General features: G+C 66.0%; 58 protein-coding genes and 1 riboswitch (1 of these 59 only partly in view). Of the genes, 30 read left to right on the forward strand and 28 right to left on the reverse strand.

The window, feature by feature from the left end; translation table 11 throughout:
- From VXJ37_RS08585 to VXJ37_RS08595, 3 genes are all read right to left on the reverse strand, one after another.
- Window positions 1-367: the 5' portion of an ABC1 kinase family protein gene (locus VXJ37_RS08585; protein WP_331322618.1), read on the reverse strand. It extends 1343 nt beyond the left edge of the window; 367 of the gene's 1710 nt are visible here — the first part of the coding sequence; the start codon lies at window positions 365-367; its stop codon lies beyond the left edge, outside the window.
- A gap of 5 nt (window positions 368-372) precedes the next feature.
- Complete coding sequence (locus VXJ37_RS08590; RefSeq protein ID WP_331322619.1) at window positions 373-909, reverse strand: PadR family transcriptional regulator; 537 nt, start codon at window positions 907-909, stop codon at window positions 373-375.
- 94 nt (window positions 910-1003) lie between these two features.
- Window positions 1004-1807, reverse strand: coding sequence for a thioesterase family protein (locus tag VXJ37_RS08595; protein WP_331322620.1), 804 nt, complete (start codon window positions 1805-1807; stop codon window positions 1004-1006).
- A gap of 157 nt (window positions 1808-1964) precedes the next feature.
- Here VXJ37_RS08595 and VXJ37_RS08600 point away from each other — a divergent pair, with 157 nt between their 5' ends.
- On the forward strand, window positions 1965-2642 hold the full coding sequence (locus VXJ37_RS08600; RefSeq protein ID WP_331322621.1) for an endonuclease/exonuclease/phosphatase family protein: 678 nt from the start codon (window positions 1965-1967) through the stop codon (window positions 2640-2642).
- A 42-nt stretch (window positions 2643-2684) separates the two neighbouring features.
- Here VXJ37_RS08600 and VXJ37_RS08605 read toward each other — a convergent pair whose 3' ends face one another.
- Both VXJ37_RS08605 and VXJ37_RS08610 read right to left on the reverse strand, forming a co-directional pair.
- Window positions 2685-3218 carry an NUDIX hydrolase gene (locus VXJ37_RS08605; RefSeq protein ID WP_331322622.1) on the reverse strand — a complete coding sequence of 178 codons (534 nt, stop codon included), beginning with the start codon at window positions 3216-3218 and terminating at the stop codon, window positions 2685-2687.
- Window positions 3219-3263: 45 nt separating this feature from the next.
- Window positions 3264-3455: a DUF1918 domain-containing protein gene (locus VXJ37_RS08610; protein ID WP_331322623.1), complete on the reverse strand. Its 192-nt coding sequence runs from the start codon at window positions 3453-3455 to the stop codon at window positions 3264-3266.
- 73 nt (window positions 3456-3528) lie between these two features.
- Here VXJ37_RS08610 and VXJ37_RS08615 point away from each other — a divergent pair, with 73 nt between their 5' ends.
- Together VXJ37_RS08615 and VXJ37_RS08620 are read left to right on the forward strand one after the other, a co-directional pair.
- Window positions 3529-4035 (forward strand): metallophosphoesterase family protein, encoded by a 507-nt coding sequence (locus tag VXJ37_RS08615; RefSeq protein ID WP_331322624.1) that lies wholly within the window; start codon window positions 3529-3531, stop codon window positions 4033-4035.
- A gap of 158 nt (window positions 4036-4193) precedes the next feature.
- The gene (locus tag VXJ37_RS08620) at window positions 4194-5087 is read left to right on the forward strand and encodes a glucose 1-dehydrogenase (protein WP_331322625.1); all 894 of its coding nucleotides are present in this window, start codon (window positions 4194-4196) and stop codon (window positions 5085-5087) included.
- A 37-nt stretch (window positions 5088-5124) separates the two neighbouring features.
- Here the strand turns inward: VXJ37_RS08620 and VXJ37_RS08625 are convergent, their stop codons facing one another.
- From VXJ37_RS08625 to VXJ37_RS08635, 3 genes are read right to left on the reverse strand one after another with little or no spacing between them, the layout of a single operon-like run.
- Window positions 5125-5568, reverse strand: coding sequence for a DUF1810 domain-containing protein (locus VXJ37_RS08625; protein ID WP_331322626.1), 444 nt, complete (start codon window positions 5566-5568; stop codon window positions 5125-5127).
- A gap of 21 nt (window positions 5569-5589) precedes the next feature.
- The gene (locus tag VXJ37_RS08630; protein ID WP_331322627.1) at window positions 5590-6117 is read right to left on the reverse strand and encodes a DNA alkylation repair protein; all 528 of its coding nucleotides are present in this window, start codon (window positions 6115-6117) and stop codon (window positions 5590-5592) included.
- Window positions 6114-6473 carry a TraR/DksA family transcriptional regulator gene (locus tag VXJ37_RS08635; protein ID WP_331322628.1) on the reverse strand — a complete coding sequence of 120 codons (360 nt, stop codon included), beginning with the start codon at window positions 6471-6473 and terminating at the stop codon, window positions 6114-6116. Before VXJ37_RS08635 ends, VXJ37_RS08630 begins: the two co-directional genes overlap by 4 nt.
- Before the next feature lie 185 nt (window positions 6474-6658).
- A riboswitch (cyclic di-AMP (ydaO/yuaA leader) is annotated at window positions 6659-6830 on the forward strand.
- A 3-nt stretch (window positions 6831-6833) separates the two neighbouring features.
- On the opposite strand from VXJ37_RS08635, the gene VXJ37_RS08640 reads away from it, so the two are divergent.
- On the forward strand, window positions 6834-7652 hold the full coding sequence (locus VXJ37_RS08640; protein WP_331322629.1) for a C40 family peptidase: 819 nt from the start codon (window positions 6834-6836) through the stop codon (window positions 7650-7652).
- A 141-nt stretch (window positions 7653-7793) separates the two neighbouring features.
- Here the strand turns inward: VXJ37_RS08640 and VXJ37_RS08645 are convergent, their stop codons facing one another.
- Genes VXJ37_RS08645 through VXJ37_RS08660 form a run of 4 tightly spaced genes read right to left on the reverse strand, consistent with a single transcriptional unit; the run spans window position 7794 to window position 11201 of the window.
- Window positions 7794-9263, reverse strand: coding sequence for a protein adenylyltransferase SelO (locus VXJ37_RS08645; RefSeq protein ID WP_331322630.1), 1470 nt, complete (start codon window positions 9261-9263; stop codon window positions 7794-7796).
- Window positions 9247-10194: a ribonuclease Z gene (locus VXJ37_RS08650; protein ID WP_331322631.1), complete on the reverse strand. Its 948-nt coding sequence runs from the start codon at window positions 10192-10194 to the stop codon at window positions 9247-9249. The genes VXJ37_RS08645 and VXJ37_RS08650 overlap by 17 nt, the downstream gene beginning before the upstream one ends.
- On the reverse strand, window positions 10187-10711 hold the full coding sequence (locus VXJ37_RS08655; RefSeq protein ID WP_331322632.1) for a mycothiol transferase: 525 nt from the start codon (window positions 10709-10711) through the stop codon (window positions 10187-10189). The genes VXJ37_RS08650 and VXJ37_RS08655 overlap by 8 nt, the downstream gene beginning before the upstream one ends.
- A gap of 55 nt (window positions 10712-10766) precedes the next feature.
- Window positions 10767-11201, reverse strand: a complete 435-nt coding sequence (locus VXJ37_RS08660; RefSeq protein WP_331322633.1) for a hypothetical protein — start codon at window positions 11199-11201, stop codon at window positions 10767-10769.
- Between the two features lie 197 nt (window positions 11202-11398).
- On the opposite strand from VXJ37_RS08660, the gene VXJ37_RS08665 reads away from it, so the two are divergent.
- The 9 genes from VXJ37_RS08665 (at window position 11399) to VXJ37_RS08705 (ending at window position 20776) form a co-directional block, all read left to right on the forward strand.
- Complete coding sequence (locus tag VXJ37_RS08665; RefSeq protein WP_331322634.1) at window positions 11399-12484, forward strand: AI-2E family transporter; 1086 nt, start codon at window positions 11399-11401, stop codon at window positions 12482-12484.
- A gap of 99 nt (window positions 12485-12583) precedes the next feature.
- The gene (locus tag VXJ37_RS08670) at window positions 12584-13450 is read left to right on the forward strand and encodes a universal stress protein (RefSeq protein WP_331322635.1); all 867 of its coding nucleotides are present in this window, start codon (window positions 12584-12586) and stop codon (window positions 13448-13450) included.
- Window positions 13451-13515: 65 nt separating this feature from the next.
- A complete protein-coding gene (locus tag VXJ37_RS08675) occupies window positions 13516-15129 on the forward strand; it encodes a DUF4389 domain-containing protein (protein WP_331322636.1) in 1614 nt (537 codons plus the stop codon).
- Window positions 15130-15203: 74 nt separating this feature from the next.
- Window positions 15204-15671 (forward strand): universal stress protein, encoded by a 468-nt coding sequence (locus VXJ37_RS08680; RefSeq protein ID WP_331322637.1) that lies wholly within the window; start codon window positions 15204-15206, stop codon window positions 15669-15671.
- Window positions 15672-15710: 39 nt separating this feature from the next.
- Complete coding sequence (locus VXJ37_RS08685; RefSeq protein ID WP_331322638.1) at window positions 15711-16697, forward strand: polysaccharide deacetylase family protein; 987 nt, start codon at window positions 15711-15713, stop codon at window positions 16695-16697.
- A gap of 7 nt (window positions 16698-16704) precedes the next feature.
- Entirely contained in the window at window positions 16705-19479 is a 2775-nt protein-coding gene (locus VXJ37_RS08690) for a cation-translocating P-type ATPase (protein ID WP_331322639.1), read from the forward strand.
- Window positions 19480-19636: 157 nt separating this feature from the next.
- Window positions 19637-19891, forward strand: coding sequence for an SHOCT domain-containing protein (locus VXJ37_RS08695; RefSeq protein WP_331322640.1), 255 nt, complete (start codon window positions 19637-19639; stop codon window positions 19889-19891).
- 40 nt (window positions 19892-19931) lie between these two features.
- Window positions 19932-20249 carry a DUF3040 domain-containing protein gene (locus tag VXJ37_RS08700; RefSeq protein ID WP_141941659.1) on the forward strand — a complete coding sequence of 106 codons (318 nt, stop codon included), beginning with the start codon at window positions 19932-19934 and terminating at the stop codon, window positions 20247-20249.
- Complete coding sequence (locus VXJ37_RS08705; protein WP_331322641.1) at window positions 20246-20776, forward strand: hemerythrin domain-containing protein; 531 nt, start codon at window positions 20246-20248, stop codon at window positions 20774-20776. The genes VXJ37_RS08700 and VXJ37_RS08705 overlap by 4 nt, the downstream gene beginning before the upstream one ends.
- Before the next feature lie 90 nt (window positions 20777-20866).
- Here the strand turns inward: VXJ37_RS08705 and VXJ37_RS08710 are convergent, their stop codons facing one another.
- Window positions 20867-21346 carry a universal stress protein gene (locus VXJ37_RS08710; protein WP_331322755.1) on the reverse strand — a complete coding sequence of 160 codons (480 nt, stop codon included), beginning with the start codon at window positions 21344-21346 and terminating at the stop codon, window positions 20867-20869.
- A 276-nt stretch (window positions 21347-21622) separates the two neighbouring features.
- On the opposite strand from VXJ37_RS08710, the gene VXJ37_RS08715 reads away from it, so the two are divergent.
- Window positions 21623-22303 (forward strand): response regulator transcription factor, encoded by a 681-nt coding sequence (locus VXJ37_RS08715; RefSeq protein WP_331322642.1) that lies wholly within the window; start codon window positions 21623-21625, stop codon window positions 22301-22303.
- A gap of 35 nt (window positions 22304-22338) precedes the next feature.
- On the opposite strand, the gene VXJ37_RS08720 is transcribed toward VXJ37_RS08715, so the two are convergent.
- Window positions 22339-24039: a GAF domain-containing protein gene (locus VXJ37_RS08720; protein WP_440589788.1), complete on the reverse strand. Its 1701-nt coding sequence runs from the start codon at window positions 24037-24039 to the stop codon at window positions 22339-22341.
- 241 nt (window positions 24040-24280) lie between these two features.
- Between VXJ37_RS08720 and VXJ37_RS08725 the strand changes: the two genes are divergently transcribed.
- The 4 genes from VXJ37_RS08725 (at window position 24281) to VXJ37_RS08740 (ending at window position 28655) form a co-directional block, all read left to right on the forward strand.
- On the forward strand, window positions 24281-24739 hold the full coding sequence (locus VXJ37_RS08725) for a pyridoxamine 5'-phosphate oxidase family protein (protein WP_331322643.1): 459 nt from the start codon (window positions 24281-24283) through the stop codon (window positions 24737-24739).
- Window positions 24740-24808: 69 nt separating this feature from the next.
- A complete protein-coding gene (locus VXJ37_RS08730; protein WP_331322644.1) occupies window positions 24809-25675 on the forward strand; it encodes a universal stress protein in 867 nt (288 codons plus the stop codon).
- 30 nt (window positions 25676-25705) lie between these two features.
- The gene (locus VXJ37_RS08735; RefSeq protein ID WP_440589792.1) at window positions 25706-28219 is read left to right on the forward strand and encodes an HAD-IC family P-type ATPase; all 2514 of its coding nucleotides are present in this window, start codon (window positions 25706-25708) and stop codon (window positions 28217-28219) included.
- Window positions 28220-28232: 13 nt separating this feature from the next.
- Complete coding sequence (locus VXJ37_RS08740) at window positions 28233-28655, forward strand: Hsp20/alpha crystallin family protein (protein ID WP_331322647.1); 423 nt, start codon at window positions 28233-28235, stop codon at window positions 28653-28655.
- A 131-nt stretch (window positions 28656-28786) separates the two neighbouring features.
- On the opposite strand, the gene ppsA is transcribed toward VXJ37_RS08740, so the two are convergent.
- From ppsA to VXJ37_RS08760, 4 genes are all read right to left on the reverse strand, one after another.
- Window positions 28787-31219, reverse strand: a complete 2433-nt coding sequence (gene ppsA, locus VXJ37_RS08745; protein ID WP_331322648.1) for a phosphoenolpyruvate synthase — start codon at window positions 31217-31219, stop codon at window positions 28787-28789.
- A 74-nt stretch (window positions 31220-31293) separates the two neighbouring features.
- On the reverse strand, window positions 31294-33849 hold the full coding sequence (locus tag VXJ37_RS08750) for a cation-translocating P-type ATPase (RefSeq protein ID WP_331322649.1): 2556 nt from the start codon (window positions 33847-33849) through the stop codon (window positions 31294-31296).
- On the reverse strand, window positions 33846-34307 hold the full coding sequence (locus VXJ37_RS08755) for a universal stress protein (protein WP_331322650.1): 462 nt from the start codon (window positions 34305-34307) through the stop codon (window positions 33846-33848). Before VXJ37_RS08755 ends, VXJ37_RS08750 begins: the two co-directional genes overlap by 4 nt.
- Before the next feature lie 46 nt (window positions 34308-34353).
- Window positions 34354-36237 carry a heavy metal translocating P-type ATPase gene (locus VXJ37_RS08760; protein ID WP_331322651.1) on the reverse strand — a complete coding sequence of 628 codons (1884 nt, stop codon included), beginning with the start codon at window positions 36235-36237 and terminating at the stop codon, window positions 34354-34356.
- Between the two features lie 326 nt (window positions 36238-36563).
- Here VXJ37_RS08760 and VXJ37_RS08765 point away from each other — a divergent pair, with 326 nt between their 5' ends.
- Complete coding sequence (locus VXJ37_RS08765) at window positions 36564-36713, forward strand: DUF5655 domain-containing protein (protein WP_331322757.1); 150 nt, start codon at window positions 36564-36566, stop codon at window positions 36711-36713.
- A 64-nt stretch (window positions 36714-36777) separates the two neighbouring features.
- On the forward strand, window positions 36778-37245 hold the full coding sequence (locus VXJ37_RS08770) for a GyrI-like domain-containing protein (protein WP_331322652.1): 468 nt from the start codon (window positions 36778-36780) through the stop codon (window positions 37243-37245).
- A 33-nt stretch (window positions 37246-37278) separates the two neighbouring features.
- Here the strand turns inward: VXJ37_RS08770 and VXJ37_RS08775 are convergent, their stop codons facing one another.
- Window positions 37279-37632, reverse strand: coding sequence for a hypothetical protein (locus VXJ37_RS08775; protein ID WP_331322653.1), 354 nt, complete (start codon window positions 37630-37632; stop codon window positions 37279-37281).
- A gap of 221 nt (window positions 37633-37853) precedes the next feature.
- Here VXJ37_RS08775 and VXJ37_RS08780 point away from each other — a divergent pair, with 221 nt between their 5' ends.
- Window positions 37854-38339, forward strand: a complete 486-nt coding sequence (locus VXJ37_RS08780) for a hypothetical protein (RefSeq protein ID WP_331322654.1) — start codon at window positions 37854-37856, stop codon at window positions 38337-38339.
- 226 nt (window positions 38340-38565) lie between these two features.
- Window positions 38566-38838: a YegP family protein gene (locus VXJ37_RS08785; protein WP_331322655.1), complete on the forward strand. Its 273-nt coding sequence runs from the start codon at window positions 38566-38568 to the stop codon at window positions 38836-38838.
- Between the two features lie 21 nt (window positions 38839-38859).
- On the opposite strand, the gene VXJ37_RS08790 is transcribed toward VXJ37_RS08785, so the two are convergent.
- Window positions 38860-40317: a DUF5129 domain-containing protein gene (locus VXJ37_RS08790; protein ID WP_331322656.1), complete on the reverse strand. Its 1458-nt coding sequence runs from the start codon at window positions 40315-40317 to the stop codon at window positions 38860-38862.
- A 112-nt stretch (window positions 40318-40429) separates the two neighbouring features.
- Here VXJ37_RS08790 and VXJ37_RS08795 point away from each other — a divergent pair, with 112 nt between their 5' ends.
- The 4 genes from VXJ37_RS08795 (at window position 40430) to VXJ37_RS08810 (ending at window position 44400) form a co-directional block, all read left to right on the forward strand.
- Complete coding sequence (locus VXJ37_RS08795; protein ID WP_331322657.1) at window positions 40430-41281, forward strand: universal stress protein; 852 nt, start codon at window positions 40430-40432, stop codon at window positions 41279-41281.
- 165 nt (window positions 41282-41446) lie between these two features.
- Window positions 41447-42316: an HNH endonuclease gene (locus VXJ37_RS08800; protein ID WP_331322658.1), complete on the forward strand. Its 870-nt coding sequence runs from the start codon at window positions 41447-41449 to the stop codon at window positions 42314-42316.
- 30 nt (window positions 42317-42346) lie between these two features.
- Window positions 42347-43423 carry an alpha/beta hydrolase gene (locus tag VXJ37_RS08805; RefSeq protein ID WP_331322659.1) on the forward strand — a complete coding sequence of 359 codons (1077 nt, stop codon included), beginning with the start codon at window positions 42347-42349 and terminating at the stop codon, window positions 43421-43423.
- A gap of 29 nt (window positions 43424-43452) precedes the next feature.
- Window positions 43453-44400, forward strand: a complete 948-nt coding sequence (locus VXJ37_RS08810) for an alpha/beta fold hydrolase (RefSeq protein WP_331322660.1) — start codon at window positions 43453-43455, stop codon at window positions 44398-44400.
- Here VXJ37_RS08810 and VXJ37_RS08815 read toward each other — a convergent pair.
- Window positions 44354-45157, reverse strand: a complete 804-nt coding sequence (locus VXJ37_RS08815) for a glycosyltransferase family 2 protein (protein ID WP_331322661.1) — start codon at window positions 45155-45157, stop codon at window positions 44354-44356. The genes VXJ37_RS08810 and VXJ37_RS08815 overlap by 47 nt on opposite strands.
- A 194-nt stretch (window positions 45158-45351) precedes the next feature.
- Between VXJ37_RS08815 and VXJ37_RS08820 the strand changes: the two genes are divergently transcribed.
- A complete protein-coding gene (locus tag VXJ37_RS08820) occupies window positions 45352-45837 on the forward strand; it encodes a hypothetical protein (RefSeq protein ID WP_331322662.1) in 486 nt (161 codons plus the stop codon).
- Window positions 45838-45897: 60 nt separating this feature from the next.
- On the forward strand, window positions 45898-46452 hold the full coding sequence (locus VXJ37_RS08825; RefSeq protein ID WP_331322663.1) for a DUF3090 domain-containing protein: 555 nt from the start codon (window positions 45898-45900) through the stop codon (window positions 46450-46452).
- Window positions 46453-47402: 950 nt separating this feature from the next.
- Here VXJ37_RS08825 and VXJ37_RS08830 read toward each other — a convergent pair.
- Together VXJ37_RS08830 and VXJ37_RS08835 are read right to left on the reverse strand one after the other, a co-directional pair.
- On the reverse strand, window positions 47403-47948 hold the full coding sequence (locus VXJ37_RS08830; RefSeq protein ID WP_331322664.1) for a hypothetical protein: 546 nt from the start codon (window positions 47946-47948) through the stop codon (window positions 47403-47405).
- A 139-nt stretch (window positions 47949-48087) separates the two neighbouring features.
- The gene (locus VXJ37_RS08835; RefSeq protein ID WP_331322665.1) at window positions 48088-49032 is read right to left on the reverse strand and encodes a serine hydrolase; all 945 of its coding nucleotides are present in this window, start codon (window positions 49030-49032) and stop codon (window positions 48088-48090) included.
- Window positions 49033-49303: 271 nt separating this feature from the next.
- On the opposite strand from VXJ37_RS08835, the gene VXJ37_RS08840 reads away from it, so the two are divergent.
- Window positions 49304-50158, forward strand: a complete 855-nt coding sequence (locus tag VXJ37_RS08840; RefSeq protein ID WP_331322666.1) for a hypothetical protein — start codon at window positions 49304-49306, stop codon at window positions 50156-50158.
- A gap of 225 nt (window positions 50159-50383) precedes the next feature.
- Entirely contained in the window at window positions 50384-50548 is a 165-nt protein-coding gene (locus VXJ37_RS08845; protein ID WP_331322667.1) for a hypothetical protein, read from the forward strand.
- A gap of 31 nt (window positions 50549-50579) precedes the next feature.
- On the opposite strand, the gene VXJ37_RS08850 is transcribed toward VXJ37_RS08845, so the two are convergent.
- From VXJ37_RS08850 to nrdH, 5 genes are all read right to left on the reverse strand, one after another.
- On the reverse strand, window positions 50580-50978 hold the full coding sequence (locus VXJ37_RS08850; RefSeq protein WP_331322668.1) for a DUF4259 domain-containing protein: 399 nt from the start codon (window positions 50976-50978) through the stop codon (window positions 50580-50582).
- Between the two features lie 83 nt (window positions 50979-51061).
- Window positions 51062-52036, reverse strand: coding sequence for a class 1b ribonucleoside-diphosphate reductase subunit beta (gene nrdF, locus VXJ37_RS08855; RefSeq protein WP_110540836.1), 975 nt, complete (start codon window positions 52034-52036; stop codon window positions 51062-51064).
- A 109-nt stretch (window positions 52037-52145) separates the two neighbouring features.
- The gene (gene nrdE, locus VXJ37_RS08860) at window positions 52146-54266 is read right to left on the reverse strand and encodes a class 1b ribonucleoside-diphosphate reductase subunit alpha (RefSeq protein ID WP_141941727.1); all 2121 of its coding nucleotides are present in this window, start codon (window positions 54264-54266) and stop codon (window positions 52146-52148) included.
- A gap of 20 nt (window positions 54267-54286) precedes the next feature.
- Entirely contained in the window at window positions 54287-54799 is a 513-nt protein-coding gene (gene nrdI, locus VXJ37_RS08865; protein ID WP_440589789.1) for a class Ib ribonucleoside-diphosphate reductase assembly flavoprotein NrdI, read from the reverse strand.
- Window positions 54800-54841: 42 nt separating this feature from the next.
- On the reverse strand, window positions 54842-55087 hold the full coding sequence (gene nrdH, locus VXJ37_RS08870) for a glutaredoxin-like protein NrdH (protein WP_108600540.1): 246 nt from the start codon (window positions 55085-55087) through the stop codon (window positions 54842-54844).
- Window positions 55088-55378 lie beyond the last annotated feature (291 nt).

Raw genomic sequence — 55378 nt, forward strand, 5'->3', positions numbered from 1 at the left:
GTTCCTGCGCCGCCAGTGCGGAGATCGCCGGAAAAGCGACCGGAGGAACCTCGTCCTGCAGCCCTTCAAGTTCCTTGGTGATCTCCGGCGGGAGGACATCGAGCCTCGAGGACAGGAACTGGCCCACTTTGATCATCAGGCCGCCGAGTTCCACCGCGAGGTCATGGAACCTCTGGGCAAACCGCCGCATCCTCCGGGAACGGGTTTGCGCGGCTATCCGGCCCAGTCCAACCCGGGGCAGGAGCAGCTCGAACCACCAGGTGGTGGCGAGGTTCCAGGCTGCGAAGCGCAGGATCCGCCGGTAGCGCCCCCGGTGCTCCCGCACGGGGAGCGGCCGCTCAGTCCCCTCCTGGACGGTCGACGCCACCCGCTTCAGTCCCGGGCAAGGATGCCGTACAGCCGGCGGCGGGCCTCGTCCAGCACCGCCACCGCCTGCCGCACCTGGTCCGGTGAACCGGTGCGGCCAACCTGCGCCGCGGCCTGCGCCAGCTCCATCCCGGCCCGTGGGAGGGACGCAGTGCCGGCCATCGTAGTTTCCGGATCCCAAGGGGCTCCACCATGGTGGGCGGCCACCTCCTCGCGTCCGGCTTCGGTCAGCGAGTAGATCTTGCGGCCGTTGGATTCCTCTGCGCTGATGGTTCCTTCATCGGCGAGCAGCTGCAGAGTGGGGTAGACGGAGCCCGCGCTTGGCTTCCAGCTGCCGCCGCTGCGCTCCTCGATCTCCCGGATGATCTGGTACCCGTGCATGGGCCGTTCGGCAAGGAGGGCAAGCACTGCGGCCCGGACTTCGCCTTTCCCGGCCCGGGTGCCGGACCGCTTCTCGAAGCGCGAACGCAGCTCTTCGACGGCCTGCCACATTCCTTCGAGGTTGCTTCCGCCAAAACCGCCTGCAGGGTGTGAAGCACGCATGATGAACTCCTTCGTCAATCGCGAACGATATACAACGATACTCAGCGATACAGGACGGCACCAGAGCCGGAAAGGTGACCGGGGAACCTGTGCCTCAGGTCCTGCGCAGGGTGAGGATCTGTTCCGCGCGGCCGAACGGACCCTGCCGGTCGTGCAGCACGGTGGAGGTGAGGCCGATCCCGTCGCTCCCGAACGACACTGCGTTGTCCAGTCCCAGCCACTCCCCCTGGGGGCGGCGGTACATGTGGACCTGGAGGTCAAGGTTGGGAAACGCGTAGCTGTCTTTGCCCGGAGGGACCCGCGCCGCGATGCCGTTGGCGGTGTCCACCAGCCCCATCAGGCGGGCAAAGTCGCCGCTGTCCGCGGTGCTCGTCAGCGGGTGTTCGGTGCGAAGCCACACTTTTCCCGCACCCGGCCGGTGCCCTTCGGCCACCCGCATCTCGAGGGACCGGATGTAGCCGCCGGGCCAGACGGCGGATCCGTCATAGGGCTTGCATTCGTCAGGGCCGGGTATGGCGGCGTCCTCGACGGCGGCAACCTCAGTGGTGTCGCTCGTGAGCATGCGCCACCCGGTGGCACGGATCGCCGTCCTCCCGCCGGCCACGAGCTCGGCCTGCACCAGTTCGATGGTGCGGCCGGCCCGCAGCGTGGCGGTGTCGACCCGGAAGTCGCCGCCGGGGATCAGGCCAAGGATTTCGTAGCTGATGCGGGCCATCCGCATGTCATCCCTGGGCTGGTGCCGTTCCAGGAGGTCCGCCAGCAGGCCTGACGCCGGTGCCATGTGCTGCTCGTGGACATTCCAGGCGCCCTGCGCGTGGATGGTGGACCGGAACCGGCCGCCGCCCAGGTCCTGGTAGTAGAAGTTGCCCTCGGCGAGTTCAGGCAGGTCTGCGGTCAAGGCGGGCCCCTTACGGAAGTTCAGTGAATTGCCACTAACTCTATCCTTCGCAGTGGACGGCGCGCTGGGTCGGCACACGAAATGTTGGAGGGCGCGGGTGGCAATCGGACTAGAGTAAGGAACTGGTCCTGTCAGCAACCCTCAAAAGAGGTGTTTCATGCGCGTCATCAGCTATAACCTCCGCAAGCACAGCGCCAGCGGCGAGCTTCTCGCACTGGCCCGGAATCATGACATCGATGCGCTCTGCCTCCAGGAGGTGGATGCCAGTGACCTTCCGGAAACCCTGGGCCCCCTCCACCTGGCGGATGCCACCAAGGGCAACCGGCTGGGGCTGGCCATCTACTACCGGACCAGCCGCTTCACGGCATTGGACACGCAGTCCTTCGCGTTAAAGAAATCCATGCATGACAGGGTGCTGGCGCCGGCCCACGAGCGGCTCATAGGTACAAGGGTGATGGACAACGAAACCCAGCACGAGTTGGTCATCGGCTCCTTCCATGCCGCACCACTGACCGCCTCCAACTCACTGCGGCGCAAGCAGATCCATGCGGCCCACGCCGAATTGCTGAGCATGGGCCGGGGCCTGATGACCCTGATGGTGGGCGACTTCAACTACCCGTTCTTCACCAAGAACCTTGACATGCACATGAAGAACTCCGGCTACGCCCTCTCCCTGAGCAACCGCCGCACCTACACGCGGTACAAGGTCTTCAAAGGCCACTTCGACTTCGCCACCTCGCTGGGCCTCGACATCGCGAGCGTGGAAACGCTGCCGCGCGGCAACTCAGACCATCTGCCCATCCTGGTGACCGCCGAGTACGGCCAGGGCTACTAGCGGACGGAACCGCAGGACCCCTCCGGCGGGTCCAGGCCAGCCTTACCAGAGGTCTTCCATGCCGGACCCAGCCAGGCCGCCCAGCCGCGCCAGCAGGTCCGGCCAGGCTGCCGCGAAACCGGGGTGCAGGTCCAGGGCGTCCACCTCGGCAACCGGAATCCACAGCAGCGCGATGCTCTCGGGATCGCTGATGACCGGCTCGAAGGATTCGCGCACGCGCACCACAACCGTGGTGTAGGACCAGTAGCCATGGTCAAGCACGGAGGTGAAGAGCACGTCCACGCTTTCTGACGGGACGGCGGCCTCCTCGTGGGCTTCCCGGAGGGCTCCGTCCACCGCTTCTTCGCCCTCGTGCAGCGCGCCGCCGGGCAGGCCCCAGGTTCCACCGTTGTGGCTCCAGACGGCGCGGTGCTGCAGGAGGACGCCCTTGTCAGGGTCCCAGGCCAGGACACCGGCCGCCCCGAACCTGCCCCAGTACCGGCCGCGGTCCCCTTCCACCCAGGCGTCGCCCGGGTCCCGGGGACCGGTGCGCGGCGGTGGGGTGGAGGACGTGCCGGAATACGGAAAGTGATCCATCGCTCCAGTCTGACAGGTGCGGCGGCGGTGCGTCACCGCATCGCGTCAGGCGTCGTGGCCGCGGTCGACGGCGAAATCGCCGCCGGGATACATGACCGTCTCGTGCCCGTCGTCGAAGCGGACAAGATAGGGTGGGCCGCCGCCCTCTCCACGGACTTCGAGAATCACCCCGTGCCGGTCCGAGGAACCCACCGTCCTTCCATGTACCACGATGCGGTCTCCTTGGGCTGCCTCCATGGCAATCACCTCCCATCGCCCAGATTACGACTGGCGGCCACACCCGAACAGGGCTTCATGGCAGGATTCCGGTATGCCGTTGAACCTGGTCCTCATCGCCGATACCCATCTGCCCAAACGCGCCAGGAAACTGCCCGAACAGGTGTGGCGCGCCGTGGAAGACGCCGACGTCGTGTTCCACGCCGGGGACTGGGTGGAAGCGGCACTTCTGGATGAGTTCGAACACCGGAGCAGGCGGCTGCTGGCCGTGTACGGCAACAATGACGGCCCCGACCTGCGCCGGCGGCTGCCCGAAGCGGCCAGCACCACCCTGGACGGCGTCCGCTTTGCCATGGTCCATGAAACCGGGCAGGCCAAGGGCCGTGAACTGCGCTGTGAAGCGCTGTATCCGGATGCCGATGTCCTGGTCTTTGGGCACAGCCACATCCCGTGGGACACCGTGTCGCCTGGCGGCCTTCGGCTGCTGAATCCCGGCTCGCCAACGGACCGCCGCCGGCAGCCCGCCTGCACGTTCATGGAGGCAGTAGTCGACGGCGGCCGCCTGGCCGACGTCAGGCTGGTGGAGGTCCGGCGCGACTGACCCGCCGGGGGCGCACCGCTTGGCAGGACGGTATCGATTGCCTAGGCTAAGAAACGTAAGCATGCTTAGCTTTTCGGCTGTGGCGGTTGTCTAACCGCAGGATGCTTCAGTTCCGGGGCAATGAAGAAGCCCGAGTCCGCACCAACAGGAGGACCACCATGACTGACCAGTACACCTTCCGCAATCCCGTAACTGCGTACGAAAAGATCTCCCCACCTAAGCAGCACCAGCCGGAGCCCGGCCTTGACGCGGAACTGGCGCCAAAAGCCGATCTGGGTGAAGAAACCTACCGCGGCACGGGCCGCCTGGAAGGCCGGCGTGCCATCGTCACCGGTGCGGACTCCGGAATCGGCGCCGCAACAGCCATCGCCTTCGCCAGGGAAGGCGCCGACGTCGTGCTTTCCTACCTGCCGCAGGAAGAGGAGGATGCCTCCCGCATTGCCGGGATCATCGAAGCGGCGGGCCGCAAGGCGGTCAAGGTTCCGGGCGACCTCAAGGATTCTGCGGTGTGCCGGGACCTGGTGGACACCGCAGTGTCCGTCCTGGGCGGGGTGGACATCCTGGTCAACAATGCCGGGAAGCAGGTGGCGCAGGAGGATCTGCAGGACATTACCGACGAGCAGTTCGACCACACGCTCAAAACCAACGTCTATGCCATGTTCTGGCTGACCAAGGCCGCCGTACCGCACATGCCGGCGGGCTCGACCATCATTAACACCACGTCCATCCAGGCGTACAACCCGTCGCCCACGCTGGTGGATTACGCCACCACCAAGGCCAGCATCAACAACTTCACCAAGGGCCTGGCCCAGCAGCTGGCGCCCAAGGGAATCCGGGTGAACGCAGTGGCCCCGGGACCGATCTGGACGCCGCTGCAGGTGAGCAGCGGCCAGCCAAAGGAGGAACTGCCGGAGTTCGGCCAGTCCACTCCCCTGGGCCGCGCAGGCCAGCCGGCCGAACTGGCACCCGCGTACGTCTTCCTGGCCTCCCCGGAGTCAAGCTACGTGGTGGGTGAAACGCTGAACGTCAACGGCGGCAGCCCCACGCCCTAGCAACACCCACGGGCCGGGCTGACCCCGCCGACTGGCGTCAGCCGGCTTCCTGGCCGGCCAGGAGCTCATCGGTGGCCGGGTCCGGCTCGCCGTTGAAGAACTGGGCCAGGACGGTCTTGAACACTGTTTCTCCGGGCGCGGCCCGGAGGAACAGGGTCATGGACGACCGCAGCTTTTTGGCGTCGATGCCGCCGAAAATGTCCTCCGCGGACTGGTCAGCATGGTTGGCCAGGACCAGCGCGCATTCCAGGAGTCGCGGCCCCAGGACTTCATGGTCCAGGTAGGCGCGGGCCTCGGCCAGCGAGGAGATGGCGTATTTGCGGGAGGTGGCACTCTGCCCCAGCCCGGCGATCTGCGGGAAGATGAACCACATCCAGTGCCCGGACTTCCGGCCGACCTGAAGCTCCCCCAGCGCCTGCTCATAGGTTCCGCCGGTGTTTTGGGCGGCGACAAAACGTTCAAGGTCAAAGGGCTCATTCATGGGGGTCTCCTGGGTTCATTGTCAGAGCGTCAAATCTTTTTCAAGGGCAGCGGCCGCCGCCTGCAGCTGGGGGTCGGGATCGTTGCGCCAGCGGGCCAGGACAACGCCGGCCCGTTGGCGGTCCCGCTCTCCGAGCCCGGCCAGCAGCGGAGCCAGGACATCGGTGAGGAGCGGCTCCGTCAGATCCGCGGCCTGGGCGGATCGAAGGAAACCTTCGAGACGGGTCAGGTCCGAATGGCGCAGCAGCCGGACCCTCGACTGCAGCAGCACCACGGCGGCCAGGCGCCGCTCGAATACGGGACGGGAGCCGGGTCCTGGCTGGCCCCACAGGACGGAGGCCAGCATCACCGTTCCATCGTGGTCAAGGTCCTTGAACTTGCGCAGCGCGTCCCGGACCGTGCCGCGGACGGCCCCCACGGAAGATCCGTAGGAGGCCAGCACCCCGCCCAGCCGGGCCCCGACATCGTCCGCCCGGTACCAGGCGCCCTCGTTCTGAAGGGTCCGGTCAACAAACTCCGCCGCCGCGGAGACGACGTCCGCAGCGGTCATCGCCCGCGTCCCGAGGAGGCATGCCGGATGCAAAACGGAGTCCACGGCCGGGCCTCCAGCCTGCCTTCCGCGATGGGCTCCCCGCACTCGGCGCAGATTCCGTAGGTGCCCCCGGCCAACCGGGCCAGGGCCGCCTCAATCTGGTCAAGGCCTGCTGAGCTTTGCTTCAGGAGCGCCGCGGCCTGCGACAGCTCGAAGGCTATCGTGGCGCCTTCCGGATCGTGTTCGTCGTCCACATTGGAGTCCTGGCGGGCGGAATTGGCAGCCTCGATATCGGCCCGCAGCGCCGGCAGCAGCGCCATCCGCCGCTCCCGCTCCTCCTCGAGCAGCGCGCGGAACCGGTCGAAATCTGGCATGGGGACAGCCTAGCGCGTTCGCCACTGGCGGCCGGTGACACCGGATATCCATTCGATTGCGCAATCCGAGAGGAGGACCTCGTATGTTATTCAAATGTGACAATCCGCCCGAGCGCGGGTTATGGTCTTTTGGTGTCCCTCCCAGACGGGACATTCCCATCAGTATGCCGAGCCCTGCCGCTGATCATGGGATACAGCCGCTCCAGCTGGCAGGGACGGGGGAACCAAGTTTCCGCGGCCACTTGTGGCCTTGGGGTTAAGTCGAATAGCGCCTCCGTCCGTTACGGGGCTGCTTCCGGCCGGGTATCTCCAGCCCGAACCCGACAGCTCACCCCGCAGGCATGGGAGAGGCGATCAACCGTGTCAAAAAATTCCACTACTGCCCGTCACCGCGCGACTCCGGCCCGCTCCATTGTTCTCGAGGGGCTCGCCGTGACAGCCAAGTCCCAGGCCCGCTCGCTGGGCCGCCCCGCGCTCGCCGTTGCTGCAGCATCCGGCATTGCGTTCGGAGTCGGCGCCCCGGCCCACGCGGGTGTGACCGGTCCGGACACCACTGAGAAGACCAATGTCCAGGCGTACTCCGCACCTGCTGCCCCCGCCGCGGCCACGGGCACCATCCACACTGTTGTATCCGGAGACACCCTTGGTGCCATTGCGGCGGCCTATGGCGTCGGCCTGAACGACATCCTGTCCGCCAACGGGCTGGGACTGTCCTCGATCATCTACCCGGGCGACCAGATCCGGATTCCCGGCGCCGGCTACACCGCCGCACCTGCTCCCGCCCCCGCGGCAGCTCCCGTCCAGGTTGCGGCAGCCACGGCCCCCGCCAACACCGGAATGAACATGTCCTACGCGTCCGCCACCACCGGAACTGGAACCGGCGCTGCCATCCTGGCGTCCGCCTACAGCCAGATCGGCGTGAACCAGGACTGCACCGCCATGGTGGAAAAGGCACTGCGTTCGGTCGGTAAGAGCGTTGGCGACCTCGCCCCGACGCAGTTCTTCCAGTACGGCACCGTAGTGGGCAGCCCGGCGCCGGGCGACCTGATCATCACTTCCGGCCACGTCGGCGTCTACGCCGGTGACGGCCAGGTGGTCAGCGGCGGCGTCAACGGCTACACCACGCAGGTCCACCCCATCAGCTGGCTCAGCGGCTACTCCGTGGTCCGCGTAGCTTAGCCTGCGGGCAGCCGGCCGCCTCCGGGGAGGCCGGCCGGGAGCAGGAGGACGGCGTCCGGGTATCCCGGCCGCCGCCCTCCTGTCGTTGACCACCGTTCCGCCCCCTGCACTCAGGCCCCAACGCAGGTTTACCGGGGCACCTCAGGTCCCGCAGAAGGTCAGGTATTTGCCAAAGTCTTCCGGCGCACCTTCCAAGTAGCGCTCCAGCCCGGGCCGTTCGGTGAAGGGGTCGCTGACGGCGTCCAGCAGCTGCTGCAGGGGCGCCAGGTCCCCGGCCGTCGCGGCGGACAAAGCCTCCTCCACGAGATGGTTCCTGGGGATGTAGGCGGGGTTTACGCCGTCCATCAACCCGGCGTCGGGCCTGAGATCCTGCCACCGCTGCGCCCAGGCATCAAACGCTTCCAGGTCAAGCACCATGCCGCGGACCGGACGGAGGTCACCCCTTGCCGCCTTGCCAAGGTTCCGGAAGAAGAGGGTGTAGTCCACCGGACCGTCCTTGAGGATGGCGATTGCGTCATCAATGAGGCCCGAGACGGCATCCGGGTGGTCCTGACGGGCGTGCTCCAGGCCCAGCTTCTTCTCCATGCCGCTGGACCATGCCTTGCTGTAGTGTCCGCGGAAACCGCCCAGCACCTCCACTGCCGGGGCCACGGCCTTTTCCTGGTCCTCATCGATGAGCGGCAGCATTGCCTCGGCAAGCCGGGCAAGGTTCCATTCGGCAAGCACCGGCTGGTTGGCGTAGGCGTAGCGGCCGCTGACATCGATGGAACTGTAGACGGCTGCCGGATTGAAGGCGTCCATGAACGCGCAGGGGCCGTAGTCGATGGTCTCCCCCGAGATGGTCATGTTGTCCGTGTTCATGACGCCGTGGACGAATCCCACCAGCATCCACCGTGCCACCAGCTCAGCCTGCGCTGAGACCACGGACCCGAACAGCGCAAGATGGGGGTTTTCCGCGTGGGCGGCGCCCGGGTAGTGCCGGCTGATGGCGTGGTCGGCCAGCCTCTTCAGGAGGTCCATGTCTTCCGTGGCCCTGGCGTACTGGAAGCTGCCCACACGCAGATGGCTGGCGGCGACCCGGGCCAGCACGGCGCCGGGGAGCATGCCCTCGCGCCGGACCTGGCGCCCGGTGGCCACGACGGCGAGCGAGCGGGTGGTGGGAATGTGGAGCGCGTGCATGGCCTCACTGACCAGGTATTCACGCAGCATGGGTCCGACGACGGCCCGGCCGTCCCCGCCGCGGGCGAAAGGTGTGCGGCCCGAACCTTTGAGATGGATGTCGAGGAGGTGCCCGCTGCTGTCAGTGACCTCACCCAGGAGGAGTGCGCGTCCATCACCGAGCAGGGGCGAGTAGCCGCCGAATTGGTGCCCGGCGTAGGCCTGCGCGACGGGGGTGGCACCGGCCGGCACGTGGTTGCCCACCAGGAGCCGCACGCCCTCGGGACTGCGCAGGTATTCCGGGTCCAGGCCCAGGTCGTGGGCGAGTGTCTCATTCAGGACCAGGAGCTCGGGGCCGGGCGCTTCCTCGGCCTGCCAGGGAACGGCCAGCTCCGCCAGTTCCCGGGCGAAGCGGCCGTCAAATGCCACGGTGGATTCAGCTGCTGCCGTCATGGTTTAACCCTATCGCCGTCGTAGGTCGCGCAGACTCCCGCACTGGTTGCCGCCGCCGGGGAACGGGAATGCGGTCCAGGTCATTGGCGGCGATGACCGTGGTGCCGGGGGCGCGGTCCCTTGCCTGCTGTGCAAGAAAAGTCGCGTCATCGCCGTAGCGTGACGAGAAGTGCGTGAGCACCAGGGTCCGGGACTTCCCGGACGCGGCGAGCTCCCCTGCCTGCCCGGCCGTAAGGTGAAGGTATTGTTGCGCCAGCCCGCCGTCGTCGTCGCTGAACGTTGACTCAGTGACCAGCAGGTCGGTGCCGTCCGCCAGTTCCTCTGCGCCGGGGCAGGGCGCAGTGTCCATGATGAAGGCAAAGCGCTGGCCGGGCCTGGGGATGCTCACGTCCGCCACACTGACCGGGCCAAGGGTGCCCTGGCGCTGCAGCCGTCCAACGTCCGGCCCGTGGATTCCTGCTGCCTTGAGCCGGTCGGGCAGGAAGGTGCGGCCGTCCGGCTCGGTGAGCAGGTAGCCATATGTCTCGATGCGGTGTTTCAGGGGCCTGACCTCCAGACCCTCGGCGACAGGGCCGCTCCCGGCATGCGGGTGCAGCCGGAGGTCGACGCCGGGCGAACTGACAGCGATGAGGGCCCGGACCACCTGTTCTCCGGTGGCCGGATAGTGGAGGTGGACGGGGTGCTCCACGCCATCCAACGCCATCCGCGAGAGGACACCGGGCAGGCCGAAACAATGGTCCCCATGCACGTGGGTAAGGCAGATCCGGGTGATATCGGCGGCGGCCACCCCTGCGTGGATCATCTGGCGCTGGGTTCCCTCACCGGGATCAAACAGCAGCCCTTGGCCGTCCCAGCCCAGGAAGTAGCCGTTATGGTTCCGGGTCCGGGTGGGAACCTGGGACGCCGTGCCCAGCACCACGAGTTCACGCACCGGCGGCGCCTGCCGTTCCGGCGGTCAGCCCTTTGACGTAGGCGGCCTGGCCGAGATGCTGGAGGCAGTCCCCCAAAATGCTGACCAGCCGAACACCCAGGGTGACCGGTGGGTCCCAATGCGTGTCAACGACCCGGTCGAGGTCCAGATCATCCGTCCCCTCCAGGACCCCAATGGTCTGCCGGTGGACTGCCTGGTAATACTCCAGCAGTAGTTCCGCGGGTACCCGGACAGCGTCCACCTGGCGGCTCGAGTGCCCGTATCCCGTGTCATTGTCCGCCAGGGGAAGGGCGAAGCGGGACAAGAAGCCTCGCGCTGTCCATACCTGTTCCATCCCTGCAGCGGAGGCAACCTGGGCATCTTCCACCCGGGCCGTATGCCATATCAGCCACGCGATGGAGTTGCCGTTGCCGGCAGGACGGCGCTGCAGGTCCGCCTCGTTGAGCCCCTCCAGCGTGTGCCGGACAAGCCCAGGAAGCCGGCCGAAGGCCTCCAGCAGCAGTTCCTTGGAGTGCATGTGCGTCCTCCCGCGGCCTCTGCGGCCGCCTCGTGCCCGCGTCCCTGGCGGGCCGCTAGTGTTCCAGGTCGTCAGGCTCGAACTCGCTGAGCGGTGAGCCGCCGAAGTTTTCCTCGTCGTCGCTGGCGTCCGCTTCCAGGCCTGCAGGCGCTTCACCAAAGTCGACGTCGGCCGCTGCTTCCCCCAGCGTGGGGGCGTCCGGCGGCACCTGTTCATCGCCTGAGCGGTAACGGGCCCGGGCTGTTTCGTCCCGAAGCGTCTGGTCGCTCAAGAAATCCTCCTCTTCACCCGAGATTCCCTCGTCCTGCAGCAGCGGGTCCTCCTGCCAGCGGTCGGGGTTGTTCTCGGCAGCGCCGGGGTAGCTGTCAGGTTCACCGGATACGGGGTCAAGTTCGAATGAGGACGCGGCACCGGGAGTTTCGTCGAGAAGCACGTCGTTTTCCTGCACAACTTCGAGCTCATCGTCGGGAACGTTCTGTTCAGTCATCATGCTGCCCTTCTCCTTGACCGTAAGGCTGACAATAGTAAGCATACTGAGCAACGGGGATGGATGGGAATCACTGGGGTAAGAAAGGAAAGAAGCTGATTCAAAGCTCACAGACAAATAGGGAGAACACGATGGAACAACATGCAGCACCGGATGGCCCCCCGGCGGGGCCGTTACGGCCCGAGTCTTTCGCCCGCCGAATGTCCGGTCTCTGGCTGGACGGCCTGGGCCGGGCGAGCATCCGGGCCGTCCAGACGCTCACCGTGCTGGCGCTTGCCTGGGTTGTGGTGGTGGCAGTCACGCGGGTTCCGCTGGTCACCATCCCTGTCCTGATCGCCCTGATCCTGGCCTCGGCAATGGCTCCCGTGGTCCGGTGGCTGTCGATGCATGGGTGGCCGCGAGCGCTCGCCGTGCTGTCGTCATTCCTGGTGATCGTGGCAGTTGCCTCAGGCGTGGTAGGCGGCATCATCACCCTCGTCAGGAAGCAGGCTTCGGTCCTCGCCGCCAGGGCCGAAGCAGGGATCGGCCAGTTGCAGCAATTCATCACCACCGGACCGGTTTCCCTGACGAGTGCCCAGATAGACGCCGCCCGCAGCGAGTTCCAGAAGTTCCTCGCCGGCGGAACTTTGGGTGCGGATGCCCTGACCGGATTGCGGACTGCCGGTGAAATCATTGCCGGTTCGATCCTGACGGCGGTGATCCTTTTCTTCTTCCTCAAGGACGGCGAAAAGATCCGGTCATTCCTGTTTGGTTTCCTGCCCGGGAGCCGCCAGGGCAAGGCACATCTGGCCGCCGAACGCAGCATCGTGGTGCTGGGCGGCTACGTCCGCGGGACCCTCATCATTGCCGCCATTGACGCTGTGATCATCCTGGTGGGCCTCCTGATCCTGCAGGTCCCGCTGGCGGTCCCCCTGGCCGCAGTGGTCTTCCTGGGCGGATTCATACCCATCATTGGCGCCACCTCCGCCGGAAGCCTTGCCGTGCTGGTGGCGCTGGTGGAGAACGGACCTGTTCCTGCGCTCATCGTCCTGGTGCTCCTGGTGGCAGCCAACCAGTTCGAGCACCACATCCTCCAACCGCTCTTCATGGGCAGGGTCCTGCGGATCCATGGACTGGTCATCATCCTTGCCCTGGCAGCCGGGGCTACGCTGGCCGGCGTCATCGGGGCGCTGCTGGCGGTCCCCCTGGCCGCCGTCGGGTGGACCATCTTCAAGACCATCGCCGAAAAGGACACGCCGGGCCCGGAGCCCATCGCACCGGCAGTGCCCGGGGAACAGGCCCCCTGAACAGCGCTTCTGTGACTTTTGGCCCTACAGTGCCCGTGTTCCCCGGGCCAGTCTTGAAAGGCAGGAAGCCAGTTCCCCAAACGAGCAGGAAGTGCGGCCATGACATCCCGGAAACCCATCGCTGTTGGCACCGACGACTCAGCACAGAGCCAGGCCGCCGTCCTCTGGGCAGCCCGCCGCGCACACCGCGCGGGGCTTCCGCTGGTGATCCTCCACGTGGTGGACGACCGGTGGGTGGCTGAACCGTACCCCTGGTTCGGAACCCTCCAGCAGGCCGGCGAAGAACTCCTCAAGACCGCCGCCGGCCGCCTCGAAGGGACCGTGCCCATCACGCCTGACACGGAACTGCTGACCGGCAGCGTGGGAGGGTCGCTGGCCAAATACTCCAAGAAGGCCTCGATGATGGTCATTGGCTCCGGCAGCGGCCACTTCGGCGGTGCCCTTGCCGACCGCGCGCTCCAGGTGGCCACGGCCGCCAAGGTACCCGTCGCCGTCGTTGGCACCCAGGACCTCGAAGGCCGGACCGGGGTTGTGGTGGGCGTTGACGGGTCCGCCGAGGCTACTCAGGCCGTCGCCTTCGCGGCCGCCGAAGCGGACCGGGAAGGCGATGAACTCACCGTTGTCTACGCCGTGAATGCCCCGAACCCCATCGTCGACGCCGGGCTCACACCTGGCGCCCTCGCGGAGGCCATCGTGGACGAGGAGCGCGTGGTCCTCTCCGAGACTGTCGCCGGGCTCAAGGAAGACTACCCGGACCTGACCGTGCACCAGCGGCTTGAAACTGAACGGGGCGCGGTGGACGCGCTCGTCCAGGCTGCCGCCGGAGCGCGGCTGCTGGTGGTGGGCAGCCGCGGCAGGGGGGCCTTCAAGCGCCTGCTCCTCGGTTCCACTGCCCACGGGGTCCTGAGGCACCTTCCCTGCCCCACGGTCATCACGCGGACTGACGAAATACTCAGCACCATCTAGGCCGGTCCGCCTGCCGTTCTTGTTGCCACGCCTTTGCGAACTCCGCCGCGGAAGGTCAGGACGCCATGAAGAAACCCGCCGCCATCATCATGCTGATCCTCGGGATCCTCATCACGCTTCCCGGACTGGCCGCCTTGGCGGGCGGCGCCGTGGCTTCAGCGGTGGGGTCGGTCCAGGGTGACGGGTACCTGACGTCCGGCACGTCACGATTCTCCGTCAACTCCTTTGCCCTGACGTCCCCGCGCGCCGACGCCATCGGCGAGGACGTACCGGGCAGGGTCCCGTTCGATATCGGCACCCTCAGGCTGCGGGTTGCGCCGGTCGCGCCGGACAAACCAGTGTTCGTCGGGATCGGCCGGCAGTCCGACGTCGAACAGTACCTGTCCGGCGTGCACCACTCGGAATTGCTCAATATCCGGCAGCGGCCTTTCCGCGCTGACTACCGCGACGTGCCCGGCGGCAACCCGCCGGGGCCACCGGCCGGCCAGGGCTTCTGGACGGCATCCGTATCAGGATCCGGGGAACAGGAGCTTACCTGGAGCATCACGCCCGGTGCATGGGAAGTGGTGGTCATGAACGCGGACGCGTCCCCGGGCATTGACGTCCAGGCGCAGGCAGGCTTCCGTTCCGACCTCATCCGACCGGCAGCAATTGCCCTGCTGGTGGGCGGGGCGATTGCCCTGGTGATTGGCATACCGCTCATCATCCTCGGCGCGGCAGGGCTGGGCAGGCACGCACAGCCCCCCGTTGGGGGACCGCCAACAGGCGGGCCAACCTATCCCGGTCCGGCATATCCGGGGTATCAGCAGCAAGGACCGGCAGCCGGGTGGGACCAGCCGGGGTCCACACCAGTGACCGCCACGCCAGGGACCGCGCCCTTGCCTCCGCCGCAGCCCTTTGTCACTCCTCCCGCCGGCCCTGCACCCTACCCCGCGAGGCTTTTCGGTGAGCTCGACCCAGGCCTCTCACGGTGGATGTGGCTGGTCAAATGGTTCCTGGCGATACCGCATTTCATCCTCCTGTTCTTCCTTTGGTTCGCGTTCGCCATCACCACCATCGTGGCCGGGTTCGCCGTCCTGTTCACGGGCCGGTATCCAAGGGCGCTCTTTGACTTCAACGTAGGCGTGATGCGGTGGAACTGGCGGGTGGCGTTCTACGCGTACGCTGCCGTGGGCACCGACCTGTACCCGCCCTTCACCCTCAAACGCACCGCCTACCCCGCAGATTTTGACGTGGACTACCCGGAGCGGCTCTCCCGCGGCCTGGTCCTGGTGAAATGGTGGCTGCTGTCCATTCCACACCTCCTGCTGATCGCAGCGTTCACCAACACCATGTGGCGGTGGCGTGCTGACACCAACGTCGATGGCACAACCTATGTCCAGGACGCCGGGCCGTCCCTGCTGGGGCTCCTGGTCCTGATCGCGGCAGTCATCCTGCTGTTCACCGGCCGTTACCAGCGCCCGCTGTTCGACTTCATCCTTGGCATCGACCGCTGGATCTACCGGGTGCTGGTGTATACAGCGCTGATGCGGGATGAGTATCCGCCGTTCCGGCTCGACCAGGGGCCGGCCGAACCCGTGTGGCCGCCGGAGGCCGGTCCCCCGGCGGCTGCGCCGTCCGCAAGTGCTCGGCCCACAGGCCCCCCGCCGGCCGGCACCCCTCCCGCAGGTGCCCCGTGACCTTCGACCCTAGCCCGGCTGCGGGCTCCCGGGCATGATGGGCCTGACAGCGCGGTCCTACCGAGGGAGCAAACATGAGCATTGCCGGGGCACCAATAGCCAGGATCGTGGTGGGCGTGGACGGATCCGAAGCATCGGTGGAGGCACTCCGCCAGGCCCAACGGCTTGCCACTCCGCTGGGGGCCAAGGTGCAGGCGGTTGCCTGCTGGGAGTACCCGCAGATGTACAGCGGCTACGTCATGATGGGCATCGAGGGCTTCGAAGAAGGTGCCAGGAAGGTCCTGGACGAGGCCGTCGCGCAGGCTTTCGGAGCCGAGACGCCGGCCAACGTCACGTCCACGCTCATCCGCAGCCATCCCCGGGAGGCGCTGATCGACGCCAGCCGCGAGGCAGACATGATCGTGGTGGGGCGCCGCGGGCACGGCGGATTCGGTGGCTTGCTCCTGGGCTCGGTGAGTTCCGCCATCGTCGCGCACGCCCACTGTCCCGTCCTGGTGGTGCACACGCCCGAGGACGGTTCCGAAACGGCCAGGGGTTCCTAAGCGGCGCCAGGCGGCAGAAGCTACCGACGTCGGGGGCAGGTGAGGACGGTTCCGGCCAGTGATGGACGACGGCGGGCACTCGCCCTCGCGCTCGCAGGCGGCCTGGTGGTCATCGCCGTCGCCCTCGCCCTGCTCCTTCCGCGACGGACTGCCGGTCCGCCGTCGGGCGCGCCGTCTCCATCCTCCGTTTCACCCTCAGCACTGGCCAGCCAGACCACCGCTCCCAGCCCCGGTGCTTCGTTGCCGGAGGAGACGGACACTCCCGAGGCAGGGGAAACCCCTGTTCAGCCGCCCGTTACGGTGCCGCCCCTACCGGAACCCTCGGATATTCCGCCACAGCCACCGGCGCCGGAGGGTCCGGGCACTCCCCCGCAGCCGGCACCGTTTCCGGAATCCCTCCGCGGCCAGGACCTGACCGCCATTCCGGGGGCCGGCCGGGTGGTTGCACTCACCTTTGACGCCGGGGCGAATGCGGCAGGACTGCCAAAAATCCTCTCCACCCTTTCCGCCAAGGGCGTCACGGGGACTTTCTTCCTGACAGGCAACTGGGTTGGCAACAACCAGGCCGCCGTGGCACAGATCGCCGCAGCCGGGCACCGCGTGGCCAACCACTCCATGACCCACCCCGGATTCACGGGCTTGAGCAACGACCAGATCGCCCAACAGGTGCGCGGTGCGGAGCAGGCCATCCTCGCGGCCGGTGCCGATCCCAGGCCGTTGTTCCGCTTCCCGTTCGGTGAGCGGGATGCCCGGACCATCGCCGCAGTGAACAACCTCGGCTACGTGGCTGTCCGGTGGACCGTGGACACGCTGGGCTGGAAGGGCACCAGCGGAGGGATCAGCGCCCAGATGGTGGCCACCCGCGTCCGCGATGGGCTGCAGCCGGGGGAAATTGTCCTCATGCACATCGGTTCCAACCCGGATGACGGGACCACCCTTGACGCGGATGCCCTCCCCCAGGTGATCGATAACATCCGGGCTGCCGGGTATGGGTTCACTACCCTCGATGCCCTGCTGGCGCAGTGAGCCAACCGTGGCGAAGAGCAGGTCCCCACGCAATCGGCAGGCGAAAGCCACCCGGCCGGATGACGCCGGTGATGCCGCCCACCACGGGCTGCCGGTCCACGAAGTAGTGCTCCTGCTTGGAACAGACGCTGCCCTGGGCCTTGGCCCGGACGAAGTGGCGCGGAGACGGGCCCAGTTCGGCGCCAACGAGCTCCCCCGCGGGCACGGACCCGGCATTGCCCGCAAGCTGGGGCACCAGTTCAACAACCCGCTGGTGTATGTCCTGCTGGCCGCCGCAATGGTTACCGTCTTCCTGGGTGATGTACTGGACTCCGCCGTCATCCTGGCAGTGGTCCTGGTCAACACACTGATCGGCTTCATCCAGGAGGTACGGGCGGAAGCTGCCCTGGATGCCCTCCATTCACTGGTCCGCACACGGGCCTCGGTCATGCGCGGCGGTGAGCGGAAGCAGGTTCCCTCGGAGGACCTGGTTCCCGGCGACCTCGTCCTGCTTGGGGCCGGCGACAAGGTCCCCGCCGACCTCCGCCTGGTTCGCCTGTCAGCGCTCCGGGTGGACGAATCCGCGCTGACCGGAGAGTCAGACCCAGTGTCCAAGAACGAAGTAGTGCTGCCCCGGCTCACAGCCGTGGCCGACCGCAGGAACATGCTCTACAGCGGAACCCTGGTAACTGCCGGCAGCGGTGCAGGCATCGTCGTGGCCATCGGCGGGGAAACCGAACTTGGCGAAATCCACCGGCTCATGGGCACCGTACAGCCTGCTGCCACGCCGCTGACCCTGAAACTCGCGCGGTTCAGTACCACCCTCACCGTGGCCATCCTTGCCCTCGCCGCCGTGGCCTTCCTTGCCGGCGTGGCACGTGGCGAGCGGCCGGGACAAATGTTCACGGCCGCCGTCGCCCTGGCAGTGGGGGCCATCCCCGAAGGACTGCCCGCCGCAGTGACGGTGACGCTCGCAATCGGCGTCCGCCGCATGGCGCGGCGCCGGGCCGTGGTGCGGCGCCTTCCGGTAGTGGAGACCCTGGGCAGCACCACAGTCATCTGCTCGGACAAGACGGGTACCTTCACCGAGAACCAAATGACAGTCCGTTCGGTGTGGACCCCCTCCGGAACATACGACGTAACAGGATCCGGATACGGGCCGGAAGGACACATCCGGCCGGCAGCAGGCGGCGAACAGCAAGTGGACACCGCCACCCCGACCCGCGCAATCGAGGACGAGTCCCTCCGCGTGTGCCTCCTTGGCGGCGCGGCCTGCAACGACTCAGCCGTCCGCCGGGAGGGATCCTCGTGGCAGGTACGGGGCGACCCCACGGAGGCCGCAATGCTGGTGGTTGCGGGAAAAGGCGGCATCAGGGTGCCCGATTTCCTGGGCGCAAACCCCCGCCGCGCAGAACTGCCGTTCACCTCGGAGCGGCAGTTCATGGCAACCCTGCATTCTTCAACGCATCCCCCCGACGTCGGCACAGTCTTCGCCAAAGGCGCCGTGGAACGGGTCCTGGACCTTTGTTCCCACGAAATGGGCGCGGACGGCGGCACCAGGCCGCTCCGCAGGCATCTTGCGCTCAATGCCGCACACGCTTTTGCGGACAGCGGGCTGCGGGTCCTTGCCACCGCCACCATGCCCCTTCCGGTGGCGGACGGTTCCCTTTCCGCCACGGAGTTGCGGGGCCGCATGACCTTCACGGGACTTCAGGCCATGCAGGACCCACCGAGGCAGGCGGCCGCCGCCTCGGTGAGGGCGTGCCAACTGGCCGGGGTTGACGTCAAAATGATCACGGGAGACCATGTGCGGACCGCTGTGAACGTGGCTGCGGCGGTGGGTCTGGCTGGCAGCGGCGCCGCCATGGCCCTGACCGGCGACGAGCTGGACGGTATCCCGGCCGGTGAGTTCCCCGCTGCCGTGGAGCGGGCCACGGTTTTTGCGCGTGTTTCGCCGGAACAGAAGCTGCGGCTTATCAGCGCCCTGCAGGCCCGCGGCCACGTGGCCGCCATGACCGGTGACGGTGTCAACGACGCGCCGGCCCTTCGGCAGGCGAACGTGGGCATTTCCATGGGACGCACCGGGACCGAGGTGGCCAAGGAAGCCTCGGACATTGTCCTGACCGATGATGACTTTGCCACCATCGAGGCAGCCGTCGAGGAAGGCCGGAATGTCTTCGACAACCTGACCAAGTTCATTGTCTGGACCTTGCCCACCAACATGGCGGAGGGACTGGTGATCCTCGTGGCCATCCTGCTGGGTGCCGCGCTGCCCATCCTGCCCACACAGATCCTCTGGATCAACATGACCACCGCGTTGGCACTCGGCCTGATGCTGGCCTTCGAACCAAAGGAGCCCGGCCTGATGTCGCGGCCGCCGCGGGCACCCGGCCGTCCCCTCCTGACCTGGGCCCTCACCGTCCGGATCCTGCTCGTCTCGGCCCTCCTGCTCGCCGGCACCTGGTGGCTTTTCGACCACGAACTCAACAACGGAGCGACAGTGGCAGAGGCACGCACCTCAGCCGTGAACCTCTTCGTAGCCGTGGAAGTCTTCTACCTGTTCAGCTGCCGGTCGCTGACCCGGCCCGCATGGCGGACAGGACCCTTCGGCAACCGCTGGCTCCTGGCCGGGGTGGCGGTGCAGGGGGCCGGGCAGCTGGCCCTCACCTACACGCCCCTGATGAACGATCTCTTCCACACAGCGCCCATCGGTCCTGACGCGTGGCTGCGGATTTTTGGACTGGCGCTGGCCGCGTCGCTGGTTGTTGCCGTGGACAAGCGTTTGCGGCGACAGGGCTTCTGAGGAGCGCGGGCAGCACTGCCGGAACTGCACATTCCGGGTGCCGCTGCGGACCCGCAATCCGGGACCAATGACTCTCCCGGCGGCACACGCCGCATCCAATACTGAAAGGGAAAGCAGACGGCTGGCGTCCGCCTTCATTGGAGCGGAGGTCGTAAAAGTGTACGGCTGGAATGACGGCATGGGCCTGTGGGGCTATGCCCTGATGAGCATCAGCATGGTGGTGGTCTGGGGCGCGATCATCACCGGTATCGTGCTGCTGGCCCGTTCCCTGCGTTCGCCCTCCCCGCACCCCGCGCCCCCGCCGCCACGGGTGGCAGAGGACGTGCTGGCTGAGCGTTTCGCCCGCGGCGAGATTGACACCGCCGAATACCAGAACAGGCTGGCCGTCCTGCGCGGCCATCCGGGCACCTGATGCCGTGGCTCCCGCAGGCAACGGACAGTGGGGTGCAGCTGTGCCACTCTCTGAATTCGAGAAACGCGAACTCGAACTGATCGGCCATGGCCTGGAGGATGAAGACCCCAGGCTCGCCTCCCTCCTGAGCCGCGACGCCTTCAGGATTTCGCTCCGGAGCCGGGTCAGGCGCGGACTCGTGCTGTTCGCCACGGGCGTCTGTGTCCTGCTCCTTGGCCTGGCAGCCCGCGCACCCTACCTGGGCATCGCCGGGTTCGCGGTCATGAACGGCGGAGGCTACTGGGCGGTCAAGGACCTGCGCTGGTCCCTGCGGCACATGAACCGGCACGCCACCCAACTGGAAGGCAACACCGAATGAACGCGCCAAGCGGGGCCGGCAAGGACGCCGGAGCCGAGTTGCAGGCGCTGCAGGCGATTGAAACCCACCATGCCGACATGCTCCGGCAACTGAACGGGCTGGTGGGCCTGTTGACGGAGGCCGTGGAGGCGCAGGACGCCGGCAGCGAGGAAAGGACGCAGGCTGCCCTGCTCGATTGGTGTGACACCCACCTTGTGCCACACGCCCTTGCCGAGGAAGGTTCCCTCTACAGCGGTCCGCACGCCATGCCCGGGGCAAGACTGCTGGTGGACGGCATGCTGGCCGAGCACCGGGTGATCGTCGACCTCGTGGAGGAGCTCAGGACGGCCAGCGGTGTTTCCGCCGCCGTTGCCGCGGGGGCCATCCAGCGCATCTTTGCACTGCACCTGGACAAGGAGAACCGCCTGCTCATGCCGTTCGTCGTCGAATCCGAGGACCTGTCACTCGCCCAGGCGGTGACAGGTCTCCACGAACTCGTCGGGGAAGGCGCGTCCGGCCACCATCGGCAGGGCCACGAAGGGCACTAGGCGGCAACGGCACCAGCACGACGGCGGCCGGCCGGGTTGGGCGTGCTGAGGATGGAGCCTCGTTCCTGACGACGGGCCGGGGTTGGTGGATCAGGGTGCGACGGCGGCGCCCACCTGGGCGCCCTGGTCCGGGGCTTCGGCGTCCGCCTCAGGTGAATGAACCACCAGCACCGGACAATGCGCGCGGCTGACGCACGCTGAACTCACCGAACCAGGGACGAAACCCCCGTGGCCCCTCCTGCCCACGATAAGCAGGGACGCGTTGCGGCTGGCGTCAATCAGTACCGGACCGGGTTTTCCCCTGACCAGCCGGGGATGAACAAAGGACGGTAGTTCCCCAAAGGCGTCTGCCAGCGCCTGGTGGAGCACCTGCTCTGCCGCATACTTGAAACCCTCGATTCCCACGGCCAGGTACACCCCGTAACCGGCCGGGACGTCCCAGCAGGCCCAAGCTTCAACTGTCGCGCAGAGTGGCTCAGCCATCACCCGGGAAACCCGGAGCGCGGAGATGGAGGATTCAGACCCGTCCACACCGACGATAATCCTCGGGTGCCGTTCGGGGGCATTCATGCCGGCTCCAATCTCTGCATCGTCGCTGCGTTCCCACATGCGGCCGTCGAACCCACCATGGACCAGAACCTCTTTCCGCGCATAGGGCCGAAAGTCATCCCGGATCAAGGCAATTGCGGAGCGGACAACCAGCGCGCGTCCACCCTTGGCGCCGGCACGCGGACTTTGGTCCCTTCCCGCGCACGCCTCCCCGGGGAACAATGGGGGCAGGCCCCACCCGGGCTGGCCCCGCAGCATGCGGGGTCCTTTTGATCCTGAAGACAGTGGGAGCGTTCGGTGCATAAGCATGAAGCAGGGACTGGAGAACCAACAGGATCTTCGGGACCGGTCCGCGTATTCATCCTCGACGATCATGAGCTGGTCCGCCAAGGGTTGAAGGATCTGCTCGAGGGCGAAGGTTTCCTTGTGGTGGGCGAAAGCGGGTCCGCTGCCGAAGCCACCAGGCGCATCCCGGCCCTGCACCCCGATATCGCCATCCTCGACGGGCGGCTTCCTGACGGCACAGGTATTGAGGTGTGCCGGGACGTACGCTCCCTCGATCCCCGCCTTCGCTGCCTGATCCTCACCAGCTACGACGACGAGCAGGCCCTCCGCGGCGCAGTGCTTGCCGGCGCCTCCGGATACATCCTGAAACAAATCAGGAGCGACGACCTCCTGGCCGGGATCCGGAGGGCGGCGGCGGGAGAATCCCTGTTCGACCCGGGGGTTGAGCAGCAGATCATCACTGGACTCTCCACGGCGCCAACGGACCCCCGGCTGGAAGGGCTGAGCGCGCAGGAGAAGAAGGTCCTGGCCCTGATTGGCCAGGGGCTGACCAATCGCCAGATCGGCGATGAATTGTTCCTCGCCGAAAAGACGGTGAAGAACTACGTGTCATCCATCCTGGCCAAACTGGGCTTCGAGCGCCGGACCCAGGCCGCCGTCTATGTCACCAAGAGTTCAACGGATACTGCCTGACAGCCCGGGAAGCGCAGGGAGCCGGGCCGCGGAATTTAGGGGAGCGGGACGGACCAGGCCAGGGTCGTTCCCCTGCCGGGCACGCTGTCGATCGTGCAACTGCCTTTCAGAAGTTCAGCGCGGTGGCGCATGTTGGCGAGGCCGCTTACCCGGGCAGGGTCGCTGAAGCCCCGGCCATTGTCGCTGATATGGAGTTGCACCCGGTCCCCACGCCGCCCGGCGTCCGCACCTACGGCAACAGTGACGTCGATGTCGTCCGCGCCCGAGTGCCGCAGCGCGTTGCTGAGCCCCTCCGAGAGCACTGACAGCAGGTGGACCGCAACGTCCTCGCTGATCGAATCCACGGGGCCGTCCAGGGAAACCCTGGGGGTCAGGGCGTAACTGCGCGAGTTTTCGCGGACCACCCGCAGCATCCGGCCCGTCAGCGGTTCGTGTTCCTCATCTGCCGAGCGGAGCGAGTAGATCGTGTCCCGCAGCTCACGGATGGTGTCGTCGAGCTCTCCGGTCACGGCGGCGATGCGTTCGTTGGCCACAGGGTCCAGGGTGTAACGGCGCAGGCTTTGAATGCTCAGTCCGGCAGCGAAGAGGCGCTGGATAACCAGGTCATGGAGGTCTCGGGCGATCCGTTCCCGGTCGGTGAAGAGCAGGTTCTGTTCGCGCAGCGCATTCACGCGCGCCAGGTCCAGTGCAAGCCCGATCCGGCTGCCGAAAATGGCACCCGAGTCCGCCTCGGATTGGGTGAACATGGCAGTTCCATGGGGGCGCGCCAGCAGCAGGACCCCGTTGTGGATGTTGCCGTGCCCCAGGGAGCACACGAGGACCGAGCCGAGCTTGCCTGCCACCTCATCTTCGAAGACCTGCCGCGGGTCCTTGGCCACAAGGGACCCCCCGCGCTCAACGACGCCGGACACAGCAGGTGACACCATCAGTTCCTGGCCCGCCTGGAGCCCCTGCACTCCCAGGCAGGAACGGCAGCGAAGCACACCGTCGCTGCCCGGCACAGCCACCACAGCCAGGGCCGAATCCGACACCTCCAACGCCGTTTCCGCGACAATATCCAGGTTGTCAGCCCCGCCGGGATGGGGCGCCATGATCAACCTGCTGCTCAGCTCCATGCCGGCCTCGAGCCACTTCTGCCGCCGGCTGCTGTCCTCAAACAGGCGGGCGTTCTGGATCGCTACCCCCGCTGCCGCAGCCAGGGCCACGGCAAGGTCCTCGTCTTCGGCGGTAAAGTCTTCCCCGCCCTGCTTCTCTGTCAGGTAGAGGTTTCCAAAGACCTCGTCCCTGACCCGGACCGGCACGCCCAGGAAGGTCCGCATGGGCGGGTGGTTTGGGGGAAAACCGGAAGCTATGGGGTGCTGGCCAAGGTCGTGGAGGCGCAGCGGCCTTGGCTCACGGATTAACAGGCCCAGCACGCCGTGCCCCGTGGGGAGGTCACCGATGGAACGGATGCCCGCGTCGTCAATTCCCACGGTGATGAAGTGGCTCAGTTTCCGGTCTTCGCCGATGACCCCCAACGCACCGTAGCCTGCGCGCACGAGGACGCAGGCGGACCGTACAAGACGGTCCAGGACGGCTTCGAGGCTCAGGTCCTCGGCAAGTGCCACTACCGCGGCCAGTAAGCCGTTGATCCGTTCCTGCGTATCCAGAGGTTCGTCCCCACTGGGGGTGAATCCGCCCACCGTGTCTTCCACCCCATCCGTTGCCGGAGAGCGCCAGGGCCGCCCAGTGCTCACGTTCCACCTCCTGCGGCAGGAACCTGCGGCGCTGCGGATTCCTGGCACGATCAAAGTCCCGAAACGGAAGTGCCGGCCTCCGCCCCCATATCCACCTTCACCAGAGAATGAAGGCGCTTTGCGTCTAAGTCTAGGAGTGCAAGGGCAAAAATACTCCTAAATACTTCCGGAATAGGGGGGCTGCGGGGCCGCGGGACCTTCTTCCCTATCCCCTGGCGGCTGGCGGCCCTAGGCTACGGCCATGAACAGTGCAGCGGCAGAACCGGAAATCAAGGAACTCGGGGTCCACGATTGCTGGCGGTACCTTCGGTCAACGTCCCTTTGCAGGATCGCGTTCAGCGACGGGGAGTCCGTTGAGAACTATCCGGTGAACTTCGTGCCCACTAACGGCACATTGCTGATCCGGACCGGTGAAGGGACCAAGCTTGCCACCCTGGCCGGACGGCATGCGGTGGCCGTGGAGACAGACGGGATGAACCAGTACGGGACCATCGCCTGGAGCGTCATCCTGAAGGGGCATGCCGTGGTGGTGACTGATGCTGAGGAAACCAGGGACGCCATGGATGCGGGCCTGTCCCCGTGGCAACCCGGCCAGAAGAACGTCCTGATCCGGATCACGCCGCAGGAAATCAGCGGCCGGCGGTTCGTCATCGCAGCACCAACCCACTGGTGGCCGCCCCGGGAGCCCGCCGCGGACTGACCCGGCATCGGCAAGTCCGCCTCCGTCCACACCGAAACCTTCAGCCCCAGCCACAAAGGATGGTCCACCATGGCACCTGCCCAGCCAATCGCCGTCGGCATCACTGACACGCCGGCATCCAATGCGGCCCTGTTATGGGCAGCAGCCCGGGCCAACAGGCTCAAGCTTCCCCTCGCCGTCGTCAATGTGGTGGACGACCGCTGGATGGCGGCGGAGGTTCTTCCCTATCTTGAAGTCCTTCGCGAATCGGGGCTGGGCCTGTTGAAGGAAGCCGGTGAGAAGGCCACAGCAGCCGAACCCGGCCTGCAGGTCACCCTCCAATTGCTTGAAGGAGGAGTTGGCGCAGCTTTGGGCGACTACTCCAAAAACGCCTCCATGCTGGTGCTGGGCACCAGCGGCCACACGCGCGGCGCCCTGACCGACCGGGCACTCCAGGCGGCCGCCACAGCGGAGTGCCCGGTAGCGGTCATCGGAGCCGACCAGGAGCACGGCCGCGGCATCGTGGTAGGTGTGGACGGGTCACGGGAAGCGACGCAGGCAGTGGCGTTTGCGGCCGCCGAAGCAGACGCGCTCGGGGAGGAACTGACGGTCCTTTACGCCTTCACCGGTCCCAACCGCTGGATTGCGGCCGGGCTTCCACAGAGCAGTTTTGCCACCCACGTGGTGGAGGAGGAACGGATCGTGCTGTCCGAAACGGAGGCGGGCCTTCGGCAGGACTATCCCGATCTCGTGGTTCGTACCGTGATGGAGACGGTCCTGGAGCCGGCGGATGCCCTGCTCCGTGCTGCTGCGGGCGCGCGGCTGCTGGTCCTGGGCAGCCGTGGCAAGGGTGGCTTCGAAAGGTTCTTCCTGGGCAGTACGGCGCATGCTGTGCTGACACAGCCACCGTGCCCTACGGTCATCACCCGCATGAACAAGCAACAGCACGGCGATTGACGGGGCCGGCAACCAGGCCGCGCCGTGACCCTGGCCGGGGACAACGGGGCTTCCGTCCCGGGCCTGGACGACAACCATGCCCGGGACGGGCTCTCCACCGACGAGGTGCGGGAGCGCGTGGATGCCGGCCGCGTCAACAGCGTGCCCACGGCAACCAGCAGGAGCATCGGTGAGATTGTCAGGGCGAACGTCTTCAACCTTTTCAACAGCGTGGTGGGCGGGTGCTTCATCCTGCTGCTGGTCCTCGGGCAGTGGCGGGATGCGCTCTTTGGGTTGTCCGCCATCAGCAATTCGCTGATTGGCATCATCCAGGAATACCGGGCCAAGCGATCCCTGGATCAACTGGCGATTCTCCAGGCTGCCAGCAACACTGTGATCCGGAACGGATCCCGGGAGACCATTTCCTCTGACGAACTGGTGCCCGACGATCTTGTGGTGCTCAATGCGGGAGACCAGGTCACGGCGGACCTGCTGTTCCTGGAAGGCGGCCCGCTTGAGGTGGACGAGTCCCTGCTGACCGGCGAATCCGAGCCCGTCCCCAAACAGGCCGGCGCCATTTTGCTGTCAGGGTCCCTCATCCTTGCAGGCCACGGCAGGGCCACCGTAAGCCGGGTGGGGCCTGACACGTTCGCTTACCGCCTGGCGGCCGAAGCCCGGCGCTTTTCCCTGGTCACGTCCGAGATCCGCAGGGGCCTGGAAAAGGTATTTACCGTTATTACGTGGCTTCTTCTTCCCACCGCCCTGCTGCTAACGAATGCGCAGATGCAGGACCAGGGCGGCTGGGCCGGTGCCATGGAATCAGGACGGTGGATTCCGGCGGTTGTGGGAGCCGTTGCGGGCATCATGGCCATGATCCCCCTGGGGCTGCTGCTGATGACCAGTGTGGCTTTTGCCGTAGGAGGGCTGCGTCTTGCCCGCCAAAAAGTCCTGATCCAGGAACTTGCCGCGGTGGAAGTGCTGGCACGGGTCGATGTCCTCTGCCTGGACAAGACCGGCACGTTGTCCTCCGGAACCGTGGTCTTCGACGCCCTCCACGACGCCGGGAGGTCACCGGCGGCCGGGTGGCGGCACGCGCTGGAGTGGTTCGGTGCGAATGCGGAGGCCAGCAGCACGGCGGCGGCAATCGGGGCTGCCTTTGCGGTGCAGGCTCCGCTGCACGAGCAGGGCTCGGTGGCGTTCTCGTCCGCGCGGAAGTGGAGTTCGGTGACCTTCAGGGCGGATTCCGCCGCCCCGGGGACCTGGATCCTGGGAGCACCGGATGCCGTGCTGGGTGCTCCCGGCTGCGCCGACGCGCACGGGAAAGCCGTGGCCCTTGCCGCCAGCGGCCGCCGGACCCTGGCACTGGCCCATCTGCCGGGTCCGCTGCCGCCGGACGCGGCAGAGCCGGGCATACCGCCGGGCCTGGTGCCGGTGATCCTGCTGACCTTCCGGGAATCGATCCGCAAGGACGCTGCCGCCACGCTCGACTACTTCCGGGAGCAGGGGGTAAGCGTGAAGATCATCTCGGGCGATGATCCCCGGACTGTCGCCGCACTGGCGCGCGGCCTGGGCTTTGGCCCCGGGATGGCCTATGACGCGCGGACCCTTCCCGGCGATCCGCACCAACTGGAGGAAACGGTGGAGTCCCACAGCCTCTTTGGAAGCGTGACGCCGTCACAGAAACGGGACCTGGTCCTGGCCCTGAAGCGGCGCGGACACACCGTGGCAATGACCGGGGACGGGGTGAATGACGTCCTGGCACTGAAGGAGGCGGACCTGGGCATCGCCATGGATTCGGCCTCCCCTGCCACCAAGGCCGTGGCCCGCATGGTCCTCCTGGACGGCAGGTTCGAGCGGTTGCCTGCGGTGGTGGACGAAGGACGCCGGGCCATCAGCAACATCGAGCGCGTCTCCCTGGTCTTCCTCAGCAAGACCGTATACGCCACCGTCATCTCCGTCGTGATGGGCGTCCTTTTGTTGGCATTTCCGTTCCTGCCGCGGCAGCTGTCCGCCCTGGACGGCCTGACCATCGGTTTGCCGGCGTTCTTCCTGGCCCTGCAGCCCGGGGGGCAGAGGTATGCGCCGGGCTTCCTCCGGCGTTCACTTGCCTTTGCCGTGCCGGCGGGTATCTGCACAGCCCTGTGCGTCCTGGTGGTCAGCGGCTACGCCCAGACCTGGGGCGGACACACCCCTGACTCGGTGCAGTCCGCGGCCACCCTCACCCTGGGCCTGGTGGCGGCGTGGGTCCTGGTGGTGGCATCACGGCCCCTTAATCTGGCCAAGGGACTGATCCTTGCCGGCATGTATGCGGGACTTGCCCTGCTGTTCACCGTTCCGTTGGCGCAGGACTTCTTCCGGGTGGACTGGCCGCCGCCCGGCCTGCTGGTCCTGGCCGTTGTGGTTTCTGCCGCAGGGTGCCTGGCGGTGGAGCTGGCCGGCCGTTATGCCCGCCGTCCTCCCCGAAGTGCCGCACGGAAGGGGCTGGGACCTTTGACTCTGGAAGCAGCCCCGCCCGAAGCGGATGGTGGAACTGCCGGGCAACGCGATGGTCCGGCTTCGACATGAGCAGGAGGCAGGAATGACTGACCTGATGAGATGGTTCGACACGCGCCGTTCCCCCATCGATGTCATCGAGCGGCTTTTCGAGGGCGATATGGGCAGCTCGGCCATAAAGGTCGAGGAGATGGTGGACGGCAACACGCTCGTAGTGCGGGCAGAGCTGCCCGGGATAGATCCCGAGAAGGATGTTGATGTGACAGTCGCCGACGGCGTGCTGTCCATCAAGGCGGAGCGCCAGGAAAAGACGGAGCAAAAGGACAAGGACAGCTACAGGTCCGAGTTCCGTTACGGTTCCTTCATGCGCCGGATTCCGCTGCCCGGCGGGGTGCAGCAAAGCGACATCACCGCGTTCTACAAGGACGGCCTCCTCGAAGTCCGGGCTCCGCTGCCGGCTCAGGAGCAGGCATCCGGTGGATCCAAGATCCCCATCACCAGGGGCTGAGGGCCGCAACGGTACGACGCCGGTGCCTGGCTCCGTGGGGGATTGCCCCTTCGGAGCCGGGCACTTTTTTGTGGGCACCGGGGTGCCTTTGCCCACACAGTTCCCTGCGTGCTCCTGGGGTCGTGCCCGTCCTAGCTCCGCTGGTGCGCCTGCACCGAAGCTGCCCTTGCCTCTGCTGCCGCTATCACCGGCAGCGTCCGGATGTAGGTATCGGGGTTCAGGGACACGGAGTCGATCCCCTGGCTGACCAGGAACTCCGCCAGGTCCGGATGGTTGCTGGGCCCTTGGCCGCAGATGCCGATTTTGATGCCGGCGGCATGGGCCTTGCTGATCGCCTGGGCGATCATGGCCATCACGGCAGGGTCCCGCTCATCGAACAATCCCGCGAGTTCCTCCGAGTCGCGGTCCACCCCGAGCACCAACTGCGTGAGGTCGTTGGAACCAATGGAGAACCCGTCAAAGCGCTTGGCAAACTCCTCTGCCAGAACCACGTTGGAGGGGACCTCGCACATCATGTACACCTGCAGCCCTTCGGGGCCCCGGACCAATCCCTGCTCCTCCATCGCCTGGATGACCTTGTCGGCTTCTGCCACGGTGCGGCAGAAGGGAACCATGACGATTACGTTGCCGAATCCTGCCTTCTCCCGCACGCGTTTGAGGGCTTTGCACTCCAGCGCGAAACCCTCACGGTAATGGCTGCTGTAGTAGCGGGATGCACCCCGGAACCCCAGCATGGGATTCTCCTCGGGACGCTCGAAGGCGCTGCCGCCTATCAGGTGGCTGTATTCGTTGCTTTTGAAATCGCTGAGCCGGACGATCACCGGTTTGGGGTGGAAGGGAGCGGCGATCTTGGCGATGCCCGTGGCCAGCACGTCAATGAAGTACTCCTGCGGGTCCTCGTAGCCGCTGGTCAGCTCTCCGATGAGTGCCGCTTCTTCCGGATCTGCAACCTTTTCCGGGTGGACGAGGGCCATGGGGTGGATGCGGATCAGGTTGTTGATGATGAACTCCATCCGGGCCAGGCCCACGCCGGCGGCCGGCAGCCGCCACCACTTGAAGGCGGCGGCCGGGCTGGCGATGTTGATCATCACGCCGGTGCGGGTGGCGGGGAGGGTTTCCATGTCCACCTCTTCCACGGAGAAGTCCAGCAGCCCCTCATAGACGCGGCCTTCTTCGCCTTCCGCGCAGGACAGGGTGACCGGGACGCCGTTGGACAGCGTCTCCGTGGCGTTGCGGGTACCCACGACGGCGGGCACGCCCAGTTCGCGGCTGACGATGGCCGCGTGGCTGGTGGGGCCGCCATGGTCCGTGATGATGCCCGCGGCCCGCTTCATGACGGGCACCCAGTCCGGATCGGTCATCCGGGTGACAAGCACGGAACCATCCACGAAAGATTCGATGTCCCTGGCGTCCTTGACCACGCACGCCTGACCGCGTGCGATGGCATCGCCGATGGCCGCCCCGGTGGCCAGGATCCTTCCGGGCTGTGCAAGATGGTACGTCCGGAAAGTCGACGCGCTCCTGCGGGCCTGGACGGTCTCGGGCCTGGCCTGCACCATGAAGAGCTCGCCGGTGATGCCGTCCTTGGCCCACTCCATGTCCATCGGGCGCCCGTAATGCTCCTCCACGGCGACGGCCCACCGGGCCAGCAGGACGATCTCCCGGTCATCGAGCACCAGCGAGCGCTGCTCCCGCCCGGTAGTCTCCACCATGCGGGTCCTGGCATCGCCGCCCTGACTGTAGACCATCTTGCGTTCCTTGGCCCCCACCTCCCGTTCGATGACCGGACTGAAGCGCGGGTCGGCCAGGAGTGGTTTGAATACCTGGTATTTGTCAGGATTGATGGTGCCCTGGACAACCGTCTCGCCCAGCCCCCAGGCGGCGCTGATCACCACAACGCCCGGGAATCCGGATTCTGTGTCGATCGAGAACATCACTCCGGCGGCGCCAAGGTCTGAACGGACCATCCGCTGGACGCCGACGGACAGTGCCACGTCCAGATGGTCATAGCCTTTCATTTCCCGGTAGCTGATGGCCCGGTCCGTGAACAGGGAGGCGTAGCAGCGCCTGCAGGCATCCAGCACGGCCCGTTCCCCGGCCACATTGAGGAAGGTTTCCTGCTGGCCGGCGAAGCTTGCATCCGGGAGGTCCTCTGCCGTGGCGCTGCTGCGGACCGCAACGGAGGCTTGTGCCTGGCCGGCCCGCCCGCACAGCGCACGGTAATGCTCCTGAATGTCGGCGGCGATGTCCTCGGGGAAGGCCGCCTGCAGGAACAGCTCCCGGATTGCTGCCCCCGTCTGGCGGAGCGTTGCCCTCCCGGAGCGTTGTTCCTCCATGTAGTCCCTGATCCGTGGCTCCAGGTTGTTGGCAGCGAGGAAGGCGCGGTACGCGCCGGCGGTGGTGGCGAACCCCTCGGGCACCCTCACGCCCGCGGATTGCAGCGCACGGCTCAGTTCCCCCAAGGAGGCGTTCTTGCCGCCTACTGAGGGGATGTCGGAAATGCCGGTGTCTTCGAACCACTTGACGTTGGCATTGGCCAGGGAAGTTTCTGCGGCGGCGCTCATGGCTTGATTCTGGTCTCCGGTGGAAGGGGCCAGCAGAGTCTTTGGTCCCGGCGCCCCCCGGCGCCCGGATCCCGTCAGGCGCGGCGCAGCCGGGCGCGGACCGCCTTATGGATCCAGTCTGCCAACAGGACGGCGGGGGCCGCGAGGAGGGCCAGCGCGAGGCCCAGTGGGGGTGGCGGGGCCTGGCCCAGCAGGGTAGCGAGGTAGGGCACGAACAGGCACACGGCGAGGACGGCCAGTTCGCCCAGCACGGCCCATACCAGGAGCATGTTGGTTCCCCAGCCCAGTTTCCACGGCGGCACTGTGGCGCTCCGGCAGGCAAAGGCGTTGGCGAGCTGGCCCAGGACGACGGCGGTGAAGGCGGCTCCGGAGGCGGCCATCAGCAGCCCCGCGGCCGGAAGCTCTCCCCGGGCCCAGCCACCGCCGGCCAGGACAGTGGAGAACACGGCCATCTCCATGGCAGCCTCCACGGGGCCCAGGATGCAGAAAACCCGGATGATGAGCCGCCGGTCCATCAGGTGCCGCCGCTCGGGTGGCCGGGCGAGGACGCGGTGGCCCGGCGGTTCTGCGCCAAGTGCCAGCGCCGGCAGCAGGTCCGTACCGATGTCCAGGGCGAGGATCTGGAGGACACCCAGGGCGAGGGGGAACCTGCCGCCGGAGAGCGCCCAAATGACGAAGGGGGTCAGCTCCGCCACGTTGTCGGTGAGGTGGTAGGTCAGGAACCGGTGAATGTTGGCGTACGTGGCCCTGCCCTGTTCGATGGCGGAGACGATGGTGCCGAAATGGTCATCGAGGAGGACCAGGTCCGCGGCTTCGCGGGCAACGTCGGTTCCGCTCAGGCCCATGGCAACGCCGATGTCTGCCTCGCGAAGCGCCGGCCCGTCGTTGACGCCGTCACCGGTCATGGCCACCACGTGCCCCCTGGACTGGAGGGCCTTGGCGACGCGGAGCTTCTGCTCCGGCGAGACCCTGCTGACCACAACCCCGTCACGGTCCAGGAGTGCGCCGAGCATCTGCTCATCCTCTGGCAGGTCCGCGCCTTCCAGCACGTATTCAGGGGCGCCGATCAGCCCTATCTGCCGTGCAATGGCGGCCGCCGTGCCCGGGTGGTCGCCGGTGATCATGGCGACTTTCACTCCCGCTTTTCGCGCCGTTCGGATCACGTTTCCCACATCGGGCCGGGGCGGGTCCTGCAGTCCGATCAGGCCCAACAGCTCCAGTCCTGTTTCAAGTTCAGCCGCCGTGCCGGCGAGCCAGGCTTCCGGATTCCCCGTAAGCCGCCGCCTGGCCACGGCGATGACGCGCAGGCCGTGCGCCGCCATCTCCTCCACCTGTTCCTTGATCGGTCCGGGCACGGATTCACAGACCGGCAGCACCGTCTCGGGGGCGCCTTTGCAGAACAGGTCAGGCCCCACAAGGGCGGATTCGCGGCGCCGAACCGGATCGAACGGCAGGCGCCGCGATGGAACAGGAGCGGACTCCGATCCTGCCAGCCGGCGGGCCAGGGCGTCGATTGCCGCTTCCATCGGGTCACCCTGGGCGCGCCACTGCCCGTTGTGCAGTTCAGCCCTCCCCTGCGAAGCCGTTCGCGCTGCGAGCGCCGCCTGGGCGGCACGTTCCACACCGGTTCCCTGGACATCAGCGGTGGGCGCATACCCCTCGCCAGTGATGCCCACTGTCCCGGCGGCGGTGACGACCTCGACGGCGTTCATCCGGTTCTGCGTCAGCGTTCCTGTTTTGTCCGTGCAGATGAATGTGGTCGAGCCCAGGGTTTCCACGGCTTCCAGGTTGCGTACCAGTCCATTCCGGGACGCCATGCGCTGGGCCCCCATGGCCAGGGACAGCGTGACGGTAGGCAGGAGTCCTTCCGGGACAAGGGCGACGGCAACGCCGATGGAAAACAGGAATGAATCGCGCCACTGGAAGCCCACCAGCAGTGATGCCATGAAGAAGACCGCAGCGATGCCCAGGGCCATACCCGCGGTGACCCGGACGATCCGGCGCAGTTCCAGTGCGAGCGGGGTGGGGGGCGAAACAGCCCCGCTGGTCAGTGCTGCAATCCCTGCCAGCCTGGTCCTGGCCCCCGTGGCGGTAACAGCGGCTTCTGCATAGCCGTTAACAAAGAAGGTGCCACCCCACGCCCCGTCCCCCGCGTTTTTGGCCACAGGATCGCTTTCACCAGTCAGCATGGACTCATCCACCGCGCAGGCCGACGCCGAAAGAAGGAACACGTCCGCCGGCACGCGGTCACCGGCGCCCAGCAGCACCAGGTCATCAACCACCAGTTCGCTGGCATGGACTTTCTGGACCGTCCCGTCCCGGCGGACCATCACATCGGCGGGCAGCAGCCCCCGCAGCCTGGCTGCGGCATGCTGGGCGCGTTCTTGCTGGATGTGGGCGAAGACCCCGTTGACGATGACGACGACGACGATCGCCACGCCAAGTTGCGGCATGTCTGCAATGAAGGCCAGCGCGGCGGCGCACCACAGCATGAGGGCGAAGAAGTGCGTCATCTCCCCCCAGAGCTTCCGCCACTGCGGGACGGGTTTCTCCACGGGAAGCTGATTGGGGCCCGCCTGCTTCAGCAGCTGTGCTGCCCGTTCGGAGCTCAGGCCCTCGACAGTCCTCACACGGCGTCCGCCTCCTGGCCCACCAGGACCACAGGACAGGTGGAGTGGGCAGCGCAGGCTTTGCTGACCGAGCCCATGGAGGACTTGAGCAGTCCGCCTTCGCCGTGCCTGCCCACCACCAGCATCCGGGCACGGCGGCTTTCATCCACCAATACCTTCGCCGGCGGCCCGAATTTGATGGTCACGTCGATGCCTTCCGGGCGTTCCCCGGAGAAGGCGCGCCCCAGCGCATCATCGACAAGGCGCCGGGCAGCGTCTTCCAGCCGTGCAGTGAACTGCCGGTCTGCTCCTTCAAGGCGGGACGTCACCAGGTAGTCCGGCATCCCAACGCATGAGATGACTTCGAGCCGGGTCTCCGGGCGGAATGCCAGCATGCCTGCGTACCGGAGTGCGGCGGACGAATACTCTGAGCCGTCCACTCCCACGATGACAGGTTTGGCCGCTGTGTCTGCATTCATGGAGACCACGATCCCGCCGGGGGGCCGGCCCGGGAAGGGCCAAAAGTCATGCCGGCGGCAGCCCCCGCGGCTTCAGTTTCCGGTCGGCCCCGTGGAGGGCCCGGAGACCGTTCAGGATCGTTGCCAGGTCCACCAGCTCCTGCAGGAGGGCGCCGGCCACGGCAGGAATGTACCCGGTCATGGCTATGGCCATCAGGACAACGCTCAGCCCTATGCCGGTCCAAATACTCACCAGTGCCACGGCCATGGTCCGCTTGCCGATGGCCACGGCCTGGGCCACCTTGGACAGATCATCGAGCATGATCACGACGTCGGCCGACTCGCTCGCCGCTGTGGCCCCTTTGGCCCCCATCGCGATCCCCACGTCCGCCGCTGCCAGGACGGGAGCATCGTTCACACCGTCACCGACCATGAGGACCGGCCGTTCCCGGATCGCGGCCACCGTGTTGACTTTGTCCTCGGGAAGGCATTCAGCCTGGACATGGCCGATGCCGGATTCTTCGGCGATGTGCGCGGCCGTGGCGCTCGCATCCCCAGTCAGCAGCATGGTGTTGTTCACGCCAAGGCGTCGCAGGCCGGCGAGGGTGTCCACGGCATTGCCGCGCAGCGGATCCTTCATGACCAGTGCGCCCGCATACTGGCCGTCCACCGCAACGTGGACGGCCAGCTGGCCGCTGTGGACGGCTGCGTCCCTGAATCCGCTGGACGAGCTTCGCACCAGGCCCGCCTTTCCCACCACCACCTGGCGGCCGCCACATACAGCCTCCACCCCGTGCGTGGCGCTCTCCGTGGCGTGCGTCACCGGGAGGAGATCGAGGTTGGCTGCCGCAGCGGCTTCGATGACCGAAGCTGCCAGGACATGCGACGAGTACTGCTCCGCCGAAGCAGCCAACTGGAGGACCTTCCGGCTGCCCAGTGTTTCGCCGTGGCCCGGGGCCAGGCGGATCTCATCCAGGACAGGGTGACCGGAGGTGAGCGTGCCGGTTTTGTCGAAGACCGCTGACTGCGCCTTTGCAAGCTGTTCGAGAGTCCTGGTGTTCTTGATGATGATGCCCTTGTGGGCTGCCTGGCTGGTACCTGCCAGGAACGCCACGGGGGCGGCGATCAGGAGCGGGCACGGGGTGGCCACCACCAGCACCTGGGCGAAGCGGAGCGGCTCGCCGGACAGGAACCAGGCGGTGCCGGCCATGGCCAGGGCGAGGATCGTAAAGGGAACGGCGTAGCGGTCGGCCAGCCGGACCACCGGGGCCCGGCTGTTGGACGCCTCCTCGACCAATGCGATGATGCGGCTGTACTGCGAGTCCGCGGCGGAGGCGGCTGCCTTCAGCCGGATGGCCGCCACACCGTTCACCGCACCGCTGAGCAGCTGCTGGCCCCTGGTGCGCTCGACGGGAAGGCTCTCTCCCGTCAGCGACGATTCATCCAGGCTCGCTGAGTCTGAGAGGAGTTCACCATCCACGGGTACCAGTTCGGAGGGGCGGACCACCAGCACGTCCCCGGGAACAACGTCACCGATGGGCGTCTCCTCGAGTACTCCGGTGGCTCCTTCACGGTGCGCGAAGCGGGGTGCCCGGTCCAGCAGGGACCGGAGTTCCCGGGCAGCACGGCCCTGGGCAAAGTTCTCCAGTGCTTCGCCGCCGGTGAGCATCAGGATTACCACCAGGGCAGCCAGGTACTCGCCCACGGCAACCGTGCTCGCAATGGCCATCAGGGCCAGCAGGTCAATCCCCCAGCGTCCCTCCCGCAACGCGCGGAGCATGCCGGCCGCACGGACCACCACGATCACAGCGGCGTAAGCCGAGGCGAGGACCCGGGCCTCCCCGCCCAGGCCGGATTGCAGCAGGACCAGCGCAGCCACCAGGATCAGGCCGGTCAAAGCAACAACGGGATACCGCCTGACGAAGTCCAGGCCTTTTTCCGCGGGGGACATGGCTTGCGCCTGGGCATCAGAAGTGCCCGGGCTCCGGCCCGCTGCCGTGGGCGGCGCCGCTTGTCTCCTCATTCAGCCCCACGTCCAGGGGGATGGCGACGGTCATGGCGCATAGAGCCGAACCTACCCGGATCCCGGCGGCCGGGCTAGGGCATTTGGCCCCGCCCTGCGCCAGCCGCCGCCGCCCGGGGATGATAAGGAACTGGGGCCCATGAGGTCCGGGTCAGCAAGAGCCAGATTTCCTTCCGCCGGCGCCGTGGATATGCCTACCTCTGGCGGCCGGGGGTGTACGTAAACTCCCTGTTCCGCTGGTCCTGTCCCTCGCCCTGCCCCGGCACCTTGACTCGCCACGCTTCAAACAGGTTGTCCATCCGTCGCCGGGAACGTGGATGCACCACCTGGAGCTCACGGACACTTCACAGCTCGACGCCGAGGTGCGCGACCGGATGCTGGCGGCGTACGACGCCGCTGCCTGATCCGTGTGCATTCCAGGGCCCTGTGGCCCTGTCAGGCGGCAGGCGGCACGTCCACGCTGGTGCCATGACTGAAAATGACCAGCCGCAGAAGATCCATATCACCGAACAACCAGTTGCCGTGGTCCGTGAACGGGTTCCCATGGATGCGCTGACGGGTTTCTTCGGCCGGGCATTCGGGGCCGTCATGGCCGCGGTCCAGATGCAGGGTGCCAGCCCGGCCGGGCCGCCGTTTGCACGCTACCACGGAATGCCGGGCGAAACCGTTGACGTCGAGGCAGGGTTTCCCGTCGCGGGTAACTTCCACGGTACCGGCGAGGTGGCCAGCGGAACGCTTCCGGACGCGGATGCCTTCGAAGCCGTCCACACGGGCCCGTACGACACCCTGGGCACCACATACGACGCCATCCGGGAACGCATGGCTGCTGAAGGGGCGGCGCCTGCCGACAGCATGTGGGAGTACTACCTGACCGACCCCGAACAGCAGCCTGACCCCGCCACATGGCAGACCCGGGTAGTCTGGCCTGTCGCCTGACCGGGACCCTGGTGGGGGCCTACGACTGAGGGCCTACGACGTCCTCTGGCGGCTGAACGTGAGTTCCCAGGGCTGGGTGCCGCGGCTTGTCTCATGCCATCCGTCGCGGGCAATTTCCTGCCGCAATTTCTTGAGGCTGGCCTCAAGGCCAGGAGCCCAGGCTTCTTCCGGAGGAGTGCGGTTGAGGGGCGGCCCGGGAAAGGTGTCGCTGGCGTAAAGTCGCGTGCCGTCCTCCGTCCTTCCCACGAACTGCAGCTGCGTGCGACCGTACTGGGAGCCGAGGGTGTAGAAGATGCGGGCCCACCATTTCCGCGATGCGGCATCTTCAAGCTCAATCCGGAGCCGTTCCTCCGCGCCGTGGCCTGGCAGGCGGCCAGTTGTGGACATGTCTTCCTCCGGGCGGACGCAACGATCTTCCAAGGCAGCATTGTGCCAGTGACCGGGACGGCGGCCCAGGGTCCTTGGTCACCGGCAGCCGGACGCCGGCGGCCGGCGCCCACACTTTGAACAGACAATTTGCGGCATAAACCCGGTTGACCGGGCCCAAAGACACTGTCCCTCCCATCCGGCCGGTGGCACGCTGCAGCCATGTGCAGGCAGGGTTCATCATGACCAGCCATCGGCCGGAGACTGACGGGACTCCGGAAGGCATCGGACGGCCTGGGGCCCAGAACGGCTGGAGTCTCCTCTACGGCGCCGCAGGGGCGTCGTCGATCCTTTTCGTGCTCCTGCTCGTGGCTGCCCTGGTGCTCGATTTCCTTGCTCCTCCACCGGTTCACGGCGGGGCGGCTACGCTGGAATTCATCGCGGCACACAAGACGAACTACGTGGCAGAGCAGGTCCTGTGGATCCTGCCGAACATCCTCCCGGTGATTGTTTTCGCCGCCCTCTTCGTGGCCTTGTACCCCTTCCGGAAGAGCCTGTCGATGATCGCGCTGGTCTTTGGCGCCCTGCCGTGGGCCCTCCTGCTTGCCGTTCCGGTGAGCAGCCGCGGTTCGCTCAATCTGGTGTACCTCAGCGACCGCTTCATGGCGGCGGCTGGGGCTACGGAATCCTGCTGTGGGCGTGGTTCACCGCCACCGGAATCGCGCTGATCCGCCTGCGCCGCCCCGACGCCTGAGGGCGGTCGAACTCATAGGCCGGCGACGATCAGGGACTTTGGTCCCTAAAAGCGGGGCGGCCTGGTTTGAGAGGGTGGTGGGGCCGGAAGATGCACCGTGGCTGGGGTTGTGCGTCCCGGATTGCTGGACCGGAAGTCGGCCAGCCCGCCGCCCACAATGAAGTCGGCGGCGGCAGGATCGCTGAGGAGAGAACAGGCATATGGCAGGTACGTTCGAACTGTTTATTGATGAAGAATCCAAGATCCGGTTCCGGCTGGTCATGCCGGATGGGCACGTCCTGGCGGTTTCCGGGCAGTTCACTGATAAGCAGGCAGCGGCCGCAGCCATAGCAGAAGTACGGGAGTGCGCAGGAACGGGACTGATACGTGACGTTGCCCCGCCGCCTCCCGCAATTGTCCTGGCTCCGGCACCCCACCCGCGGTATGCGGTGCGCCGCGCCTCCCGCCGGCTGGGGGCCCTTGGCGTGGCCTGACACGGCACTGCCGGGGAGGGGCTAAAAGCCCGAGGAGCTGCCGGAGCCGGAGAAGCTTCCGCCGCTGCTGCCGTACCCGGTGGTGCTGCCACCGCCTCTGGCTGAGTTGACGCTGGTCACTCCGGTGCTGAAGCCGGAGTTGAAGGTGGCCACCGTGAAGAACTGGTACGACGGATATACGGTGCCCAGGATGCTCGGTTCGTAGGTCCGTCCCCGGCGGTGCTCCAGCCCCTCGTGGGCGGTGTCCATTTGTTCGCGCATCAGGCGTGCTTCGCGCTCATTCCGGGCGAAGCCCTGGATCACGGTTTCAGCGTGGTTCTCCAGCAATCCTGAGAGCCGGGTCCGTGCCTCGTAGAGGCGGTCCAGGGCCTTTTCCGGTGTGATCCGACCGTCGGCGAGTTCTGCCGTCCACTGTTCTGTTTCCCGCAGGCTTCCGTCCCGGAAGGACCGCAGCGCCGTGGCCGTGGCCGAGTCCCCTTGCCCGTGGCGTTTGGCCAGAAGCTGTTCCAGTCCGGCCAGGTCCTTCCGGAAGGGGGCGAGCTGACGGTCCCAGGCCGTTGGCCACGTGGCGGCGCGGTTAAGCAGCGCGTTGCTGTCCGCGATCACGTCATCGAGCGCGTCGAGTTCGGCGGCGCTGTCCGCAAACTGCCGAGCAAGCCTGAGGTTCTTCCGTCTGCTCAATGATCGCTTGCCCAGTGCGTGCACCTGGTTGGACAGCTCGGTGGCAGCGGCGTACCGGCTGAGGAAGGTCCGGTGCTTCTCCAGGACCTGGCTGCCGTAGCGGGATGCTTCAGGGATGGTGGCGGCATTCAATTCCGTCACGTCCAGGTCCATGCTGACACTGGAGTAGCTTCGGTCCCCGCGTTCGATCTGTTTGCGGCAGGCTGCCCGGGTCACTGCGCGCACAGTCAGCCATGCGGCCGCCCCCATGACAACGAGTCCGCCGGCAACCCACGCTGCGATCAGGAACGCTGCGGACCTGTACCACGGCTGGTTGATCAGTTCCGCCGCCCGGCGGATTCCGGCCACCGTGCCGTCGGTCCACTGTGCATCCCGGAACAGTTCCTTGGACGCATCCTGGATGCCGCTGCGCTGATCCAGGGACACTTTCCGGTCCTCGCCCATGTACGTCCCCACATGCCGGCCCACCGGGTCAAGCGCGAAAATGAACAGCCCGTCTGCCCACTTCTGACCGTCCGCGCTGATCCACTCCGGATGCCGGGACCGTGCGAACTTCAGGACTTCTTCATTCAGGTTGTCCTCCGCCTTTCCGTTGTACGTGAAGACGGCAACCTTGGTGGGTTCGTAGAACTGGATGCGTTCGACGGCGGGCACCAGGGTTTTTTGGTCGAGCACCCCCGCCGTGTCCTCCACTACAACAGCGACAGGTGCCACTGCCGCGCCTGGTGGCGCCAACCCCAGGAGAAGGGCAGCGACGGCAAGCATCATTGCGGCGATCCGGCTGACCACGCTGCCCATGTCCCTCCCCAATACTTAGAATCAGAATGGAATCAGGATGGAACCAGGGAGCGGGACGCCAAAGGGCCGAAGGTCCCGCTGGTGAAGCCGGCCCTAGCGGGAGCGCAGTCATATGAGGCAGCATCCAGGGTTCATTGTGGCCGGCTATGACGGCTCGGACGAGGCTGCGGCCGCCGTTCGCTGGGCGGCGCGGCATGCGCGTGCCACTGGCTCTCCCCTGAATGTGGTGCATTGTTCCCTGTGGCCGCTGCTGACCAGGCACCTCGGTCCGGTCCCGGGCGTGTCGAACAGCGGGCTGGAGCAGTCGGCCCAGTCCGTCCTTGAGGAAGGCGTGGCGCATGCGGCCGCGGAAGCAGAGGGCCTTCAGGTCAAAAGCACCCTGCTCCACGGCTTGCCCGCCAAGCTGCTGGTCGAAATTTCTGCCGGGGAAAGCCTGCTGGTGGTGGGAAGCCGGGGCCTGGGCGGCTTCCTTGGCCTTCTGGTGGGCTCGGTGAGCCTGGAGCTCGCAGCGGCTGCTGCCTGCCCGGTGGCCGTGATCCGGCAGGACTTCTTCCCGGACGGACCCGTCGTCGCTGCCGTCGACGCGGAAGGTTCACCTACGGTGCTGGCAGACGCCTGCGGGTTGGCTTCGGCGTGGAAGGCGCCCCTCACTGTGGTCCACGTCCGGCACCTCCCTGCCGGCTACTCCCGGCCTCACTCACAGGAAGCAGGGACGGAGGCCCGAAAGGTCCTTGAAGCCGCCCTCACCGACGCCCGTACCATGTCGCCTGGGCTTCGCCTTGAGGGCAGGGTAATGACAGGCTCTTCGGTTGCGCATACCATCCTGGAAGCGTCCAAGGAAGCGCGGATGGTGGTAGTGGGTTCCCAAGGCAGCGGCGTCCTCAGGGAGACCATCGGTTCCACTGCGCACGCAGTCCTGCACCACGCGCAAGGGCCGGTGCTTGTCTCCCGCAGGGGCAGCTGATTCCGGGGCGGAATGGTGGGGCCGCCCCGGAAACCGCATTCGTGGACGGCCATGACAACGTAGGCGAGAATTGAACGACGCATGAATCCGTTGCCAGGGAGGTTGGACCATGGGCGCCGCACTGCCTGAACACCGGTTTGTCCACTCTCCACGGAACGCTGCGCAATGACTGCGGTAATTCTTGGCTGCGATACCAACGCCCTGCTCCGCTGGGGCTACCCTGCCGCCGTCGGGCAGGTTGCCTTACGTGGCGGGATACTGAAGCGCTGGTCCCTCTACTCCTGTCCCGACGTGGAGGAGGGGACAGAAGCCTGGCTCCTGGTGCACGGCAGCAACGACGCGGCCAGCGGCTTGATTGGCCACGGGTTCGTAACCTCGAAGCCCTGCCAGGCGGACCAGGGCGGGGATCCCGACGCCGCCGGCTGGTTCGTCTCCGTCGCCTTCGACGCACTGCTCCCGCTCGGCGAACAAATACGTCCCGGCACCCTTGGCGACGCCATCCCTGGTGATCTCCGGGCCCAGGCGAACGGCCATGCCCTGGTGGCCTTGCCGCCGTCGTCCGTACCTGTCCTGCGCCGGCTCTGGCGGGACATGGGACCGACGACGCCGGATCCGGCCCAGGTGGTCGGCGGAAGCCTTCCCCCTGGCGCAGTCAGCAGTATCCAGGTGAACCGCTATGAGCGGGACCCCGATGCCCGCCGGGCATGCCTTGCCTTCCACGGCACGGGGTGCGCCGCCTGCGGCTTTTCCTTTGAAACCACCTATGGCGAAACAGGCACAGGAGCAGTGGCTGTGCACCATGTGGTGCCGCCGGCGGCGCTTGAAGGCGGGTACGTTTTGGATCCCATATCCGATCTGGTTCCCCTCTGCCCTAACTGCCACGCCATGGCGCATTCCGCCACTCCCCCTCTGACCCTCACCGAACTCCGCGGCATGATTGCCGGCGCCGGCCACCTCAGGGGCGATGTGGTGACCGGGCCGGCCCTCCAGGCCCAGGAGGATGCCCGGCGGATCCTTGAAGCCGGCCAGGCGTAGGGTTTCGCAACCGGCGGTAAAATTGCAGGGATGACAATGGCCGCACGTACTGGCAGGGCCTTCCCTTTTGCACGAAGTGCCCGGAATGCAGTGCGCCGCGTCCCGGTCTGGACCTGGCGGCTCCTGATGCGTTCTGTCCGGGCACGCGAGCAGGCGCGGTTCAATACCGATCCCATCACCGAGGTGGCCTACACCCACGACATCGACTACGTCGGCGACGGACTCCCTGCCCACCGCCTTGACGTCCTGGCGCCGCTGGACGCGGCACCTGACTCCCCCGGCGGAGGGGCCGGTCCCGGGGAGCCGCTTCCCGTCTACGTCTACTTCCACGGTGGGGGCTGGACGTCCGGCGACAAGGCCGCGTTGACCAAGTACTGCGCCAGCCAAGTGCTGGGTGGCATGGTTGTGGTCAACGTCAACTACCGTCACGCACCCCGGTTCCACATGGGGCACGTGCTTGAAGATGCTAACGCCGCCCTGGCCTGGGTCGCCGCCAACATCGGCAGGTTCGGCGGAGACCCCCGGCGCCTGGTCCTGGGCGGGGACTCGGCCGGCGGCCAAATTGCTGCGTTGCTCACCGCTGCCAGCCTGCGTCCCGAACTGGCGGCGCACTACTCGCTCGAGCCCGCTGTTCCGCCAGCACACCTCAGAGGACTTGTTCAACACTGCAGCGTGGTGGACTTTTCCGTGTTCTTCGAGGCAGGGTTTGTCCTCAGCCTCAATTTCGTCCGGATGCTCCTGCCGGCGGCGGCTCCGGCACCGTCCACTCCCGCATCCGGCAGCCACAGACGGACCCCGTCAGGCACGACGGCGGTCCGGCTCAGGGCCGCAGCGGGCTTCCTGTCCCCTATTGAGTGGCTTGACGGAAACCATCCGCCGGTGTTCCTCAGCACCTCGGAGCGTGACTACTTCTATCAGGCGAACGTCAATTTCATCGGGCGGCTTCAACAGCACAACGTTCCGGTGGATGCAGTGATCTATCCATGGGACAGCGCCAACACCGAACACACCTGGCAGCAGGATTACCATTACCCGGAATCCCAGGAAGTGTATCGGCGCCTGCACGCCTTCGTCCGGGAGGTGGCGTCCCGCCCCGCCCCTGACTAAGCCCGGCGGCTTTGGACTATCTTGGGACCATGGCGGTTCCGGACCAGAGAGCGTACGGGGTCAACCCTGAGGAGTTCGGGTCGGCCCGAGTTGATGCCGCCGCTTTGCTGGATGCCGACCTTGGCGACGTTGACTGGTTCGTTCCCCCGGCCGGGACTGTCCGCCGAACCCTCGACGTCCCCAGCGGCAAGCTGGCCGCCATGACGCTGGGAAACGCGGACGATCCAAGCATTGTCCTGGTGCCCGGCGCCACCGGCTCCAAGGAGGACTTTTCGCTCATGATGCCGGACCTTGCCAACGCCGGCTTCTTTGCCCTGACCTACGACATTGCAGGGCAGTACGAATCGGCGGCGGCGGGCCCCGAGAACCTGGTCCCGCCACGCAAGCACTACGACTACCCGCTCTTCGTGGCGGACTTCATTGCAGTCCTGGAGACCACCAACACCCCGGTCCACGTTGTGGCCTATTCCTTCGGGGGGATCGTCGCCCAGCTGGCGTACGTGGAGCGTCCCGAACTTTTCAGGTCGCTGACCTTGCTCAGCTGCCCCCCGGAGACGGGCCAGAGCTTCAAGGGCGTCAGCCGGATCGGCCGGTTCAGCACGTGGGTCAACGGCCGGGCCGGTGCCGCCCTGCTGATCTGGGGCATCCGCAGCGGCAGGGTGGCCCACGTGCCCCCTGGGCGGCAGAGGTTTGTCAACCACCGGTTCCGCTACACCCGCCGCGATTCCGTCCGGGACATCTACGTGCTCATGCAGAACGTTCCGGATGTCCGGCAGCGGCTGGCGGAGGCTTCCCTCCCCAAGTTCGTGGCCGTAGGCGAACACGATCTGTGGCCGCTCCAGCTCCACCGGCTGTTTGCCCAATCCATCCGCGCCAAAATTGGCGTCTACAGGGGCGGCCACAGCCCCTGCGAAACGTCCCCCCACCAGCTCAGCCGGGACCTGCTGGCCCTTTATGCCAGGGCGGCCGAGGGGTAGTACCGGCCTGCGGGTGATCACGCCGCCATCGGGAGCGCTCGACGCGCCGGCGCAGCGGATGCTTGTACTCGAACTCGACGCGGAAGGTTTCGAGGGTCAGGACCAGCCGTTTCCGGAACGCAGCCCACGTGGCAAACGGACGGGCGGACACGCCCACCTTCAGTGTGGGATCGTAAATGACATCCGTATCCGGGGGCAGCCGGTAGGAAATGTCCATGTCGTCGTGGACCATGGCGTTATCCCGGACCACCGTAGTGCGGATGGCGGCCCAGACCTCACGGCGGAGCGCAAAGTTTGAGCCGTAAACCGGAGGGTGGCCCAGCATGAGGCCGATAGCCCCGAAGTAGCCGCCCCGGAGCAGCAGCAGCCCCACCAGGCGGACCGGGATGTTGCCCCCGTAGAAGTCCCCTGGGCCCGTGACCGCGGTCAGGGGCGGCGAGGCATCGAGGGTCTGTCCGATGCGCTCCAGCCAGTCCCTGGGAGGCCGCGAGTCGGCGTCGAGCCTGGCGATGATGGAGCCGGCCGCGGCGTCAAGCCCGGCAGCCGCCGTCGCCGGGATGCCGGGCAGGTCCACCAGCACACGCCTCACTCCGGCCGCTGCGCAGACGGCAGCAGTGTCATCGCTGCTGGAGTTGTCCACCACGATGATCTCCCCTGGCGGCCTGGATTGGACGGACAGCAGGGCCAGGCACGTCTCCAGCTGGGCGGCGTCATTCCGTGTGGGAATGACCACCGACACCGAAGTGGCGGCATCCATACCGCGCAGCCTACCGTCGCTTGGCCCCGTCGGGTCGGAAGGCTGGCTGTGGTGGGTGAAAGCCAGCGGCAGCGTGAACGAACCCGGCTTATGGGCCTGGTTGACCTGTTGTTGATCCGCTCGGGCTGCCACGGGCTCGTTCTGCAACGGGCTCCCTGGGCTTTGGCGGAGTGCAGTGCAGTAGCTTAGACGGCATGAGCGAGGGGTCACGAGTGGAGCCGGAAGGCTCGAAGAAGGGGGCCGCCGCTTTCGGCGCGGTGGCGCTGTTGTGTGTCGTGGGAGGCGGCCTCGTTGCGGCTGTAACCAGCCCGCTGCATCTGGAGCATGGATCCTGGGCAGCCGCGTACCTTGTGTTGGTCGGTGGAGTGGCACAAGGCGCCCTGGGCATAAGCCAGTACTTCCTGGCCCCGCAACGCTTCATGGGCCGGAAGGCCGTTGCGGAAATGGTGGCGTGGAACAGCGCATCCGCGGCTGTGATCGGCGGGACTTTGGCCGGCAATCCGTGGGTGGTTGATGCCGGCGGTGCGCTGCTGGTGGCGGCGCTGGTCATGATGTTTCAGACTGTTGGCGGCCCGGGGCCAAAACCCGGGTGGGCTCTTTGGGGTTACCGGGTCCTGGTGGCGGTGGTGGCCGTCAGCATTCCCGTCGGACTGGTGCTGGCCCACCTCCGTGCTGCGTGAGTTTTGCGGTGCGGGCACGGCGGACGGCGCCGCGAAGCCCGTCCTGCCTAAAATACTGACATGCCTACACTTGTTCACGAGTTTGCTTGGCCTGACCGCGTCGTCATTGGCACCATCGGTATTCCGGGAGCGCGCACATTCTACTTGCAGGTGCGCGCAGGGACGCAGCTCGTGAGCATAGCTCTGGAGAAGCAGCAATCGGCTCTGCTCGCCGACAAGATAGACGACATTCTCGACCAGCTCATCGCCCTCGAGGGCAACCCCTTCAGCGTTCCCACCGGTACCCCCATCGAATTGGTCGACAACGATCCGCTTGAGGACGTGCAGGAACAGTTCCGGACCGGCGCAATGAGCCTGGGCTGGGACCCGACGACGGCGCAAGTGGTCATTGAGGCTTACCCACTCACCGAGGTCGAGGCTGACCCCGACGACGATCCCCTCGACCCGGACAACGACGAAGTACCCGAAATGCTTTTGGTGCGCATGCCGGTGGGCACCGCCCGGGCGTTCACCAAGCGCACGCGCGAGGTGGTGGGCGCAGGGCGGCCCCTGTGCCCGCTCTGCGGATACCCCATGGACGCCGACGGACACGTCTGCAATCCTCCCGAGGTGTGATGCCGCCTCCCGACCCGGCTGCCGCCGGACCCGGACTCCCGGTGGGCCCACGCCGCGGGCCAGTCTTGATCGAATTTTGCGGCTAACGTGGGCCGGCATTTGGGAACGGGACCTACCGTGGAGGCAAGAACCTGCCGCTGGGGCAGGGGCTTTACCAATGAGGACAGGGCCGGCGGCCAGTGCATCCGGAGGACTACGGATGCCGCCCCCCAAACCGCCGCCGGCCCGTCCTCCTGTACCAGGCAGGTCACCCCTTGCCTCCAGCACAGCCACCGGTTGCTTCTAAGGGCGCGCATGGCGACCATTGAGACGTGGGTACGAAAGGCATCCGGCGCCTCGGCGTTCTTTCGTGCCTGTTGTTCCTCCTCACGGGGACGGCGGGTTGCTCCTATGACTACCCTGACGGGGACCAAAGTGCGACGCCCACACCGGACGGACCGGAACCGCAACGGGTCACCGTATCCGCTGCAGCACCTGATGATCCCTCGGTGCCTGAGCGCGGCCGGCGGAACTACCAGGACTTGAATGAGCTACTGATGTCAGTGCGTGGTCCGGTCCTCCTCTTTCAAGAGGGTCCGCTGGACGGTCCTGCCAAAGGCTTTGGCACGACGGAACAGGTTTCCGTGGCGGGTCGATACACGGTTACTGCCGCCTGCGTCGGTGCTCCCAACGCCACGATCTTCATACGCCAGGAGAATCCGAAGGTCACACTCTGGCCCGTCGAGGTCACGGTGGACTGCCCAGGATCCACATCGGAGGTCATTACGCTTCAGCAGGGCTATGTTTCGGCACACCTCTCCTTGCCAGCCAGTGGCGATACTCCCTGGACAGGAGCCGTGGGCGGAGTGCGGGTAACCGGTGACCAGGCATGGACGGGTACGCCGGGCTGAACGTTTCTCGGAGGTCATCGGTGTACCGGACCTCGTTTGTCTGCGTTTTGATGGTGAGGGCTATGGGGAAGCCGAGCCCACGGCATGCTGGATCTGCTGGAGCGTGTCCCGCCGTGCCGCGATTTCAATGACGCCACTGTCCGAGTCCATAATGATGATCCAGAAATCCAGCGGCACGTCCTGTTGATGGTCATGGCGGTTGGCCTTCCGCGCAGGGACGCCGGTGGCCCCCAGCCCGGTAAAAGCCCTGCTGCGGCCGCTGGGTATCAAACTACGTTCCGTGGTTGGCTGGAAATCGATGCGGGCCGGGCCGGCGCTGGCGATCCCCATCTGCCAGATGCTGCCCAACGAGCCTGGCGGTGCGTCGCGGAACCGCAGGAAGATGACTGGCTTGCCGCGCCCATTCAGCGTGGGGCCTGCCGCCGGAAACTGGCTGGTCATAAAAAACAGGCCACCACCGATCAACAACGCGTAGAAGACCGCATTGGAGATTGCGTCGTCGGGACTGGCCCCGGCGAAGAGACCGGCCGCCAAAATTACGGCGCAGGCAAGGACGCCCACCAAAACGGCACGGAGCGCAGGATGCATCCCGCCCCACTTCCTCATGGCGCCATCCTAGGCACCGACCCTTCCCACCGCTATGTCCTGTCCGCCTTCCGCGCCGGGGCGTTCCATACTTGGCGGCGCTGGCATCCTCCCTGGGCCCAACGGGGAACAGGAACCTGCCCCGGCGCCGCCGGGGAAGTCAGTCCAGGACCTTGGCGGCGGCGGACGTAATGTCGTGAATCATCGCGGTCCGCTGCGGGACATCCGTGAGGTCGGCGCTTTTGGTGTAGATCACCAGGACCACGCTGTGCGTAGGAGTGGCCAGGATCGCGGCATCGTGCAGTTCTCCGTCGAGCAGCCCGTATTTGTGGTAGACAGTCACCCCCGCGGGCAGGGCCGCCGGGATCAGGTCCTCGTTGTTGGTGTTCTGCATGTAGGAAAGCAGTTGTTGTGTGTGTTCCGGGGTGAGCAGCTTCCCGCCGTAGAGGCTGCCCAGGATTTGTGCCATGGCGGCGGTGGTAAGGGTGTTGCCCGCCGAGTCGTAGGTGACCCCGATAGCCGCTGCATCCGCTTCAAGAGTGGCATTGCCCACAGCGCTCGCCAGCAGCGTCCAGGAATCATTGTCGCTGTCCTGGATCATCTCCCGCAGCTGGAAACCGGACGTGAAATCACCCATCGGATCGTCCAGGGACGCCTGTCCCGCCTCAACCATCTCGTAATAGGCCACTGCCGTCAGAACCTTGGCAGTGCTTGCGGCTTCGAAGGGAGCTTCCACGCCGTACTGCTTCAGGGCGCCGGTGTTCAGGTCGAGGAGGGCGACCCCGACCTGATACTCGCTGTTGGCTTGGATTACAGCGTTGATGCTTGCGTCCGGGGTTTCACCGGGCGCCACAGGTGCGGCGGTGCTGGAAGCTTTGGCCCCGGAACCGGCGATGCTTTTATTGCGGCCCGGCGCAGGACCGGCAGATGCCCCCGCGCCCGAACCCGCGGTGTTCCTGCTGCCGACCGCCGCGCCCGCCTTGTCTGCCGCCCCCGTCTGAGGGACGAGTTGAAGCAGGAAAATGACTACAGTGGCCAGGGCGGCGGCGAGGATCAGAGCTCTGGCACGGCGGTAGGAGCGCGTCCTGTGGCGGGTACGGTTCACGATCGAGAAGATAACAAGGGCTGCTATGAATCCACTGTGAACAGCCGCTCGACACGCCACCGGAAACACCATGGCTCCCGTCAGCGGCAGTCATGCCGCGTTGACCGCGATGGACGCCCCCTGCGGGGTGTGGCATTGGTTACGTTCGCCCTGCAGGGGCCGAAACTCCCAGGTACACATGGAACCCTTAAGGTAAAGCGCGACGCAGCCGGCGTACGTGACAGCAGGCCGGCCGTCCGCCTGAAACCGTGCAGAGACATAACCGGGAACCATGAATAAGAACGTCACATCCGAAGCAGCAGCCGGGAACGCCCCCAAGACGAAACGCAGCCTTGATTTGAGCCCCATCCAAGTAATTGCGGGCGGGGGCGCGGCCGCCGTAGCGTCAATCATCGGCGGCCAGCTCGGGCTTGGCGGGACGGTCGTTGGGGCTTTCGTGCTCAGCGTCGTGTCCGCCGTTGCAGTCCCCCTGTTCCGCGCTTCCCTGGAGAAGAGCCACGAGCAGCTCAAACGCGTTGTGCCCCGCCGCGGCTCCGAGGAAACCAAGGCCACTCCGCAAATGGCCCCAGACACGGCCGGCATCATCCGGACAACCTCCAGCAAAGTGTCCGCCAGCCCCCTGCCCGGGGAAGGCGCTGAAGCTGCTCCGGGTGCCCGGCAACGCAGGTCCGTGACGAACCGGGCCCGAATGGCAGCCGCAGGAACAGCAGCGATCTTCGTGGTGGGCCTGGGTTCCGTTCTCGGCGTTCAGGCGGCGACCGGCATGAGCCTCTCGAGCGGCACCGCCGCACTTCAAACGGGTATCTCGCAAGTGGCTTCGAATGGGGCGAACAACACCTCCTCCACGCCGGTGACGAGCGCGCAACCCAGCGCCAAGGCCGCCGACGCCGGCACCACTCCGGCGCCCGAGTCCACCAGCCCGGCCCAGGAGATTACAGCCTCAGCCACTCCCACGAGCAAAGCCAGCCCGAAACAGACAACACCTGCAGGCACTGCGTTATCGCAGCCTTCAGTTGGTCCTACCCAGGCAGCCCCTTCGGCCAGCGCAAGCAGCGCCGCTTACGGAACCGATATACCGGCAGGCCCAGTCCTCACGACGGCGACCGCCGGCGGTGCTGCCAAGTAAGCCAGTCAGCCATGCCGGCCGCACCAATGCCTGCGGGAGGCTTGCGCACCTACTACTAAGCATGCTTATGATAGGTGCAAGTCGATTGGGAGAGCGGCTGCGAGGGGAAACAAAAAGGGTGCGCCCAGCGAACGGGGCGCACCTTTTTTGCGCGCCTGCAAATTCGACACTGGCTGCGCGGAGTTTCGCCCGTCCGGCGCGGCCTTCCAGTCCTAGACTTTCGCCATGCACCCCTTAGCGGCTATCGGTCTGGTGTTCCTGGCCGGGTTGGCATGGACGGGCACAGTCCTGACCCTGCTGGTTGCCCTCGCCAACGCGCGACGGCGGCAGGCCCCCGAAGTCCGGAACGCCCGGCAGCCGCAGTCATCCCAGGGATCCGAAGTCCCGTGAACTGGAAGGCGGCTGGATACCCGGCCGTGGTCTACGTCAGTGCGGTGCGAAGCCGCTCTGCCAGGTCTCCGAGGGATTCACGCCATTCTGGCTCGTCGGCGTCGTCCCACAGCTCGCCCAGCTCGGACCTCTCCCCCGCGATCCGTTCCACCGCTTCCAGCGCCATCTCCACGTCCTCGGCGGTGATTCCGGCTCCGTGGGCCGTTACCCAGTCGGTGACGTTTTCGGGCAGATCGCCGAGGGGATAGCCTTGGGTGGCTGCCGTGACCTCTGCAGCTGCGAGGGCCACGGCCCCCTCCGGCGCCTCGACGTACCGGTCCCCTGCCTTCGCCAGTGCCTTGCGGACAACGTCCACCCCGCCGGCTTCGAGTTCATCCAGCCAGTCCAGCGCGTCATCATTCTCAAACGGCAGGTAGCCCCAAGCTCCCATCGTCGCCCCTCCAGGATGTTTGAACTAGTAAAGGACCCCGCACACGCTTGTTGTGCGGGGTCCCTGGAAAAGAAGTGGTGATGCTAGAAGTCCCAGTCCTCGTCTTCGGTGTTCACGGCCTTGCCGATCACGTAGGAAGAGCCAGAGCCGGAGAAGAAGTCGTGGTTCTCGTCCGCGTTCGGGGACAGCGCCGAGAGGATGGCCGGGTTCACGTCGGTGACGGACGCCGGGAACATCGCCTCGTAGCCCAGGTTCATCAGGGCCTTGTTAGCGTTGTAATGCAGGAACTTCTTGACGTCCTCAGCCAGGCCGACGCCGTCGTAGAGGTCGTGGGTGTACTGGACCTCGTTCTCGTACAGCTCAAACAGCAGCTCGAACGTGTAGTCCTTGATCTCCTGGCGCTTCTCCTCGGAGACCTTCTCCAGGCCCCTCTGGAACTTGTAGCCGATGTAGTACCCGTGCACGGCCTCGTCACGGATGATCAGGCGGATCAGGTCTGCCGTGTTCGTCAGCTTAGCCCGGGAAGACCAGTACATGGGCAGGTAGAAGCCCGAGTAGAACAGGAAGCTCTCCAGCAGCGTGGAGGCCACCTTCCGCTTCAGCGGGTCATCGCCCTGGTAGTAGTCCATGACGATCTGGGCCTTCTTCTGAAGGTTCTCGTTCTCGGTGGACCAGCGGAACGCCTCGTCGATCTCCTTAGTGGAGGCCAGCGTGGAGAAGATCGAGGAGTAGCTCTTGGCGTGCACGGACTCCATGAACGCGATGTTCGTGTAGACGGCTTCCTCGTGCGGGGTGAGTGCGTCCGGGATCAGTGAGACCGCACCGACAGTGCCCTGGATGGTGTCCAGCAGGGTGAGTCCGGTGAACACGCGCATGGTCAGCTGCTGCTCGGCAGGCGTCAGCGTGTTCCAGGACTGGACGTCATTGGACAGCGGCACCTTCTCCGGCAGCCAGAAGTTGTTCACCAGGCGGTTCCAGACATCCACGTCCTTGTCGTCCTGGATGCGGTTCCAGTTGATGGCCTCGACGTGGCTCAGCAGCTTGACCTTCTCGGTCATGTCATCCCCTATGCGTTGGGTGGGTTTTCTCTAAGTAAAAGCGTACGACGGCGGGCGGGCGCCCGCCGTCGTACTCAACCTTTGGTCTCGACAGGCTCGACCACCGGGGCTACAGCATGCAGGAGACGCAACCCTCTACCTCGGTCCCTTCCAGCGCGAGCTGGCGGAGACGGATGTAGTAGATGGTCTTGATGCCCTTCTTCCAGGCGTAGATCTGGGCCTTGTTGATGTCGCGGGTGGTGGCGGTGTCCTTGAAGAACAGCGTCAGCGACAAGCCCTGGTCCACGTGCTGGGTGGCCGCGGCGTAGGTGTCAATAACCTTCTCGTAGCCAATTTCGTACGCGTCCTGGTAGTACTCCAGGTTGTCGTTGGTCAGGTACGGCGCCGGGTAGTAGACACGCCCCAGCTTGCCTTCCTTGCGGATCTCGATCTTGGACGCCACCGGGTGGATCGAGGAGGTGGAGTTGTTGATGTAGGAGATCGAGCCGGTGGGCGGCACCGCCTGCAGGTTCTGGTTGTAGATGCCGTGCTCCATGACGGAGGCCTTGAGCGCCTGCCAGTCAGCCTGCGTGGGGATGTGCACGTTCTTGAACAACTCGCGGACCTTCTCGGTCTGCGGCACCCATTCCTGCTCCGTGTACTTGTCGAAGAACTCGCCCGAGGCGTACTTGGACTTCTCGAAGCCGCCGAACGTCTGGCCGGTTTCGATGGCCAGCAGGTTGGAGGCCCGCACAGCGTGGTACACCACGGAGTAGAAGTAGATGTTGGTGAAGTCCAGGCCCTCTTCGGAGCCGTAGTGGACCCGCTCCCGGGCCAGGTAGCCGTGCAGGTTCATCTGGCCCAGGCCGATTGCGTGGCTTTGGTCGTTGCCCTTGGCGATGGACGGCACCGAAGTGATGTTGGACATGTCCGAAACGGCGGACAGCGAACGGATGGCGGTCTCAATGGTGAGGCCGAAGTCCGGCGAGTCCATGGTCTTCGCGATGTTCAGCGAACCCAGGTTGCAGGAGATGTCCTTGCCGGTGTCCGCGTAGGACAGGTCATCGTTGTACGTGGTGGGCTGGGAGACCTGGAGGATCTCCGAGCACAGGTTGGACATGATGATCTTGCCGTCGATCGGGTTGGCCCGGTTCACGGTGTCCTCGAACATGATGTACGGGTAGCCGGACTCGAACTGGATCTCGGCGAGGGTCTGGAAGAACTCGCGCGCCTTGATCTTGGTCTTCTTGATCCGGGAATCGTCTACCATCTCGTAGTACTTCTCGGTGACCGAGACGTCGGAGAACGGCATGCCGTAGACGCGTTCGACGTCGTACGGCGAGAACAGGTACATGTCCTCGTCCTTCTTGGCCAGCTCGAACGTGATGTCCGGGATGACGACGCCCAGCGAGAGGGTCTTGATGCGGATCTTCTCGTCCGCGTTCTCCCGCTTGGTGTCCAGGAACCGGTAGATGTCCGGGTGGTGGGCGTGCAGGTACACAGCCCCGGCGCCCTGGCGGGCACCGAGCTGGTTGGCGTAGGAGAAGCTGTCTTCGAGGAGCTTCATCACGGGGATGACACCAGAGGACTGGTTTTCGATCTGCTTGATGGGGGCGCCGACTTCGCGGATGTTGGTCAGCGCAAACGCCACGCCGCCGCCGCGCTTGGACAGCTGCAGGGCGGAGTTGATGGAGCGGCCGATCGACTCCATGTTGTCTTCAATGCGGAGCAGGAAGCAGGAAACCAGTTCGCCGCGCTGCTTCTTGCCCGCGTTCAGGAACGTGGGGGTGGCCGGCTGGAAGCGGCCCTCGATGATCTCGTCCACCATCTGCAGGGCGAGCTGCTCGTTGCCGCGGGCCAGGTGCAGTGCAACCATGCACACGCGGTCCTCGTAGCGCTCCAGGAAACGCTTGCCATCGAAGGTCTTCAGCGTGTAGGAGGTGTAGAACTTGAAGGCGCCCAGGAAGGTTTCGAAGCGGAACTTCTTCTTGTAGGCGCGGTTGAACAGTTCACGGATGAAGTTCATCGTGTACTGGTCCAGCGTCTCGCGCTCGTAGTACTGGTTCTTCACCAGGTAGTCGAGCTTCTCCTCCAGGTCGTGGAAGAAGACGGTGTTGTTGTTCACGTGCTGCAGGAAGTACTGGTGCGCAGCCTCGCGGTCGGCGCCGAACTGGATTTCGCCATTGGGACCATAGAGGTTCAGCATGGCGTTCAGCTCGTGGTAGCCCAGCCCCTTGTAGGCAGCGGGCATCTCAGGCTTCTGGGCCCTGGTTACTTCTGTGTCTGCGACAGTCGTGTCCAAAACGTGTCCAATCCTTGGTTGACCCGGGTGACGTCTTCCGGCGTTCCCATAAGTTCGAATCGATAGAGGTGGGGTACTTTGCACTTGGCGGCGATGATGTCCCCGGCCATGCAGTAGTTGTCCCCGAAGTTCGTGTTGCCGGCACCAATCACGCCGCGGAGCAGTTGCCTGTTTTGCGGGTTGTTGAGAAACCGGATGACCTGCTTGGGAACGGATCCTTCTCCCCCGGTGCCACCGTAGGTGGGCACCACCAGCACGAACGGCCGGGTGGCGAGTAGGGGTGCGTCCTTCGCGTAGAGCGGGATCCGGGCAACCTCACGGCCCAGCTTCCTGACGAAGCGGCTGGTGTTCTCGGATGCAGAGGAAAAATAGATGAGCTGGCTGCCGGTGCTGACCGGCTCCGCATCAGCCTGTGCACTGGCCGTCGCGGACGCCTCCACGCGCTGAGCCGCGTGGTCACGCTGTGCTGTGGGTGCCACCATGGACGTCACCTCAGCTGGTTGCTGTCGGGAAAAGCGGAAACCTTAGGCCACGGAGGAAACAGCGGCCAGCGCCAGTTCCTCGATCTTGTCCGGGCGGAAGCCTGACCAGTGGTCCTGGTCGGTGACCACAACGGGAGCCTGCATGTAACCCAGTGCCTTCAGGCGCTCAAGAGCCTCGGCGTCCTGGGAGATGTCGACGCTCTGGTAGGTGATGCCCTTTTTATCGAGCGCACGGTAGGTGGCGTTGCACTGAACACAAGCAGGCTTCGTGTAAACCGTTACGGTCATTGTCGCTGTCCCCTTAGTTGAAATCTATTGCTGGTGCGGTGTCCCCGTCCAAGCCGTATGAAGATACTACATGTAGTGCAGGCGCCTCTTTTGGACCCCAAGATGATGTATTACAAGTATGTCATTTAATGCACCGTTAATCCACAGGCACGGGCCGGTAAAATGGCCGGGATCCCGGGATTTTTGTCAGTCCGGTCCACACCCTGTGGAGTACTTAGCCACAATTAACGGCCAGCGTGTCGCGGAAACGACGGCGTGTCGCGGCGTTGTCCACAGGGCTTTCGGACACGG

The organism is Pseudarthrobacter phenanthrenivorans (assembly GCF_036455295.1).
GTDB classification, from domain to species: Bacteria; Actinomycetota; Actinomycetes; order Actinomycetales; family Micrococcaceae; genus Arthrobacter; species Arthrobacter phenanthrenivorans_C.

Coding starts and splice junctions, on each gene's coding strand:
- ppsA (WP_331322648.1), bottom strand. CDS start 31,219: ATGAGCGCCGCCGCAGAAACTTCCCTGGCCAATGCCAACGTCAAGTGG.
- VXJ37_RS08850 (WP_331322668.1), bottom strand. CDS start 50,978: ATGGGAGCTTGGGGCTACCTGCCGTTTGAGAATGATGACGCGCTGGAC.
- VXJ37_RS08815 (WP_331322661.1), bottom strand. CDS start 45,157: ATGGATGCCGCCACTTCGGTGTCGGTGGTCATTCCCACACGGAATGAC.
- VXJ37_RS08760 (WP_331322651.1), bottom strand. CDS start 36,237: ATGTCCCCCGCGGAAAAAGGCCTGGACTTCGTCAGGCGGTATCCCGTT.
- VXJ37_RS08705 (WP_331322641.1), top strand. CDS start 20,246: ATGAACGCGCCAAGCGGGGCCGGCAAGGACGCCGGAGCCGAGTTGCAG.
- VXJ37_RS08680 (WP_331322637.1), top strand. CDS start 15,204: ATGAGCATTGCCGGGGCACCAATAGCCAGGATCGTGGTGGGCGTGGAC.
- VXJ37_RS08810 (WP_331322660.1), top strand. CDS start 43,453: ATGGCGGTTCCGGACCAGAGAGCGTACGGGGTCAACCCTGAGGAGTTC.
- VXJ37_RS08610 (WP_331322623.1), bottom strand. CDS start 3,455: ATGGAGGCAGCCCAAGGAGACCGCATCGTGGTACATGGAAGGACGGTG.
- VXJ37_RS08590 (WP_331322619.1), bottom strand. CDS start 909: ATGCGTGCTTCACACCCTGCAGGCGGTTTTGGCGGAAGCAACCTCGAA.
- VXJ37_RS08655 (WP_331322632.1), bottom strand. CDS start 10,711: ATGCACTCCAAGGAACTGCTGCTGGAGGCCTTCGGCCGGCTTCCTGGG.
- VXJ37_RS08615 (WP_331322624.1), top strand. CDS start 3,529: ATGCCGTTGAACCTGGTCCTCATCGCCGATACCCATCTGCCCAAACGC.
- VXJ37_RS08845 (WP_331322667.1), top strand. CDS start 50,384: ATGCACCCCTTAGCGGCTATCGGTCTGGTGTTCCTGGCCGGGTTGGCA.
- VXJ37_RS08670 (WP_331322635.1), top strand. CDS start 12,584: ATGACATCCCGGAAACCCATCGCTGTTGGCACCGACGACTCAGCACAG.
- VXJ37_RS08600 (WP_331322621.1), top strand. CDS start 1,965: ATGCGCGTCATCAGCTATAACCTCCGCAAGCACAGCGCCAGCGGCGAG.
- VXJ37_RS08795 (WP_331322657.1), top strand. CDS start 40,430: ATGAGGCAGCATCCAGGGTTCATTGTGGCCGGCTATGACGGCTCGGAC.
- VXJ37_RS08710 (WP_331322755.1), bottom strand. CDS start 21,346: ATGAATGCCCCCGAACGGCACCCGAGGATTATCGTCGGTGTGGACGGG.
- VXJ37_RS08725 (WP_331322643.1), top strand. CDS start 24,281: ATGAACAGTGCAGCGGCAGAACCGGAAATCAAGGAACTCGGGGTCCAC.
- VXJ37_RS08665 (WP_331322634.1), top strand. CDS start 11,399: ATGTCCGGTCTCTGGCTGGACGGCCTGGGCCGGGCGAGCATCCGGGCC.
- VXJ37_RS08755 (WP_331322650.1), bottom strand. CDS start 34,307: ATGAATGCAGACACAGCGGCCAAACCTGTCATCGTGGGAGTGGACGGC.
- VXJ37_RS08805 (WP_331322659.1), top strand. CDS start 42,347: ATGACAATGGCCGCACGTACTGGCAGGGCCTTCCCTTTTGCACGAAGT.
- VXJ37_RS08630 (WP_331322627.1), bottom strand. CDS start 6,117: ATGACCGCTGCGGACGTCGTCTCCGCGGCGGCGGAGTTTGTTGACCGG.
- VXJ37_RS08775 (WP_331322653.1), bottom strand. CDS start 37,632: ATGTCCACAACTGGCCGCCTGCCAGGCCACGGCGCGGAGGAACGGCTC.
- VXJ37_RS08730 (WP_331322644.1), top strand. CDS start 24,809: ATGGCACCTGCCCAGCCAATCGCCGTCGGCATCACTGACACGCCGGCA.
- nrdF (WP_110540836.1), bottom strand. CDS start 52,036: ATGACCGAGAAGGTCAAGCTGCTGAGCCACGTCGAGGCCATCAACTGG.
- VXJ37_RS08830 (WP_331322664.1), bottom strand. CDS start 47,948: ATGAGGAAGTGGGGCGGGATGCATCCTGCGCTCCGTGCCGTTTTGGTG.
- VXJ37_RS08645 (WP_331322630.1), bottom strand. CDS start 9,263: ATGACGGCAGCAGCTGAATCCACCGTGGCATTTGACGGCCGCTTCGCC.
- VXJ37_RS08605 (WP_331322622.1), bottom strand. CDS start 3,218: ATGGATCACTTTCCGTATTCCGGCACGTCCTCCACCCCACCGCCGCGC.
- VXJ37_RS08800 (WP_331322658.1), top strand. CDS start 41,447: ATGACTGCGGTAATTCTTGGCTGCGATACCAACGCCCTGCTCCGCTGG.
- VXJ37_RS08740 (WP_331322647.1), top strand. CDS start 28,233: ATGACTGACCTGATGAGATGGTTCGACACGCGCCGTTCCCCCATCGAT.
- VXJ37_RS08635 (WP_331322628.1), bottom strand. CDS start 6,473: ATGCCAGATTTCGACCGGTTCCGCGCGCTGCTCGAGGAGGAGCGGGAG.
- VXJ37_RS08825 (WP_331322663.1), top strand. CDS start 45,898: ATGCCTACACTTGTTCACGAGTTTGCTTGGCCTGACCGCGTCGTCATT.
- VXJ37_RS08675 (WP_331322636.1), top strand. CDS start 13,516: ATGAAGAAACCCGCCGCCATCATCATGCTGATCCTCGGGATCCTCATC.
- VXJ37_RS08780 (WP_331322654.1), top strand. CDS start 37,854: ATGACCAGCCATCGGCCGGAGACTGACGGGACTCCGGAAGGCATCGGA.
- VXJ37_RS08790 (WP_331322656.1), bottom strand. CDS start 40,317: ATGGGCAGCGTGGTCAGCCGGATCGCCGCAATGATGCTTGCCGTCGCT.
- VXJ37_RS08620 (WP_331322625.1), top strand. CDS start 4,194: ATGACTGACCAGTACACCTTCCGCAATCCCGTAACTGCGTACGAAAAG.
- VXJ37_RS08785 (WP_331322655.1), top strand. CDS start 38,566: ATGGCAGGTACGTTCGAACTGTTTATTGATGAAGAATCCAAGATCCGG.
- nrdI (WP_440589789.1), bottom strand. CDS start 54,799: ATGGTGGCACCCACAGCACAGCGTGACCACGCGGCTCAGCGCGTGGAG.
- VXJ37_RS08625 (WP_331322626.1), bottom strand. CDS start 5,568: ATGAATGAGCCCTTTGACCTTGAACGTTTTGTCGCCGCCCAAAACACC.
- nrdE (WP_141941727.1), bottom strand. CDS start 54,266: ATGCCCGCTGCCTACAAGGGGCTGGGCTACCACGAGCTGAACGCCATG.
- nrdH (WP_108600540.1), bottom strand. CDS start 55,087: ATGACCGTAACGGTTTACACGAAGCCTGCTTGTGTTCAGTGCAACGCC.
- VXJ37_RS08840 (WP_331322666.1), top strand. CDS start 49,304: ATGAATAAGAACGTCACATCCGAAGCAGCAGCCGGGAACGCCCCCAAG.
- VXJ37_RS08660 (WP_331322633.1), bottom strand. CDS start 11,201: ATGATGACTGAACAGAACGTTCCCGACGATGAGCTCGAAGTTGTGCAG.
- VXJ37_RS08770 (WP_331322652.1), top strand. CDS start 36,778: ATGACTGAAAATGACCAGCCGCAGAAGATCCATATCACCGAACAACCA.
- VXJ37_RS08820 (WP_331322662.1), top strand. CDS start 45,352: ATGAGCGAGGGGTCACGAGTGGAGCCGGAAGGCTCGAAGAAGGGGGCC.